Below are 57,671 nucleotides of genomic sequence, written 5' to 3'. Positions count from 1 at the left end.
CGGCCCGAACAGCACCACCGGCTTGCCGTCGAGCTTGCGCGCATCCAGGTGCGGCACCGACATCGGCGGCGCGCCGACCTCGGCCATGCCGTAGGCCTTGACGTCGTGGCGGTCGGCGATGGCCGGCGACTCGAACGCCAGGAACTGGCCGCCGACCGGGAAGCCTGCGTAGTTCTTCGATTCCGGGATGCCGGACAGCTGCAGGATCTTCAGTGCGGCGCCGCCGGCGCCGATGAAAACGAACCTGGACTTGACGGTGCGTTCCTTGCCGCTGTTCAGGTCCTTGACGGTGACGTTCCAGGTCTTGTCGCCGTTCTGGCGCAGCGCGGTGACCTCGTGCTGCAGCTGCAGGTGGAAGTTGGGATTGCGCTGCAGGCCCTTGGTCAGCTCGTTGGTGATCACGCCGAAGTTGACGTCGGTGCCCAGCGGCATGTAGGTCGCGGCGACCTTCTGGGCGGGATCGCGGCCTTCCATCAGCAGCGGAGCCCACTGGCGGATCTGCGCCGGGTCGGTGGAGAACTGCATGCCGTAGAACAGCGGGTTCTGGACCAGCGCGTCGTGGCGCTTGCGCAGGTACTCGATGCGGTCATCGCCCCACACGAAGCTCATGTGCGGGGTGGGGTTGATGAAGGCCGACGGCGTGGGCAGGCGGCCTTCCTTCACCTGGTGCGCCCAGAACTGGCGCGAGACCTCGAACTGCTCGGCGATGCCGACCGCGCGCTTGGTCTCGATCGAGCCGTCCGGCAGTTCCGGGGTGTAGTTCAACTCGGCGAAGGCCGAATGCCCGGTGCCGGCGTTGTTCCAGCCATTGGAGCTTTCCAGGGCCACGCCATCGAGGCGTTCGAACAGTTCCACCCGCCAGTCCGGCTGCAGTTCCTGCAGGTAGGTGGCGAGCGTGACGCTCATGATGCCGCCGCCGACGAGCACGGCGTCCACCGGCGTGTCGTTCTCGGCGGCGGGGACCGAACGCTCGTGGAGCGGCCAGTAGAGGAACAGGGCCAGTGCGACAATCAGCAGCACGGCAAGGCCGGCCACGGCCTTGAGGAGTTTCTTCATGACGATTCCAGATCGGGGTGGGGGCGTATGCGGGCGTACGGACGCCTCGTCTGGCTACGTACACGGACTTCGCTTGGCATACGCGACGCATTCTAACCGAGGCCGGTCCGCTGCGCGGCCGCAGCGCCGCGGCGTTCCCCGGGGCCTGTCGATGGTTCCGATTGAAGGCATCAATCGGGCACGGATGCGCGGCGGTGCCGTGGCGAGGATCCGGCCGCGGGAGCGACCCTGCATGGAGCAGTCGCCTGTTCCCCCCGGCTACGGGAGGGCATGAGCAGGGGCTCAGGCCTCTTCCAGCGCCTGCAGGTAGCTGCGCCGCCAGTAGGAGATGTCGTAGCGGCGCAGTTGTTCCATCATCACCCGCCAGCGCTCGATGCGCTTGGGCAGGGACATGGTGGCGGCGGTGGCGATGGCGTCGGCCACGCCGTCCAGGTCGTACGGGTTGACCAGCAGCGCGCCGTGCAACTCGTCGGCGGCGCCGGCGAACAGCGACAGCACCAGCACGCCGGGGTTCTCCGGGTCCTGCGAGGCCACGTATTCCTTGGCCACCAGGTTCATGCCGTCGCGCAGCGGCGTGACCAGCCCGACCGAGGCGCTGCGGTAGAAGCCGGTGAGGGTGGAATGGGCGAAGTTCTGGTTGACGTAGCGCAGCGGCGTCCAGTCCGGTTCGGCATGGCCGCCGTTGATGTGGCCGGCGATCTGTTCGAGCTGGTTGCGCAGGTGGCGGTACTCGTTGACGTCGCCGCGCGAGACCGGCGCGATCTGCAGGTAGGTCAGGCTGCCGCGCTGGTCGGGATGGCGCTCGAGGTAGCGCTCGAAGCCGAGGAAGCGCTCGGGCAGTCCCTTGGAGTAGTCCAGGCGGTCCACGCCGATGGCGAGCTGGCGCCCGCGCAGGCTCTGCCGCAGGTCGCGCACCGCAATCTTGGAGGAGGACTGGCGCGACTGCCGCTCGATCAGCTCGGTGTCGATGCCGATCGGGAACGCGGCGGTGCGCACGCGCGGGCCGCCTGGCACTTCCACCGTGTTCGGGTCGACGATCCGGCCGCCGCCGAACAGGCGCACGTAGGCCTGGAAGCGGTCCACGTCGCGCTGGGTCTGGAAGCCGACCAGGTCGTAGGCGTACATGCTGGAGAACAGCCGCACATGGTCCGGCAGCGCCTGCATCAGGTCGGCCGAGGGCATCGGCACGTGCAGGAAGAAGCCGATCTTGCCGCCGAAGCCGCGTTCGCGCAGCAGCGAGCCGAGCGGGATCAGGTGGTAGTCGTGGATCCAGACGGTGTCGTTCTCGCGCAGCATCGGCGCCAGCTTCTCGGCGAACAACGCGTTGACCCGGCGGTAGCCCTCGCGGGTGGCGCGGTCGTAGTCCACCAGGTCCAGGCGGAAGTGCAGCAGCGGCCACAGCGTGCGGTTGGAGAAGCCGTTGTAGTAGCCGTCCAGGTCGTGCTTGGTCAGGTCCATGGTGACGAAGCGGATGTCGCCGTCCACCTGTTCGTGCAGGCGTCCGCTGTCCTCGCCGCGCGCGGTCTTGCCGCTCCAGCCGAACCACAGCCCGCCGCGCTCCTTGAGCGCGGCCAGCAGTCCCACCGCCAGGCCACCGGCACGGCTTTCGCCGGGCAGCGCGACGCGGTTGGATACCACCACCAGCCGGCTCATGAGGCCTCCTTCCAACTACGCGACAGCCGCATCGCAGCGATGATAAGCCCCACGTGTGAATACGTCTGCGGGAAGTTGCCCCAGGGCTCGCCGCCCTCGCCGAAGGCCATGTCCTCCGACAGCAGGCCCAGGTGGTTGCGGCGGGCGAGGATGCGCTCGAACAGCTCGCGCGCCTCGTCCATGCGCCCGATCGCGGCCAGCGCGTCGATGTACCAGAACGTGCAGATGGTGAAGCTGGTCTCCGGCGTGCCGAAGTCGTCCGGGGCGATGTAGCGGTACAGCGCATCGCCGTGCTTGAGCACCTTGCCGATGGCCTCGACGGTGCCGATGAAGCGCGGGTCTTCCGGCGCCACGAAGCCCAGGTCCGCCAGCAGCAGCAGCGAAGCATCCAGGCGCTTGCCGCCGAAGGTATCGGTGAAGTGGCCCAGTTCCTCGCTCCAGGCCGCGTCGATGATGCGCTGGTGGATGCTGTCGGCGCGCTCGCGCCAGTAGCCGGTGCGCTCGTGCAGGCCGAGCCTGTCGGCGATCTTGGACAGGCGGTCGCAGGCGGCCCAGCACATCACTGCGGTGTAGGTGTGCACCTCGGCGCGGCCGCGGAACTCCCACAGCCCGGCGTCGGGCACGTCGAACAGCGCGTAGGCGCGCTCGCCCGACGGTTCCAGCCGGCGGAAGGTGGCGGCATCGCCCTGGTCCTTCAAACGCTGGTCGAAGAACAGCTGGGTGGAGGCCAGCACCACGCTGCCGTAGACGTCGTGCTGCTTCTGGATCCAGGCCAGGTTGCCGCGCCGCACCGGGCCCATGCCGCGGTAGCCGGCCAGGGACTCGACCTCGTCCTCGTGCAGCTGTTCCTCGAAGTTGATGCCGTACAGCGGCTGCAGGGTGCCGTCGCTGGTGGCGATGTTGAAGATGTAGCCGATGAACTGCTCCATCGTGCGGGTGGCGCCGAGGCGGTTGAGCGCGCGCACCACGAAGGCGGCGTCGCGCAGCCAGCAGTAGCGGTAGTCCCAGTTGCGCGGGGTGTCCGGCGCCTCGGGGATGGAGGTGGTCATCGCCGCGATGATCGCGCCGCTGTCCTCGTACTGGCACAGCTTCAGGGTGATGGCGCTGCGGATCACCGCGTCCTGCCAGTCCAGGCGGATGGACAGGTAGCGCACCCACTCGCGCCAGTAGTCCTCGGTGCGGTCCTGCGCGTAGTGCACGTATTCGGAGATGATGCGCTGCAGCGATTCGTCCACGCCCAGCACCAGGTGCACCGGGTGGCCGAGCACGAACGCGGTGCCCTCGCGCACGAACCGCACCGGAACGTCGGTGGTCAGGCGCAGGGTGAAGTCCGGCAGCATCCAGCGGATGTGGTTGCTGCCCCAGGTGGACTCGGGCACGTTGGCGCCCCAGTCGCTCAGCGGCCGCGCACGCACGCGGATGCGCGGGCTGCCGGCCAGCGGGGTGACCTTGCGGATGATGCTGACCGGCCGGTAGAAGCGCCCGTTCTCGCGCCAGCGCGGGGCGAAGTCGATCACCTCGATCGCGCCGCCGTGGGCGTCGCGCAGCACCGTGCGCAGGATCGCGGTGTTGGTGACGTAGTGCTGCTCGCTGGCGGCGAAGTCCTCCAGCTCGATGCCGAAGTCGCCGCCCTCGTGCTCGCGCGGGGACAGCAGCGCGCAGAACGCCGGATCGCCGTCGAAGGCCGGCATGCAGCTCCAGACCACGCGGGCCTGCCTGTCCACCAGCGCGCCGAAGCTGCCGTTGCCGATGACGCCGAGTTCGAGGTTGGCTTCGCTCATTGGGGGTGAGGTTCCTTGTGTGGAAAGCATGTCGTCGCCGCCGGGAAACGCGGCGTGAAAGCAACCCGGCCTGCTGGGGGAAGGGGACGTGCGCGCGTCATCGTCAGCCTGGGATGCCGGCGTTTTGGCGCAGCCAGGCATGGGCAGCGGCGATGTCCGGCAATGCATAGCGCGCCGCGGTCGGGCGGCGGGTGCCGACCAGCACGCTCCAGCCGCCCAGCCGGTTGGCGGCGGCGAAGCCGAACTCGTCGGTGAGGTCGTCGCCGACGAACACCGGCACGCGGCCGTGGAACGCGGGCTCGCCCATCAGCAGTTCCAGCGCCACGCCCTTGTCGCGGCCCAGTTGCACGAATTCCACCACGTGGTCGCCGGGCTGCAGCCGGTAGCCCGGCAGCTCCGCCAGCTGCGCTTCGGCGAATGCCAGCACCTGCTGCGCCGCCTGCGGTGCGTTGCGCCAGTGCAGGGCCAGGCCGATGCCCTCCTTGTCCTCCACCAGCACGCCGGGCAGCGTGGCGGCCAGATGCTTGGCCGCTTGGTGCAGGCGATGCAGGGAAGCGGAGGCGTCGGCCGGGGCCTGTCCGGTACCGGCGGTGCCGCGCAGCTGGTGGCCGTGCAGGCCGGCGGCGGGTAGCCGCAGCGGTGCGAACAGCGCGTCGAGCTGCGCCAGCGGACGGCCGCTGACCAGGGCCAGCGCGCCGTGCAGGCGCTCGCTGAGGTGGGAGACCGAATCGCGCACCTGCGGCAGCAGGTGCACCCGCTCGGGGCGGTCGGCGAAGTCGATCAGGGTGCCGTCCACATCCAGGAACAGGGCGTTGCCCGGTTCCAGCGACGGCGGCGATGTCGGGGGTGGGGAAGCTTCTGCCATTGCCCCGATTGTGCCCCAAACCGGCGTGAGGTACAGGTCATGGAATGGGTGAAGCGGACCTGTCCCCGGATCAGTTCGGGCGGAGGAGGGGCTTCTCGTTCCCATGCAGGCGCACTGTTGTCCGCGGAATGTTGTCCTGCCCTGTCAGCGGGGGCTTGCGGAAACGCCGTTGCAACATACCTGGCGACGACGAGACCTGGATCGTAGCGCCGGTATCCGCGCACTTGACGTCCCCGCGGCCGTCTCTTGCTCACAAGATCAGGAACAGGCAGTTCCCTTCTCCCGTTTGCGGGGGAAGGTGGCGCGCAGCGCCGGATGGGGGGAGCTTTTGCTTTCCCATGCTCCAAACAGCCCCCATCCGCCCTTCGGGCACCTTCCCCCGCAAGCGGGAGAAGGAGGGATCCTGGAATCTTGAGATGTGGTGAAGAGACAGGTCCGCGCGAGGACGACGGCTTCGGTTTTCCCCGAGTATGCGGTGCGGCGGGCCGAGGTCCTGCCTCACCTGTCGTTCAGAACGTGTAGCGCACCCGGCCGTACCAGTAGGCGCCGTTGCTGCCGATCGGCGAGAGCACGTCGTAGGGCAGGTTGCCGTAGTAGTAGATGTCCTCGTTGGACTTGTCCGGGTAGTTGTCGGTGACGTTCTGCCCGCCGATCGCCACGCTCCACTGCGCAGTCAGGCGGTACTCCGCTTCCAGGTCCAGCTGCCATTCGGCGCCATAGGTCTGGCGCGGGACGTAGCCGTCGCCGAAGTCGAACACGCGGGTGGCGCTGCCGTAGCGGCTCAGCCGCGAGGACAGCGTCCAGCGCTCGTCGTTCCAGGTGGCGGCCAGGCCGGCACGGGTGCGCGGGGTGGCGTCGGTGAGGGTGTTGCTCTCCTCCACGCCGAACAGCACGTAGTCCGGATCCAGCGCCAGCAGTGCCGACGGCGTGGCCACCACATTCTTCAGCTCGGTCTTGGCGTAGGCCCAGGTGCCGGTGACCAGGATGTCGCCGCCGGCCACCCAGCCGCGCCAGTTGGCGACCAGTTCGGCGCCGCGGGTGCGGGTGTCGGCGGCGTTGACGAAGAAGCTGGCGCTCTGCACCCCGGCCACGCCGAAGCTGTCCTGCACGAAGCCGGTCAGGGCGTCGCCGGTGATGTCCTCGGACAGTGCGATGCGGTCGTCGATGTCGATCTGGAACAGGTCCAGCGACAGGTCGAAGTGGTCGCCGATGCGGCTGGTGAAGCCCAGGCTGTAGTTGAGCGACTTCTCCGGCTTGAGATCGGTGGCGCCGAGCGCGCGCGCGATCGGGTTGTTGACCGACAGCAGCCGTCCCTGCACCAGCTGGCCGGAGGCGTCGTAGCCGGTGGAGGTGGCCTCGTAGCCGATCTGGCTCAGCGACGGGGCGTGGAAGTTGTTGGATACCGCGCCGCGCAGCGCGAACGCCGGGGAGAACTGGTAGCGCGCGGCGAGCTTGCCGGTCCACTGGCTGCCGAAGTCCTGGTAGTGCTCGTAGCGCGCGGCGATGTCGGTGGAGAACTTTTCGCCGAACTGGCTGGCCACGCTGGCATAGGCGCTGGCGACGTTGCGCGACAGGTCGGCCTCGTCCTGCGGGGTCAGCCCGCCGCCGGCCTGCGAGCCGGTGGGACGGTCGGTGTAGGGGCCTGCGGCGTAGCTGGCCGGGTCGCCGGCGTGGGTGCGGTACTGCTCGCGGCGGAACTCCGCGCCGGTGCCCAGGGTGTGGCTGGCGCCGGCGGCCTCGAACACCCGGCTCAGGTCCAGGTTGGCCACGCCCTGGTCGAAGGCGTAGTCGCCGGTCTTGAAGCGGGTGGGGCTGGACGGGCCGAGCGAGGCGTTGAGCGAATCCTTCAGCCGGTAGGTGAAGTCGTTGCGGCCGTAGTCCAGGCTGGCGTCGTAGGCCCACTGCCCCCATTGCCCGCGCGCGCCCGCCACCGCCTGCACGTCGCGGTTCTCGCCCAGCGACACCGGGCGGTAGCCGTCCGGGTAGACCTCGGGCCAGTTGGCCTCGCCGTCGGGATAGCGGAAGTAGTTGGCGCCCTCGGTATCGCGCTGGTTGTAGGTGCCGAAGAAGTAGAACTCGCTGGTGGCGCCGAACGGCAGCTTGCCGTTGATCCAGGCGTTGAGGTCCTTGGACGCGCCGTCGCCGAGCGCGTAGTTGCGCCGGCCCTGCAGCGCCAGGTTGGCCGGCGTCTGCTCCCATGACGGGATCTGGTCGTAGCCGGCGCGGTTGGTGGCCTCGCGGTTCTTCAGCTCGAAGCCGACGCGCAGGAAGCCGCCCTCGTCGCCGAGCGCGGTGCCGACCTTGCCGGACAGGTAGCTGGTCTGGCCGTCGGTGAGTTCGCGGTGGATCGGCTCCAGGTCGGTGTGGTGGGCGCCGAAGCTGGCTTCCCAGGCGCCGCCCTCCGGCGCGTCGTCGAGGATCACGTTGATCACCCCGGCCACCGCGTCCGAGCCGTACTGCGCGCCGGCGCCGTCGCGCAGCACCTCGATGCGCTTGATCGCGCTGACCGGGATGGCGTTGAAGTCCACCGGCGTGGTGCCCTTGCCGATCTTGCTGTCGGTGTTGACCAGGGCCGAGGTGTGGCGGCGCTTGCCGTTGACCAGCACCAGCACCTGGTCCGGCGACAGCCCGCGCAGCTGCGCGGCGCGCACGTGGTCGGCGCCGCCGGAATTGGACTGGCGCGGGAAGTTGAACGAGGGCAGCAGCGCCTGCAGCGCGCCGCCCAGCTCGCCGTTGACCACGCCGGCCTTGCGGATGTCGTCGGCGGTGAGCACGTCCACCGGCGAGGTCGACTCGAGCACGGTGCGGTCGCTGGCGCGGGTGCCGGTGACGATCACCGTGTCCAGCGTGGCGGTGTCGGCAGCGGCCGTGGCCTGCTGGGCGAAGGCCGGGGCCGCCAGCGCCAGGGCGACGGCGCTGGCAAGGGCGGCGGGAAGCGGATGGTGCATCGGATTCTCTCCTGCGGTGACGGCGGCCCGGCGGCGGCATGCGTCCGTGCGTGGCGGGCCAAGGGGTTCGGATGAAATCGGCTATATTCATCCGGATAGAGCGATATATTATCCGGCCGTTAAGCCGAGGGCGAGCCGAAAGTCGAATGCGGCCGCCATGACTCCATCACCGACGCTCATGTGGCCGCACCTGGGCAGACCCGAGGAAACCTATCGATGACGATGATCCGCACCGCGTTGCTGGCCGCGAGCCTGGCGCTGGCCTCCTGTGCCAGCGTGGCGCCCCCTGCCGCCTCCGGCGCCCCCACGGCTGCGCTGCAGGGCGATGCCGCGCGTCCGGCGCAGGCCGGCGGCTGGGTGCGCAGCGAGCTGTACTTCGGCGTGGGCGAGGAAAGCGGCCCGGCCGCCCGCCCGCAGACCGAGAGGATCGGCGAGGCGCAATGGCGCGCGTTCCTCGACAAGGAGGTCACGCCGCGCTTTCCCGATGGCCTGACCGTGTTGGACGCCTACGGCCAGTGGCTGTTCCGCGGTGCCGCCGAGCCCAACCGGCTGGCGACCAAGGTGCTGGTGATCCTGCACGAGGACACGCCGCAGCGGCGCAACGACATCGAGGCGATCCGGCTGGCGTGGAAGCAGGCCACCGGCCACCAATCGGTGTTGTGGTCGCGGCAGCCGGTCGAGGTGTCGTTCTGAGGCGATGGACTCGACCCGCATGTGGCGAGAATCTTTTGCCCTCCCTGCCATGGAGTTCCCCGAGTGAACACGTCCGTCGCCGCACCGACCTTCGACATCCGCGAGGACGACCTGTCCGGCGCGCCGACACGCGAACTGCTGGCCTACCACCTGCAGCAGATGCATGCCAATTCGCCGGCGGGCAGCGTGTACGCGCTGGACCTGTCGGGACTGCGGCAGCCGGGCGTGACGGTGTGGACGGCCTGGCGCGACGGGGAGCCGGTCGCGGTCGGCGCGCTGAAGATGCTCGGCGGCCACGACGCCGAGCTCAAGTCCATGCGCACCCATCCGCGCCATCTGCGCCAGGGGGCCGCGGCGGCGATGCTGGAGCACATCATCGCGGCGGCACGGAGCCGCGGGGTGAGGCGGCTCAGCCTGGAAACCGGCAGCGGGCCGTCGTTCGAGCCGGCGCTGGCGCTGTATCGCCGCCGCGGCTTCCGCAACGGACCGGCGTTCTCGGATTACACGGCCAGCGAATTCAACCAGTTCCTGCACCTGGCGCTCGACTGAGCGGCCGCACGGTGCCGTGCGGGATGCCCTGCGTGTCGTAGGCATCGACCCGCAGCAGGCCGTAGCCGGCCTGATGTCCACGACGGATTGTTCGCGTGGCAACCCTGCATGGCCGGCCTGCGGCAGACTTCCGGAACCCTGGGCAATCGACGTTGTCCCAATAGGCTGACGACATCGAAAGACAGGAGTGGCGAATGACGCAGCGGCAGACGCTCTGGCCGTGGATCCTCGGCATCGTGCTGGTGGCCGGATTGGGATGGTGGCTGTTCTGGCCCCGGCAGCAGGCCGGGCAGGTAGCCGAGGAAGCACCGGCCACGGGAGCCGCACTCGCACCCGCGGCGGGTGCGCCGGCCGACCCCGCGGCGAACGGGGAGCCGGCGATCCAGCACCCGGTATCCAGCGACGACGCGGCGGCACCGGCATTGCCGGCCCTGGCCGACAGCGATGCAGCGGCGTGGGAGGCGCTTTCCGGGCTGGCCGACGGCGACGATGCGCTCGCCCTGCTGATCCGCGACCATCTCGTCCAGCGCCTGGTGGTCATGGTGGACAACCTGACCCAGCCGCGCATCGCCACGCGCGCGCTGGCGGTGACGCCGGTGCCTGGGACGCTGGGCGTGGACGCGTCCGAGGCCGGAACGACGCTGGCGGCGGCGAATGCGCAGCGCTACGCACCCTACGTGCAGGCATTCACGCGGATCGATGCCGGGCGCGCGGCGGCAACCTATGCGCACTTCTATCCGCTGTTCCAGCAGGCCTACGCCGAGCTGGGCACGCAGGGCTACTTCAACGACCGCCTGGTGCAGGTGATCGACCACTTGCTGCAGGCACCGGAGCCGGCGCAGCCGCCGGCCCTGCAGCTCAACGACAGCGGCAAGTACCGCTTCGTCGATCCGGCGCTGGAATCGCTGTCGGTGGGGCAGAAGGCGCTGGTCCGCCTGGGGCCGGAGCAGGAGGCCGCGGTGAAGGCGCAGCTGCGCCGGCTGCGCGCGGCGCTGGCGCGGACTTGAGAGCTGGTGGAGATATCCGGGTGCGAGCTGCGCCTTGAGGGAGAAATCAGCAATAGCCAGCCGTCCCTTCTCCCGCAAGCGGGAGAAGGGAACGGCGCTCGCTCATCCGGAATTGCCGCGGAGTCTCCCTTCTCCCGTTCACGGGAGAAGGTGGCGCGCAGCGCCGGATGAGGGTGCTTTTGCTGTGGCTTTCCCATGCCTGGACCAGCCCCCATCCGCCCTTCGGGCTCCTTCCCCCGCAAGCGGGAGAAGGGAACGGCGCTCGCTCATCCGGAATCGCCGCGGAGTCTCCCTTCTCCCGTTCACGGGAGAAGGTGGCGCGCAGCGCCGGATGAGGGGGCTTTTGTTGTTGCTTCCCGATGCTCCGAACAGCCCCCATCCGCCCTTCGGGCACCTTCCCCCGCAAGCGGGAGAAGGGAACGGCGCTCGCTCATCCGGAATCGCCGCGGAGTCTCCCTTCTCCCGTTCATGGGAGAAGGTGGCGCGCAGCGCCGGATGAGGGTGCTTTTGCTGTTGCTTACCGATGCTCCAAGCAGCCCCCATCCGCCCTTCGGGCTCCTTCCCCCGCAAGCGGGAGAAGGGGGAGCCCGGGCCGATTGCGGCAATGTCCAGGGGCCTCCGCTTGCCTGGAGTTCTGCCGGGCAGCAGCGCGCGTACGCGGGAATGACGTCTGGAGAAAGAGCGCGACGGCTTCCGGCGTCGTGCAAGCCTGCGTACGTACGTACGCACGTGGCCTTGCAATGCCGCCACGCCTACGGTGCGGCCGGGGCAGGGGCGCGCTGCAGCCAGCGATTGATCTCCTCGATGTCGGTCTCGGCGAGCACGCCGGCGGCCTGCCTGAGCAGCAACTGGTCCATCACGAACTGGTGGCGCAGCGATGAATACTGGCTCTGGGTGTTGGCCAGCTGGCCGATGGCCACCACCAGGTTGGTCAGGCTCTGGGTGCCGATCTCGTAGCCCATCTGCATCGCCCGCACCGAGTCGCTGGCGGCGGACATCGCCAGCCGCGCCGCCTCGACCTGCGCCACGCCCTGTTCCAAGGCCTTGTAGTAGGTGCGCACCTCGTACTCGGCCTGGCGACGGCTGCCTTCCAGCGCGCCGGCGGCCTGGTCGCGCTGCGCCAGCGCCTGGCGTACCTGCGCATGCACCCGCCCGCCGCTGTAGAGCGGGAAGCTCAGGGTCAGGCCGACCGCCGCCTCGTCGCGGCCGTAGCTGGGATCGCTGGCGGCGCGGGTGTACCACTGGCCGGTCCTGCCGTAGCTGAAACTGGCGGCCAACGTGGGCAGGTGGCCGCCGCGTGCCGCGGTCACCGCGTGCTCGGCCGCGCGCAGGGTTTGCGCGTCTGCGCCGATGGCCGGGCTGCGCTGTGCGGCCTGGGCGACCCAGGCGTCGGCGTCGGCCGGTACCGGCATCTGCATCGGGAAGTCCTCGCGCAGCACCGCCAGCGTGCCCGGCGGGCGGCCTACGATCCTTGCCAGCGCCTGGCGGCTGCTCTCCAGCGCGTTCTCCACCGCGATGCGCTGGGCCTTGATGCTGAGCCAGTAGGCCTTGGCCTGGTTCATGTCGACTTCGGCCGACAGTCCCTGCTCGTAGCGGACGCTGGTCTGCTCGTACTGGCGCCGGTAGGCGTCCTCGTAGGCGTCGTAGGTCCTGAGCTGGTCCTGCGCCACGAGCACGTCGAAGTAGGCCTGCGCCAGGCGCATGAACAGGTCCAGGCGGGCGCCGCGCAGGTCTTCCTCGCCGGCGGCGGCCTCGGCCTTGGCCTGCCTCAGCGTGGCCAGGTCGGACAGGTTGAACAGCGTCTGGGTCACGCTGCCGCCGAGCTGGCGTTCGCGCAGATGGCCCGCGTGGTCGTCCAGGGTGCCGCCGCGGGTATCGACGAGCTGCTGCTGCAGCGTGGCCTGCGGCAGCAGCGCGGAGCGTCCGATCGGCACGTTCTGGTCGGTGGCGCGCTTGCCGGCGTCGGCCTGGGCCAGGGTCGGGTCCTCGGCGACGGCCAGCCGCAGCAGGTCCATCAGGTCTTCGGCGCGTGCCGGAGCCGCATACAGGGCGCAGGCGAGCGCGAGGTGGGCAAGCAGCAGGGAGGTCTTCATGGCGTCCTGTACGGCGGAGGATGCGCTGCAGGACGCAGGTACCGTGCCAGCGGCCGGCAGGCGACGTCCCGCTTGCGTGCGGGACGGCCGCGGCCGCATGCCGGTCGGCCCTGTAGCCCCGGGGAGATCGCCTTGGAGCAGGCGGGCGAGGATGCGTTGAAGGGGGCGTGGGCCAGGCACCACGGGGCTTTGCGCGACATTGGGGGCTGCATCCTGCTGCCGGTGGAAGGGCGGCGTCGATCGCCGTCATCCGGCACCGGCCGGGCCCTGGCACAAGGAAACCGGCCGAACCGAGTCGCGATTCCCGTCCGTTTCCGGATGTCCGATGTCCGCAAGCGGACGTCCATCCGGCCGGACACGGACAGTGCGTGGCGCGAAACCCAGCAATGGCGGGCGTCGGCATCGCGTCGGACAACTGGCACGCTCCGTGCTCAAACCCCGGCATGGATATCGCCAAGCCCTCCGCCGTCCCCTTCTGGAAGCGCCGCCGCGTGCGCTGGGCCATCGCCGCCGCATCGCTGGCCGTGCTGGCCGCGATAGCCGCGTTCGGCCTGGGCAGGGCCGCGCCAAGCGTGGCCCGCAACGAACTGTGGATCGAGCGCGTGCAGCGCGGCGACATGAAGCGCGAGATCCGCGCCAGCGGCACGCTGGTGCCCAGCGACATCCGCTGGATCGTCGCCGGCGCCACCGCCAGCGTGCAGCGCGTGGCGGCGCAGGCGGGCGAGCAGGTGCAGGCCGATACCCTGGTCCTGGAGCTGGTCAACCCGGAACTGCAGGCCAACCTGCAGAAGGCGCAGGCCAGCCTGGCCGGCGCCGAGGCGGACATGGCCGCGACGCGCACCTCGCTGGCCTCGCAGCTGCTGGACCAGCAGGCGCTGCGGGCGCAGGCGCAAAGCGAGCTGGAACTGGCCAGGATCAAGGCCCAGGCCTACCAGCGCGCGCACGATGGCGGCGCGATCTCCGGCATCGACCTGCGGCAGAGCCAGATCGCCGAGCGGCAGAACGGCGAGCGCGCCCGCATCGAGGGCGAGCGGGTGGCGGCGTTCGGACAGAACATGGCCGCGCAACTGCGCGCCGCCGGCGCCCGCCGCGACGAGGCCGCCAGCGCGCTCGACATCGCCCGTCGCCAGGTGGCCGCGCTGCAGGTGCGTGCCGGCATCGACGGCATCCTGCAGCAGGTGGACGTGGAGCCGGGGCAGCAGGTCGAGGCCGGCGCCAAGCTGGCACGGGTGGCGCGTCCGGATGCGCTGATCGCACGCCTGCAGGTGCCCGAGGTGCTGGCCAAGGACCTGGCGCTGCAGCTGCCGGTCAGCGTGGACACCCGCAACGGGGTCGTGCCGGGGCACCTGGTGCGGGTCGATCCGGCGGTGCGCGACGGCAGCGTGGTGGTCGATGTCGCCTTCGACGCGGCGCTGCCGGCCGGCGCGCGCCCGGACCTCAGCGTCGACGGACGCATCCTGCTGGGCACGTTGAAGGACGTGGTCAGCATCGGCCGCCCGTCCCTGGCCGCGCCGGACGGCAGCGGGACGCTGTTCGTGCTGCGTTCCGGCGAAGCCACCGCGCGCCGCGTGCAGGTGCGCTATGGCGGCGCTTCCAGCGACCGCATCGAAGTGCGCGCCGGGCTGGCGCCGGGCGATGAGGTCGTGCTTTCCGACACCAACCGCTGGAACGGCTACGACCGCCTGCGGCTACGCTGACATTTGACCATGGAGACTTCACCGATGCAGGACACCGAGGCTTCCCCGCTGATCCGGCTGGACGGACTGGGCAAGATCTTCCACACCGACGAGGTGGAGACCCACGCGCTGTCGGACATCGCGCTGGACATCGCGCGCGGCGACTTCGTCGCCATCACCGGGCCGTCCGGCTGCGGCAAGTCCACGCTGCTGTCGATCCTGGGCCTGCTCGACGCGCCCAGCGGCGGCAGCTACCGGCTCGACGGGCGCAACGTCGCCGAACTCGACGCGCGCGCCCGCGCCCGGGTGCGCAACGGCGAGATCGGCTTCATCTTCCAGGCCTTCAACCTGATCGCCGACCTCACCGTGGAGGAGAACGTGGCGCTGCCGCTGACCTACCGCGACGACTACGACCGCGGCGTCGCGCGCCAGCGCGTGCGCGAGGTGCTGGAACTGGTCGGCATGAACCACCGCGCCCGCCACTACCCCGGCCAGCTCTCCGGCGGCCAGCAGCAGCGCGTGGCGGTGGCGCGCGCGCTGGCCGGCGACCCGGCGATCCTGCTCGCCGACGAGCCCACCGGCAACCTCGACAGCCACAACGGCGAGGCGGTGATGCAACTGCTCGAACAGCTGCACGCCGGCGGCGCCACGCTGTGCATGGTCACCCACGACACCGCCTTCGCCCGCCGCGCCGCGCGCATCGTGCACATGCTCGACGGCCGCATCGTCGACGAGGACAGCTTCGAGCGGCTGCGGCACGAGCGCGACATGCCGCTGCCGGTGCTGCCGGCATGAGCCGGGCGCGGATATGGATCGACGAGGCCGGCCAGGCCTGGCGCGGACTGCTGCGGAGGCCGGGCTACCTGCTGCTGGCGGCGCTGACCCTGGCGCTGGGCGTGGCGACCTCGACCACGGTGTTCGCGCTGATCGACCAGGCGCTGCTCAAGCCGCTGCCGTTCCCGCAGGCCGAGCGGCTGGTGACGCTGGGGATGCAGATGGACGACGTGGAGGGGCTGGCGGGGCGGAATGCCGGTGCTCCGGGCTACTACCCACCCACCAAGCGCATGCGCAGCCTGGCCGCGTCGGGCATGTCGCTGGGCTTCACCCGCAACAGCAACATCGCCCGCGGCGACGTCGCCGAGGTGGTCCCAAGCCTGTCCGCCGACCGCGGCTTCCTGCAGACGCTGGGCGTGCAGCCGCTGCTGGGACGCAACTTCAGCGAGGAGGAGGATCGGCCCGACGGGCCGCAGGCGGCGATCCTGGGTTACGAGCTGTGGCGGCAGCGCCTCGGCGGCGATCCGGAGATCGTCGGCAAGACCCTGCTGGTCGAAGGCAGGACGGTGCCGATCGTCGGCGTGCTGCCGAGCACCTTCGTCTGGCCGGACCGCTTCGACCTGATGCTGCCCTTGCAGCCCGATCCGGGCAGCACGTCCACCGCGACCAACCAGCACATCGTCGGCCGTCTCGCAGCGGATGCCTCGTTGGCGGGGGCGACGGCCGAGGCCGATGCGGCGATGCGGCGGGTGGCCGCGGGCCAGATGACCACCGATCGCGAGCGCGGTTTCCTGCAACGGATGCGCTTCACCGCGCTGCCGCTGCACGACAGCATCTTCGCCAGCCGCTCCGGCAGGGCGCTGTGGATGTTCCTGGCGGCGGCCTTGTGCGTGCTGGCGATCGCGGCATTCAACCTCGGCAATCTGATGCTGTTGCGCGCGCTGACGCGCGACCATGACACCGCGGTGCGCGCGGCTATGGGAGCGCCGGCCGCGCGGCTGGCGCTGCCGGCGTTCGCCGAGGCCCTGTTGGTGGGCGTCCTCGGTGCGCTGGGGGGCGTCGTGCTGAGCTGGATCGGCCTGCGCCTGCTGGGCAGTTGGGTGCCGCTCGAATGGCTGCGTGGACAGCCGCCGGCGCTGAGTGCGTCGGCAATCGGGTTCGCAAGCATGGCCGGCGTGGCGGTGGCGCTGACGGGGGCGATGCTCGGCGCATGGCGCGGGCGCCGCCGTGCGGCGCTGGCAGATATCGGCCGGGAGGGACAGAGCGGGTTGGGGCGCGGCGGTGGACAATTGGCGCGCGGCCTGATCGTGGTGCAGGTCGCGGCGGCAGCGATGCTGCTGCTGTGCGCATCGCTGTTCGCGCACAGCCTGCACAGGCTCTCGCAGGTGCCGATGGGGTTCGAGAGCCGGTCCATCGTCACCTTCACCCTTTCGCCGGTACGCGGCGCGGTGGGCGACATCGCCGAGGTGAGCCGGCAGGCGCGCGGCGTGCTCCAGGCGCTGGAGCGCGAGTCCGGCGCGGCACTGGCCGGGGCGTCCACCAACCTGCCCACCGCCTCGCAGTTCAACAACTACATGGAGTTTCCCGACGGCCGCGGCAGCGGCGTCCAGTACCGGCCGGTGAGTGCAGGCTTCCTTGACGTGTTCGGCATTCCCCTGCTGGCCGGACGTGGCTTCGACGCGACGCTGGATCGTGTCGGCAGCGAGTCGGTCGGCGTGGTCAGCCAGGCTTTCGCCCGCGAGTACCTTGGCGGCGATGCGCTCGGCAAGATCGTGCGCGTGGCCGAGGGCGAGAACGCCTTCGTGCCGGTGCGGGTGGTCGGCGTGGTCGGCGACGTGCGCCAGTACGGCCCGGCAGAACCCGCGCCGCCGGTGCTCTATGTCGCGCTTGGGCAGCTTAGTCCGCAGTTGTGGGGCATGCTGCGCGAATACATGCCATTGCAGTATGCGGTGCAGGTCCGTCCCGGCATGGAAACCGCACTGATGCGGCGTCTGCCCGAGCTGGTCCGCCAGGTTTCGCCCGGCCAGCCGATCACCGACGTCCAGACCATGCAGGCCGTGGTCGCCTCCACCACCCGCGACCAGAAGCTCAACCTGCTGCTGGTGGGCGTGTTCTCGGCGCTGGCGCTGCTGCTGGCGGCGGTCGGGCTGTACGCGGTGATGGCGGTATCGGTGGCGGCGCGGCGGCACGAGTTCGGCGTGCGCGCGGCGCTGGGCGCGCCGCCGGCGCGGCTGCTGCGGCAGGTGCTGGGCGAGAGCGCGCGGCAGCTGGCGCTGGGGCTGGCGATCGGCCTGGCGGTGGCGCTGGCATCGGCGCGGCTGCTGCAGCGCTTCCTGTTCGGCGTGGATGCCGCCGATCCGCTGGCGATCGCGGTGGTGGTGGCGGTGCTGGCCGCCTCCGGCCTGCTGGCCACGCTGGTACCGGCGCTGCGCGCCGCGCGGGTACATCCGATGCAGGCGCTGCGGATGGAATGAGCGCATCGATGCCGACATGGCCTGCACGTGTCCGTCCGGTAGATGTTTGCGCCATCCTCGAAGAAATCGAACGTGCACTATCAGTGCCGGGTAGGTGAGCCGATGTCGATCGATGAAGTCAACGAATTGCGCAGGCACAATCGCCTGCTCAAAGCAGGGCTGGCCATAGCCTGTCTCGTGGCGGTCGTGGTCCTGCTGTCAGGGGCGAAGGTGCCGAAGGGCCGGGCGGTTTTCTTGGAGATCGACGTCGGGCGGATCAACGTCGTCGCCGATGACGGCTCCAGGTCCATGGTGCTGGCCGCGCGCGGCCGCACAGCCGATGCCATCGTCAATGGCAATTCGCTTCCCGGCGAGCAGCCGAGAATGCCGGGCATCGTTTTCTACAACGGCGTTGGCGACGAAGTGGGTGGGCTGATCTACGACGGCAAGCTCGACGCCAGTGGCAAGCCTGGCGGCGGCGTGCATTTCTCGATGGAGCGGTTCGGCGGCGACCCGCAACTGGCCGTGCACCATTACCAGGACAACGGTTTCATGGAGACCGGCCTGTCGGTCTACGACCGTGGGTTCTTTCGTGACTATGACGATCGGTACCGGCAGTATCAGCACGCGCCGGAAGGCCCGCAGAAGGCCGTGCTGCCACAGCGCTGGAAGGACGCCGGCGGCCGCCAGACCCAGTGGCTGTTCGTGGGCCGCACCCGTGGCGATGCTTCGGCGCTGGTCCTGGCGGATGCGGGCGGCAAGCCGCGCATCATGATGACGGTGACGCGCGAGGGAGTTCCAGCGCTGCAGTTCCTGGACAACCAGGACAACGTCATGCAGAGCCTGCCCGAAGGCGGAGCAAGCCTGGTAGATGCATCATGAAGCCCGGGTCGGCCGGGCTGGCAGACCGTTAGACTCGCGGGCATGAAAACGTCCGTGCAGACCGTTTTGCGCATCCTCGTCGTCGACGACCAGGCCGACGTGCGCGAGGCGCTGCGCCTGCTGCTCAAGAGTGCCGGTTACGGCATGGTCGGCGCGGAGTCGCCGGAGGTGGCGCTCGGCTGCCTGCGCGGGGATACCTTCGCCGCGGTCATCGTCGACATGAACTACCGCGCCGACACCACCTCCGGCGGCGAGGGGCTGGCGTTGATCGAGGCGATCGCCGCGCAGTGGCCGGGGTTGCCGGTGGTCGCGATGACCGCTTGGGCCAGCGTCGGCCTGGCGGTGGAGGCGATGCGCCGCGGCGCGGCCGACTTCATCGAGAAGCCCTGGCAGAACGAGCGCGTGCTTGCCGTGTTGCAGGCGCGCATCGAGCTGGACCGCCGCGGCCGCGACCTGGCGCACCTGGCGGCGGCGCAGGCGCTGGCGCTGGAGCAGGGCGAGGGCGGCTTCATCGCCGTCTCCGCGCCAATGCGCGCGCTGGTGGAGGACCTGGCGCGCATCGCCGACAGCGATGCCGGGCTCCTGCTGCTCGGCGAGAACGGCACCGGCAAGAGCCTGATCGCCCGGCATGTGCACCGCTGGTCGGCGCGGCGCGACAAGCCGTTCGTCAAGGTCGATGTCGGCGGGCTGCCGCCGAGCCTGTTCGAGGCCGAGCTGTTCGGCCACGTGCGCGGCGCCTTCACCGATGCGCGCCAGGACCGCGCCGGGCGTTTCGAGGTGGCCGACGGCGGCACCCTGTTCCTGGACGAGATCGGCAACCTGCCGCTGGAGCAGCAGCCCAAGCTGCTGCGCACGCTGGAAAGCGGCGAGTTCGAGCGGGTCGGTGCCTCGCGTACCCAGCGCGTGGACGTGCGCGTGGTCGCCGCGACCAATGCCGACCTGGCGGCCGAGGTCGCCGCCGGCCGCTTCCGCCAGGACCTGCTGTACCGCCTCAACACCTTCGTCGCGCGGGTGCCGCCGCTGCGCGAGCGCGACGAGGACATCCTGCCGCTGGCGCACCACTACCTGGCCCAGGCCGGCCAGCGCTACCGGCGCCCGGCGCTCACGCTGGCCGCCGATGCCGAGGCGGCGCTGCGCGCCTATGCCTGGCCCGGCAACGTGCGCGAGCTGGCGCACGTGATGGAGCGCGCCGCGCTGCTGACGCGCGCCGAGCGGGTCGGTGCCGGGGACCTGCGCCTGCACGATGGCATGCCGCGCCCGGCCCCGGCATTCGACCGGCTCACCCTGGACGAGGCCGAGGCACTGCTGCTGCGGCAGGCCCTGGCCCGCAATCGCGGCCACCTGCAGCGCACCGCCGACCAACTCGGCCTCACCCGCCAGAGCCTGTACCGGCGCCTGGAAAAACACGGCATCCGCAGCGATGAATCCGCGCACGTGGATGTGCGGCCGATCGCCAGGGACTCGCAGCGATGAGCCAGTGGGGCGGGGGCCTGCCACTGCGCCAGGCGCTGCCGCTGCTGCCGGCGTTGGTCGCGCTGGCACTGGTGCTGCTCGCCGGCACGCCGCGGCCGGCGGCGGCCGGCGTCCTGTTCGTGCTGGTGCTCGGGCTGACCGCGGTGGCGTTGCGCCATGCGCGGCGCCACGACCGCGGCCACCTGCATACCCTGGGCAACCTGCTCGATGCCCTGCGCGAAGGCGATCTCGCCGTGCGCAGCGCGGTGCGCGACGATGCCATGGCGCCGTTGGCGGCGCGCTTCAACGCGCTGGCCTCGCACCTGCAGGACGAGCAGCGCGCCCAGCAGGAAAGCCTGCAGTTGCTCGGCAAGACCCTGGCCGCACTGGACGGGGCGGTGTTCGCCTTCGAGCAGGACGGGCGCCTGCGCCTGGTCAATCCGGCCGGCGAGCGCCTGCTGGCGCGGCCGGCGACGCAACTGCTGGGGCGCAGCGCCGGCGAGCTGGGGCTTGCGTCGTTGTTCGAGCTGCCCGACGGCAGCATCCAGGCGCATGCGTTCGCCGGCCGCCACGGGCGCTGGCAGGTCGGCCATGCCGCGCTGCGCAGCCGCAGCCAGGCCGGCCGGCTGCTGGTGCTTCAGCCGATGGAACGGGCCCTGCGCGAGGAGGAGGCCCAGGCCTTCCGGCGCCTGCTGAGGGTACTCGGCCACGAGATCAACAACTCGCTGGCGCCGATCGCCTCGATGGCCGACACCCTGGGCCGGCTGCTGCCGGCGGCGGGCACGGCCGTCGACGACGAGCGGCTGCAGGACCTGGGCGACGGCCTGCGCCTGATCGAGCAGCGCAGCGCGGCGCTGCAGCGTTTCATCGGCGGCTACGCGCGGCTGGCGCGGTTGCCGGCGCCGCAGCCGCGGCCGGTCGCGCTGGCGCCGCTGTGCCGCGATGCGGTGCGGCTGTTCGAGCCGGCGCGGGTACAGGTCACCACCGCCGTGGACGTCGAGGTCCGCGCCGATGCGGACCAACTCGGGCAGGTGCTCATCAACCTGCTGCGCAACGGACTGGAGGCCGGCGGCGACGCGCCGGTGGAGCTGGGCTGGAGCGAGCGCGATGGTCGGGTGACGATCGAGATCGGCGACCGCGGCCCGGGCCTGCCGGACAGCGGCAACCTGTTCGTGCCGTTCTTCACCACCAAGCCGGGAGGCGCAGGCATCGGCCTGGTGCTGTCGCGGCAGATCGTGGAGGCGCAGGGCGGCAGTCTCGAACTGCTGGCGCGCGAGGACGGACCGGGCGTGCGGGCGCGGATCGTGCTGCCGGCGGCGTGAGCCGGCGGAGCGGGCCATAGTGGCCTGTCCGCCAAGATCTGGTCGTCCCCGCGAAGGCGCACTACCGTCCAGAGAAAACTCGGGATCGGACGGCTGCCAGCTGAAACCGAGTGACTCACGTTCGAAGAGTTGGACTCGTCGTCCCCGCGAAAGCGGGGACCCAGCGACTCCCGCGATGAAATCAATCAGCTACGGAATCTCCCGTTAGCTCCACCTTGGGTCCCCTCCTGACAGCCATGCGGCTGTGGAAAGCCGCGGGGAAGACGAGTGCCCGGATGCCGTCGCTACGATCCAGGCTCCGTCTTCGCCAAGCGGCGTCGCATCAGCGTTGCCGCAAGCCGTCGCCGACGAAGCGGGAAGACTTCTCCGGACGCTAGTGCGCCTTCGCGGGGACGACGAACATCAAGCCACTGCGGGAGGTGTGAACACGCGCCTCACCTGGCCTGGACACGCTGCTTACCCGCCGGCGCCTAGCCTGCGGTGCATTGCACAACGGGAATCCACCATGGCCAAGCGCGTTGCCGAGATCGTCGTCGAAACCCTGCAGGCCGCGGGCGTCAAGCACTGCTACGGCATCGTCGGCGATACCCTGAACCACGTCACCGACGCCATCCACAAGAGCGAGATCGAGTGGGTCCACGTGCGCCACGAGGAGGTGGCCGCCTTCGCCGCCGGCGCCGATTCGCTGATCGGCGGCAACCTCACCGCCTGCGCCGGGTCCTGCGGGCCGGGCGGGCTGCACTTCATCAACGGCGTATTCGAGAGCAACCGCAACCGCGCGCCGATGGTGCTGATCGCCAGCCAGGTGGTGACGCCGGAGCTGGGCATGGAGTTCCCGCAGGAGGTGGACTTCAAGGCGGTGTACTCCAGCTGCAGCGTGTTCTGCGAGCAGGTGTACAGCCCCGAGCAGGCGCGTCGCGTGGTGGCGCTGGCCTGCCAGGCGGCCATCAGCCGCCGCGGCGTGGCGGTGGTGATCCTGCCGGCGGACATCAGCCGCGCCGAGGTCAAGCACGACGTGCCGTTCTCGGTGCACTACGCGCAGCCGGTGCTGCGTCCGTCCGATGCCGAACTGCAGCGCATCGCCGAGCTGCTGGGCAAGGCCGGCAAGATCGGCATCTACGCCGGCGCCGGTTGCGAGCACGCGCACGACCTGCTGGTGCAACTGGCGGCCAGGCTCAAGGCGCCGGTGGCGCACACCTCGCGCGCCAAGGATTTCGTCGAGCACGACAACCCGTACAACATGGGCATGACCGGGATCTTCGGCATCGAGTCCGGCTTCCACACGCTGATGGCCTGCGACACGCTGCTGCTGCTCGGCGCGGACTTCGCCTGGGGCCAGTACTACCCGGACAAGGCGACGATCATCCAGGTCGATCGCGACGGCAGCCATCTGGGCCGCCGCCATCCGGTCGAGCTGGGCGTGGTCGGCGACATCGTGCCGACGCTGCAGGCGCTGCTGCCGCTGCTGGCCGGGCGCGAGGACACCACGTTCCTCGACGAATGCATCAAGCACCGCGACAAGGCGATGGAAAAGCGCGCCAAGGAGGAACAGCCCGGCGAGGGCGAGCTGATCCACCCGCAGCACCTGACCGCGCTGCTCGACCGCCACGCCGCCGACGATGCGCTGTTCACCGCCGACGGCGGTTCGCCGATGGTGTGGGTGCTGCGCCACATCCATAGCAACGGCCGCCGCCGCACCCTCACCAGCCTGCTGCACGGCACGATGGCCAACGCGATGCCGCAGGCGCTGGGATTGCAGAAGGCGTTCCCCGGCCGGCAGGTGATCTCGCTGTCCGGCGACGGCGGCCTGGCGATGCTGCTGGGCGACCTGCTGACCGCGGTGCAGGAGAAGCTGCCGATCAAGGTGGTGGTGTTCAACAACAGCTCGCTGAATTTCGTCGAGCTGGAGCAGAAGGTCGAGGGCCTGCTGGACAACTACACCGACCTGCTCAACCCGGACTTCGGCCGCCTGGCCGAGGTGATCGGCTTCCACGGCCGCACGGTCACCCGCTCGGAGGAGCTGGAGGCGGCGGTGCGTGACTTCCTGGCCCAGCCGGGCCCGGCGCTGCTCGACGTGCACACCAGCCCGACCGAACTGGTGATGCCGCCGGAGGTGGAGTTCTCGCAGGTGGCCGGCACCGCGCTGTACGCGGCCAAGGCACTGCTCGGCGGCCGCGCCGGCGACGTCAAGGACCTGCTGGTGGACAACTTCCTGAAGAAGTGATCCTGGCGGGTGCGGGAATGCATGGAAGCGAGCTGCAGGAGCTACTGTAGGAGCGACTTCAGTCGCGATGACGCTTCACCGGGAAGTCCCCATCGCGCCTGAAGTCGCTCCTGCGGTTACAGGCGCCGCAGTTGCAGGTGCCATTGCGCTGCCGTGATCGATTCGATCTCGGGCGCCTGCACACGCGGGCATGCGGCGCCGGGGCAGGGATGGATAGGCAGCGGCATCTGGCCGGCCTAACATCGGCCTCTCCCCCGCTCACTCCTCGCGCATGCCTATCCCGTCCGCTGCCCCGTCACGCCCGCGCTGGTTCGTCGCCGGCGATCTCAACGGCTTCTTCGGCCTGGTCGTCGACAACCTGTCGATCCTCGGCTTCATCGCCATGGCGCTGGTGGGGATGTTCCAGTTCCCCGCCGATGTCGTGTTCGGGCGCATGTTCCCCGGCACCGCGCTGGGCGTGCTGGTCGGCAACCTGCTGTACACCCTGATGGCGCGGCGGCTGGCCGCGCGCACGGGGCGCGAGGACGTCACCGCGATGCCGCTGGGGCTGGACGCGCCCACCAGCATCGGCATGGCGCTGCTGGTGCTGGGCCCGGCGTTCCTCGCGTTCAAGGCACAGGGGCTGGAGCCGCACGCGGCGGCGCTGGCGACCTGGAAGCTGGGCATGGCCTCGCTGGTGGTGATGGGCGTGCTCAAGCTGGTGCTGTCGTTCTTCGGCGAGGCGGTGACGCGGGCGCTGCCGCGCGCCGCGCTGCTGGGCTCGATCGCCGGCATCGCGCTGGTGCTGATGGGTTTCCTGCCGCTGGTGGAGGCGCTGCGCTCGCCGGTCGTCGGCCTGGTCACGCTGGGCCTGCTGCTGTACGTGCTGATCGCCAAGGGCCGGCTGCCGGTGAAGCTGCCGGCGGTGCTGGTGGTGTTCGTGGTCGGCACCGCGCTGTACTACGGCCTGGGCCTGCTGGGCCTGGGCGCGCCGGGCTTCGCGCTGCCGGCGTGGACGCCGCCGCAGGTGGTGGTGCCGTGGCCGAGCCTGGGCTTCGTCGAAGGGCTGCCGGCCACCGTGCCGTACCTGCCGCTGCTGCTGCCGTTCGGGCTGCTGATGGTGGTCGGCGGCATCAACGTCAGCGAAAGCGCGCGCGCGGCCGGCGACGACTACCGCACCCGCGACATCCTGCTGGTGGAGGCCTTCGCCACGCTGGTGGCCGGCGTCTGCGGCGGCGTCGCCCAGACCACGCCGTACATCGGCCAGCCCGCCTACAAGCACATGGGTGCGCGCAGCGGCTACACGCTGCTGACCGGGCTGTTCGTCGGCATCGGCGGCATGCTCGGGGTGATCTCCGGGCTGGTGCAGTGGCTGCCGCTGGCGGTGCTGGCGCCGATCATCGTCTACGTCGCCATCGACATCACCACCCAGGCGTTCCAGGCCACGCCCAGGCAGCATGCCGGAGCGATGGTGCTGGGGTTCCTGCCATCGGTGGCCTACCTGCTGGCGATCAAGGCGCCGGGCTGGATCGCGCCGGACAGGCTGGCGCAGATGACCACCGCGCTCGACGGCCATGGCCTGCCGGAGCTGGCGGTGATCTTCGCCCTGGGCAACGGCTTCATCATCACCGCGATGCTGTGGATTGCCGCGGTGGCGGCGATGATCGACGGCCGCCTGCGGCGCGCCGCGGGGTTCCTGCTGGTGGCTGCCGGGCTGACCCTGTTCGGCCTGGTCCACTCGGTCGATCCGCGCGGCGGCATCTATCTGCCCTGGCAGCTCGAGGGCCTGCCGCGGATCATCAGCTGGCAGTTCGCCGGCGGCTACCTGGCGCTGGCGGCGTTGATGGGGCTGCTGTCGCTGCAACGCACGCCGGCATCTGGCGACGTTCCCTCGACGGGAGAGCGGACATGACGCATGACGGCATCGGGATGGCGCCGCGCCGTCTGCACATGCTGTGGGTGTTAGCGCTGTGGCTGCTGGCCGGCGGAATCGCGCAGGCCGCCTCGCCGGTGCGCGCGCCGTGGTGGACGGACCTGCCGCAGATGCAGACCACGCAGGTGTACGGGCAGACCATCCGCTATTACGACGTCGGCGAGGGGCCGACGCTGGTGCTGCTGCACGGGCTGGGCAGCAGCGCCGGGTTCGACTGGGGCACGGTGATCCCGGAACTGGCCAGGCACTACCGGGTGCTGGCGCCGGACCAGCTCGGCTTCGGCGCGTCGGCCAAGCCGCTGATCAACTACGGCCCGGCTACCTGGGTGGACATGCTCGGCGCGTTCCTGCGCGAGCGCGGCGTGACCCGCTTCGACCTGGCCGGCGAGTCGCTGGGCGGCTGGATCGCCGGGCTGTACGCGGTGCGTGCGGGGCAGGCGGGATACCCGCTGCCGCAGCGGCTGGTGCTGGTCGATGCCGCCGGCCATCCGTCGATGAAGCCGGTGACGGGCCAGGCCGGCCGCGACGCGGTGCTGCCGGTGCTGTCGCGCGATTCGGTGCGCGAAGGGCTGTCGCGGTTCGTCTTCCACGATCCGGGCATCGTCACCGCCGAGGTGGCCGAGCAGGCCTTCCGCGCACGCCTGGCCGAGGGCGCGCAGTGCACCCAGGACAGCTTCTGGAAGAACCTGGGCGGGGACGATACGGTGTTCCTCGACCGCCCGGCGCTGGCCGGGCTGGAGCTGCCGGTGCTGGTCTTTTGGGGCGCGCAGGACCGGCTGGTGCCGCTGGCCAACGGCCGCGATTTCGCCGAATGGATCCCCGGGGCACGGCTGGCGCTGGTCGACGATGCCGGCCATGCGCCGGCCATCGAGCAGCCGCAGGCGTTCCTGCAGGTGTTGCTGCCGTTCCTGCAGGCAGACCCGTCGGCTGGCGATGCCGTGCGGTGACCTGATCGGCGGCAACTGTCAGCCCTGCCGCACTCCTACCCGTCGTCCCCGCGAAGGCGGGGGCCCAGTGCCTTACCGCGGCACCGGCTCAAGTCGCCGGGTCCCCGCCTTCGCGGGGACGACGGAGAACTGACGGTTATCGCTGATCAGGTGCGGTGATGGCGCCGTCACGCCGCCTGCGCCGGTCCCCGGCTAGGCTGGGCGGCGTTGGAAGGGCTGTCTTGGCCTGTTTCCTCGTCTCAGTTGGCCTTGAAACAAGCCGGGGCGCGCCCATCTGAAAGGCAGACCCGCCGGCCGTCGCCGGACTTTGATTCGAGGATTCAACCCATGCGGATGGACAAGCTCACCTCGCGTTTCCAGCAGGCGCTGGCCGACGCGCAGTCGCTGGCCGTGGGCCGCGACAACAACATCATCGAGCCGGTGCACGTGTTCTCGGCGCTGATCGACCAGTCCGGCGGCAGCACCAAGCCGCTGCTGACGCAGGCCGGCATCAACGTTCCCGTCCTGCGCGACCGCCTCAACGAGGCCCTGGACGCGCTGCCCAAGGTGTCCGGCCAGGACGGCAACCTGTCCATCGGCAACGACCTCAACCGCCTGCTCAACCTCACCGACAAGCTCGCCCAGCAGCATGGCGATGCCTTCATCGCCAGCGAGTGGTTCGTGCTGGCCGCGGTCGACGATGGCGGCCCGCTCGGCCTGGCGCTGCGCGCCGCCGGCGCCAACAAGCAGAAACTGGAAGCGGCCATCGAGAAGGTACGGGGAGGCGAGAGCGTGCAGTCGGAGAATGCGGAAGACCAGCGCCAGGCGCTGGAGAAGTTCACCATCGACCTCACCGCGCGCGCCGAGAGCGGCAAGCTCGACCCGGTGATCGGCCGCGACGAGGAGATCCGCCGCACCGTGCAGGTGCTGCAGCGCCGGACCAAGAACAACCCGGTGCTGATCGGCGAGCCCGGCGTGGGCAAGACCGCGATCGTCGAGGGCCTGGCCCAGCGCATCGTCAAGGGCGAGGTGCCGGAAGGGCTGCGCGGCAAGCGCGTGCTGGCGCTGGACATGGGCGCGCTGATCGCCGGCGCCAAGTTCCGCGGCGAGTTCGAGGAGCGGCTTAAGGGCGTGCTCAACGACCTGGCCAAGAACGAGGGCCAGATCATCCTGTTCATCGACGAGCTGCACACCATGGTCGGCGCAGGCAAGGCCGACGGCGCGATGGACGCCGGCAACATGCTCAAGCCGGCGCTGGCGCGCGGCGAGCTGCACTGCATCGGCGCCACCACCCTGGACGAGTACCGCAAGTACATCGAGAAGGACGCCGCGCTGGAGCGCCGCTTCCAGAAGGTGTTCGTCGGCGAGCCGACGGTGGAGGACACCATCGCCATCCTGCGCGGGCTGAAGGAGCGCTACGCGGTGCACCACGGCGTGGAGATCACCGACCCGGCGATCGTCGCCGCGGCCACGCTGTCCAACCGCTACATCGCCGACCGCCAGCTGCCGGACAAGGCCATCGACCTGATGGACGAAGCCGCCAGCCGCATCCGCATGGAGATCGACTCCAAGCCGGAGGAGCTGGACCGCCTGGAGCGCAGGCTGATCCAGCTCAAGATCCAGCGCGAGATGCTCAAGAAGGAGAAGGACGAGGCCTCCAGGCAGCGGCTTGCGGACCTGGAGAGCGACATCGACAAGCTCGAGCGCGAGTTTTCCGATCTCGACGAGGTGTGGAAGTCGGAGAAGGCCGCGCTGCAGGGCACCACCAAGATCAAGGAGCAGATCGAGCAGGCCCGGGTCGAGCTGGAGGCGGCGCAGCGCCGCCAGGACTTCGCCAAGATGAGCGAGATCCAGTACGGCGTGCTGCCGACGCTGGAGAAGCAGCTGGCCGCCGCCAACGAGGTCGAGCACAAGGAGTTCAAGCTGGTGCAGGACCGCGTCACCGCCGAGGAGATCGCCGAGGTGGTCTCGCGCTGGACCGGCATCCCGGTCAACCGCATGCTCGAGGGCGAGCGCGACAAGCTGCTGCGCATGGAGGACGTGCTGCACGAGCGCGTGGTCGGCCAGGAAGAGGCGATCCGCGTGGTCTCCGACGCGGTGCGGCGCTCGCGCGCCGGCCTGTCCGATCCCAACCGCCCGAGCGGCTCGTTCCTGTTCCTCGGCCCGACCGGCGTGGGCAAGACCGAACTGTGCAAGGCGCTGGCCGAGTTCCTGTTCGACAGCTCCGACGCGATGATCCGCATCGACATGAGCGAGTTCATGGAGAAGCACTCGGTGGCCCGGCTGATCGGTGCGCCTCCGGGCTACGTCGGCTACGAGGAGGGCGGCTACATCACCGAGGCGGTGCGCCGCCGGCCGTACTCGCTGATCCTGCTCGACGAGGTCGAGAAGGCGCATCCGGACGTGTTCAACATCCTGCTGCAGGTGCTCGACGACGGCCGCCTGACCGACGGCCAGGGGCGCACGGTGGACTTCCGCAACACCGTCATCGTGATGACCTCCAACCTCGGCTCGCACCAGATCCAGGAGATGGGGGGAGATGACTCTCCAGAGGCCTACACCCAGATGAAGGCCGCGGTGATGGGCGTGGTGCAGGCGCACTTCCGCCCGGAGTTCATCAACCGCCTGGACGACATCGTCGTGTTCCACCCGCTGGACAAGGTGCAGATCAAGGAGATCGCCAGGATCCAGATGCACGGGCTGGAGCAGCGCCTGGCCGAGCGCGGGCTGAAGATCGAGGTGTCCGACAAGGCGTTCGAACTGCTGGGCAACGTCGGCTTCGACCCGGTCTACGGCGCGCGCCCGCTGCGCCGCGCGATCCAGTCGCAGCTGGAGAACCCGCTGGCGCAGAAGCTGCTGGCCGGCGAGTTCCTCAGCGGCGATACCGTCAAGGTGGATGCGCAGGGCGGGCAGCTGGTGTTCGACAAGGGTTGAGCCGGCAATCCCGGTGCCGGAAACCGAAAGAGGCCCGCCATGGCGGGCCTCTTTTCTGGGCTCTTCTAGGCTCTCCCCTTCTCCCGTTCACGGGAGAAGGTGGCGCGCAGCGCCGGATGAGGGGGCTTTTGCTTTTGCTTTCCCATGCTCCAGGCAGCCCCCCATCTGCCCTTCGGGCACCTTCCCCCGCAAGCGGGAGAAGGGAACAGCGCTCGCTCACCCGGAATCGCCGCGGAGTTCCCTTCTCCCGTTCACGGGAGAAGGTGGCGCGCAGCGCCGGATGAGGGCGCTTTTGCCGTTGCTTTCCCATGCTCCAGGCAGCCCCATCCGCCCTCCGGGCACCTTCCCCCGCAAGCGGGAGAAGGGAACGGCGCTCGCTCATCCGGAATCGCCGCGGGGCTTCCCTTCTCCCGTTCACGGGAGAAGGTGGCGCGCAGCGCCGGATGAGGGGGCTTTTGCTTTTGCTTTCCCATGCTCCAGGCAGTCCCCCATCTGCCCTTCGGGCACCTTCCCCCGCAAACGGGAGAAGGGAACAGCGCTCGCTCACCCGGAATCACTGCGGGGGCTTACCTTCTCCCGTTCACGGGAGAAGGTGGCGCGCAGCGCCGGATGAGGGCGCTTTTGCTGTGTCTTCCCCATGCTCCAGGCAGCCCCCATCCGCCCTCCGGGCACCTTCCCCCGCAAGCGGGAGAAGGGAACAGCGCTCGCTCATCCGGAATCACTGCGGGGGCTTCCCTTCTCCCGTTCACGGGAGAAGGTGGCGCGCAGCGCCGGATGAGGGCGCTTTTGCTGTGTCTTCCCCATGCTCCAGGCAGCCCCCCATCCGCCCTCCGGGCACCTTCCCCCGCAAGCGGGGGAAGGGAGCTTGCCTGGCCTCCGCTCCGGCGGCTCAGGCCTCGTCCAGGCTGTGCCGGTCCTTGAGGAAGGCCTCGATCTTCTCCAGCGACTTGCCGCGCGTCTCCGGCACGCACAGCAACACGAAGGCCAGCGATACGACGTTGATGCCGGCGAGGATGAAGAAGGTGATGTAGCCCAGCTCGGTCAGCATCATCGGGAACAGGAACGAGACGATCGAGTTGAACACCCACTGGATCGACACCGCCAGGCCGGTGACCAGGCCGCGCACGTGCAGCGGGAACAGCTCGGACATCAGCAGCCAGTACACCGGTGCGATCAGCATCTGCATGAAGAACAGGAAGAACAGGATGCAGGCCAGCGCCGCATAGCTCTGCAGCGGCGAGACCGGCACGTACAGCAGCACCGCGCCCAGCGCCAGCTGCGCCACGATGACCGCGCCCAGGCCGGTCAGCAGCATCGGGCGGCGGCCATGGCGGCCGATCAGCCAGATGCCGACCAGGGTGGCGATCACCGCGACAACGCCGTTGCCGATGGTGGCGGTGATCGCGGCATTGGTGCCCAGGCCGGTGGACTGGAGGATGATCGGCGTGAAGTACATGAAGGCGTTGATGCCGGTGAACTGGATCATGAAGCCCAGCCCGATGCCGATCGCCAGCACGATCCGGATCCAGCGCTCGGCGGCGATGTCGCGCCAGCGCGCCTGGTGCGCTTCCTGCTCGCGCTCGCCGGTGATCTCGTCCAGCTCCTTCTCCACCTGCGCGTCGCTGCTGCGGATGCGCTGCAGCACCGCGCGGGCCTCGTCGATGCGGCCGCGCGCGGCCAGCCAGCGCGGCGAGCCGGGGATGAACAGCAGCCCCAGCCACAGCAGCGCCGCCGGCACCGCGGCGAGGGCGAGCATCACCCGCCACACCTCGGCCTCGTCGGACAGGTGGGCGAGCACGGCATTGGAGATGTAGGCGATGCACTGCCCGCTCACGATCATCAGCTCGCTCTGGCTGACCAGTCGCGCGCGGCGCCCGGGCGGCGCCATCTCGGCGATGAACACCGGCACGATCGCCGAAGCGCCGCCCACGGCCAGGCCGAGCACGAAGCGCATCAGCACCATGATTTCCACGTTGGGCGCCAGCGCGGTGCCGATCGCGCCGAGGAAGAAGATGATGGCCACCAGCTTCAGAGAGTCGCGGCGTCCGCGCGATTCGCTGAAGTGGCCGCTGAAGAAGGAGCCGAAGGCTGCGCCGAACACCAGCGAGGAGGCGACCAGGCCCTCGGTCAGCGGCGTGAGCGAGAGTCCACCCTGCTCCTGGGGCAAGGTCATGAAGGGCAGCGCGCCGGAGATCACGCCGGTGTCGTAGCCGAACGCCAGCGCGCCCATCGTTGCGATGACGGTGATCAGGCGGACGAACCGGCTCTCGGAAGTGGAGCCCGACTTCGTCGGCTGGGAGGGGGGGGGTGCGGGAATGGCTTGATCGGTTGTCGGCATGACTCTCGGGAGGGAAGGCGGGGGGAGGTGCCACGTTCGGGCAAACGGCGGTGGGAGTGCAGGCCGCGAGGGCCGACGCAGGCATGGAAACCACTGCCGTGGGCGGCAAGCAATGTGTGTTGAATGCCCTTGCCGGCATGCTGCGATGCAAAAATAACCCTACACGAGCTGGCCGGCCACGTCGAGGAAGCGACCGGTGGTCGCAGCTGCGCGGGCCGCTGCGGGGCAGCGGCCGAGGCCACGAACTGTTAACATCTGCGCCCCCTGAGGTGACCGCCGGCTGGCCGGCGGTTTGAACGGGAATACGGTGCGCGGGCCCGGCGCGCGGACGGCTTCTGCCGCCCACGCTGCCAGGCCGGCAATGCCGGAGCTGCCCCCGCAACGGTGGGCGAGACAACATCCCGCACGCAACGCCACTGTGCTTCGGCATGGGAAGGCGCGGGATGGGAAGGCCTGCTCAGGCCTTCGCTCGCGAGCCCGGAGACCGGCCACAGGGCCAATGACCGGCACGCGGTGGGCGTGGCAATGGCCACCTGCCGCATGTCGGCCCGGTGCCCGTCGCCTGTTCCCGCCTGCCTTCTTCCACCGCATCCGCGCGGGCAGGCGCGGTTCCAGGAGTTGCAGTCCGAATGTCCTTCCCCCATGTTCCGCTGCGCGGCGCCGTGCTGGCCGCCGCGCTGTCGCCATCGCTTGCCGCGCCGGCGCTGGCCGCCGAGGCCGTCGACCTGGACCAGGTCGTGGTCACCGCCACCCGCACCGCGCAGACCCAGGACCAGGCGCTGGCGCCGGTCACCGTGATCGACCGCGCGCAGATCGAGCGCCGCCAGGTGGCGTCGCTGCCGGACCTGCTGCGCGGCGAGGCCGGCGTGTCGCTGGCCAACAACGGTGGTCCCGGCAAGGCGACCTCGCTGTTCCTGCGCGGCACCGAGTCCGACCACGTGCTGGTGCTGGTGGACGGCGTGCGGATCGGCTCGGCCACCTCCGGCGGCGCGGCGCTGCAGGACATCCCGGTCGAGCAGATCGAGCGCATCGAGATCGTGCGCGGGCCGTTCTCCAGCCTGTACGGCTCGGAGGCGATCGGCGGCGTGATCCAGGTGTTCACCCGCCGCCCGCAGGGGCCGTTCGTGCCGACCCTGGGCATCGCCGCCGGCAACGACGGCACACGCCGCTACAGCGCCGGCGTGGCCGGCCGCAGCCCGGGAGACCTGGGCGAGCGCGGCGGCTGGTACTCGGTCAATGCCGCGCACGAGCAGACCGACGGCATCAACGCCTACCTCAACACCGCCAACAGCGCCTACGACCCGGACCGCGACGGCTACCGCAACGACTCGCTGAGCGTGCAGGGCGGCTGGCGCTTCAACCGCCAGTGGGATGCGGACGTGCAGGCGCTACGCGCGCAGAGCCGCAACGAGTACGACGGCGGCAGCAGCGGCGGCGATCTTGGCAAGGGCGTGCAGCAGGTGGCCGGCGGCCGCGTGCGCTATGCGCCGACCGACGCGCTCAAGTTCACCGCCAGCGTCGGCGCCAGTTCTGACCTGAGCGACGTCTACTACCGCGGCGCCTATCTCTCCACGTTCGATACGCGCCGCCGCCTCGGCTCGCTACAGGCCGACATCGATGCCGGCCCGGGACTGCTGAGCGTCGGCTTCGACTGGCAGCGCGACGAGATCGCCAGCAGCGAGGTCTACGATCAGGACCGCCGCATCAACCGCGGTGGCTTCGCGCAGTGGCAGCAGGCGTTCGGCGCGCACTCGCTGCAGGCCAGCGTGCGCCGCGACGACAACAGCCAGTTCGGCGGCAAGAATACCGGCAGCGTGCTGTGGGGCTGGGACTTCGCCGAGCACCTGCGCCTGACCGCCAGCTACGGCACCGCGTTCAAGGCGCCGACCTACAACGAGCTGTACTACCCGGCCTACGGCAACCCGCTGCTGGGGCCGGAGACCTCGCGCAGTGTCGAGCTGGGGCTGCGCGGCGAGTACGGCTGGGGCGACTGGTCGCTCAATGCGTTCCAGACCCGCGTCGACGACCTGATCGCCTACGATTCGTCGCTGGTGGACGCCGCGCATCCGTTCGGCCAGCCCAACAACATCGACCAGGCGCGCATCCGCGGCGTCGAGGCCGGCTACGACACCACGCTGGCCGGCTGGATGCTGCGCACCCGCCTGACCTGGCTGGATCCACGTGCCGACGGCGACAGCAACCACGGCAACTGGCTGCCGCGCCGTGCCCGCCAGAGCGGGCGCATCGATGCCGACCGCGACTTCGTCGGCTTCAGCGTCGGCGCCAGCATGTACGCAGCCGGCGCACGCTACGACAACCTGGCCAACACCGTGCGCCTGGCCGGCTATGCGCTGCTGGACCTGCGGGTGGGCTACAAGGTCGCCCGCGACTGGAGCCTCGGCCTGAGCGTGGACAACGTGTTCGACCGCGGCTACGAGACCGCGCGCTGGTACGCGCAGCCCGGCCGCGGCTACCGGCTGACGCTGCGCTACCATCCGCTTTAGTGCGAGTCCCTCGCAAGAGCCCGCACATCCGTGTGCGGGGATTCAAGCAGGCGAGTCCCTCGCAAGAGCCCGCGCATCCATGTGCGGGGGTTCAAGCAGGCGAGTCCCTCGCAAGAGCCCGCACATCCGTGTGCGGGGATTCAACAGGAGATTGCTCCGATGAAACCGCTGTCCCGCTCCGCCGAAACCGCATTGTTCGTCACCCTGATGGTGGCGATGGTGGCCACGCGCTTCCACCACGAGGGCAACCTCGTGCACCAGCACCTGCCGGATGCCTCGATGGCGGCGTTCTTCCTCGGCGGCCTGTACCTGCGCAGCCACTGGCGCTTCGCGGTGTTGCTGGCGCTGGCGGTCGCGGTGGACTGGGCGGCGATCGAACTGGCCGGCGTCAGCGATTTCTGCGTCACCGCGGCCTATGCGGCGCTGCCGCTGGCCTACGGCGTGCTGTGGTACGCCGGCCGCCTTTACGGCGGGCGGCTGAGTGCCGGCGCCGGCTCGCTGGCCGCGGCGTGGGGACTGGGCATCGCCGCCGCGGCGCTGTCGTTCCTGATCTCCAACGGCGCCTTCTACTGGCTGGGCGGACGCTATCCCGATCCGAACCTCGCCCAGTACCTGGCCCGCGCCTGGCAGTGGGGCCCGCTGTTCGTGCGCACCACCGCCTGCTACCTGGCGGCGGCGTTCGTGCTCCATTATCTGGTCGTGCGGATCGGTACCGTGCGCCGCGTCGCCGCCGGCTGACCGGCGGACAACCTCCAGGAGCAGACATGTCCGGCATCCCCGCGATATCCGACCACCACCGCCCGCTGCCGCTGCAAGGCCGCGCGCAGTGGACGGTCGCCCTGCTGCTGGCGGCGCTGATGATCTGCACGCGCGGCCAGCACTTCGCCTCGGTGGACGCGCTGCCGAGCGCGTCGTGGGCGGTGTTCTTCCTGGCCGGCGCACTGCTGCGGCCGCTGTGGGCGCTGCCGGCGTTGTTGCTGCTGTCCTCGCTGCTGGACTTCGGCAGCCTGGCCGCAGGCACCATCGGCGACTGGTGCCTGTCGCCGGCGTACTGGGCGCTGGCCTTCGCCTACACGGCGCTGTGGCTGGGCGGGCGCTTCTACGCGCGCCGGCTGCACGATGGCGGCTGGCGCAGCGTGCCGCGGCTGGCACTGGCGCTGGTGGCGGCCGCCAGCGTGGCTTACCTGCTGTCCAAGGGCGGTTTCTACTTCTTCTCCGGACGCTATCCCGATGCCGAGCTGGCCGGGTTCCTCGCCCGTGTCCCGCACTACTACCCGCGGGCCCTGGGCACGCTGGCCGGCTACGCCGGCGCCGGCCTGCTGCTGGCCGCGCTGTGGCAGCGGCTGGCCGCGCGCCAGCCGCGCAGGGCGGCGGCGTGAATCGCGCCACGGAGATGGCGGCATGAGCAGGTTCGAGCGCGACGACGCCTACTACCGCGAACGCGCGCAGCGGCAGAAGGAACTGGTTGACCGGCGCATCGCCCGCGCCACGATCGACCGCGGCGTGCTGCTGGTCAACACCGGCAACGGCAAGGGCAAGAGTTCCTCCGGCTTCGGCATGCTGGCGCGCTCGCTCGGGCACGGCCTGCGCTGCGGCGTGGTGCAGTTCATCAAGGGCAGCTACGCCACCGGAGAGGAAGCGTTCTTCCGCCGCTTTCCCGATCAGCTCGACTACCACGTGATGGGCGAGGGCTTCACCTGGGAGACCCAGGACCGCTCGCGCGACATCGCCGCGGCGATGGCGGCGTGGGAGGTGGCGCGGCGGATGCTGTCGGACCCGGACTACGATTTCGTGCTGCTGGACGAGCTCAACATCGCCCTGGTCAAGGAGTACGTCCCGCTCGCCGACGTGCTGGCCGCACTGGCCGCGCGCCCGCCGCGCCAGCACGTGGTGATCACCGGCCGCGGTGCCCCGGACGCGCTCGTCGAGGCGGCCGACACCGTCACCGACATGCGCGTGGTCAAGCACGCCTTCAAGGCCGGGATCATGGCGCAGAAGGGCATCGAGCTTTAGGACGTGAGCACCGTCGCGCACTGCCCGGCCCTGCTGGTCTCGGCACCGGCCTCGGGCCAGGGCAAGAGCAGCGTGACCGCCGCGATCGCGCGCTGGCACCGGCGCCAGGGCCGGCGCGTGCGGGTGTTCAAGACCGGGCCGGACTTCCTCGACCCCATGCTGCACGCCCGCGCCAGCGGCGCGCCGGTCTACCAGCTGGACCTGTGGATGACCGGCGAGGACGACATCCGCCGCCGCCTGCACGCGGCTGCGTGCGAGGCCGAGCTGATCCTGGTCGAAGGCGTGATGGGGCTGTTCGACGGCGCACCGTCCAGCGCCGACCTGGCGCAGCGCTTCGGCATCCCGGTGCTGGCGGTGATCGACGGCAGCGCGATGGCGCAGACCTTCGGTGCGCTGGGGGCGGGACTGGCGCGCTATCGCGACGGCCTGCCGATGTACGGCGTGGCCGCCAACCGCATCGGCGGCGCACACCATGCGCGGCTGCTGCGCGAGAGCCTGCCGCCCTGGCTGGCGTGGATGGGAGCGTTGCCGCGCGACGCTGCACTGGCGTTGCCCGAGCGCTACCTCGGGCTGGTCGCCGCCGCCGAGGTCGGCGATCTCGATGCGCGGTTGGACGCGCTGGCCGACGCCTGGGGCGAGCACGCCAGCACCGCGCTGCCGCCGCCGCTGGCCTTCGCCGCGCCCGCACCGGCGTCGCCGCCGCACGGCCTGCGGGGCACGCGCATCGCGGTCGCGCGCGATGCCGCGTTCTGCTTCCTGTATCCGGCCAATCTCGACCTGTTGCGGCAGGCCGGGGCGCGGCTGGAGTTCTTCTCGCCGCTGGCCGGCGAGCCGCTGCCGCAGTGCGATGCGGCCTGGCTGCCCGGCGGCTACCCGGAACTGCACCTGGACGCGCTGTCGCAGCGGCACGATCTGTTCGCCTCGCTGCGCACCCATTGCCAGGCCGGCAAGCCGCTGCTGGCCGAATGCGGCGGCATGCTGTTGCTGCTGGAACGGCTCACCGGCAAGGACGGCGCTTCCGCGCCGCTGGCCGGACTGCTGCCGGGCACGGCCACGCTGCAGAATCGTCCGGCGGCGCTGGGCCTGCAGGAAGTGGCGCTGCCGGAAGGCGTGCTGCGCGGCCACACCTTCCACTACGCGCGCGCGGCGCTGCAGCTGCAGCCGCTGGCGGTGGCGCGCAACCCGAACGGCGGGCCGAGCGCGGAGGCGGTGTACCGGCGGGGCAGGTCGACCGCCAGCTTCGTGCACTTCTACTTCCCGTCCAATCCGCAGGCGGCGGTGGCGCTGTTCCGGCCATGAAGCCCGACCATCCCCGTAGGAGCGACTTCAGTCGCGATGGGGCTTTCGCGGTAAAGCCCATCGCGACTGAAGTCGCTCCTACGGCAGCGTTGCAGCCATGACGACGGTGTTGCTGGTCGCCGTCGCCGCGGTGCTGCTCGACCTGCTGCTGGGCGAGCCGCGCCGCGCGCATCCGCTGGTGCTGTTCGGGCGCTGGGCGCAACGGATCGAGGCGCGGCTGTACCGCGACCGCCGCCGCGCCGGCGTGGCGGCATGGTGCGCGGCGGTGCTGCCGTGGACGCTGCTGGCGGCGCTGCTGCAGGCCGGGTTGTGGTGGCTGTCGCCTTGGCTGGCGGCCGCGTTCTCGGCGCTGGCGCTGTACCTGGCGCTGGGCCTGCGCAGCCTGGGCGAGCACGCGCTGCCGGTGGCGCTGGCGCTGGAACGCGACGACCTGCCCGCCGCCCGTGCCGCGGTGTCGCGCATCGTCAGCCGCGACACCGCGCGGCTGGATCGCACCCAGGTGGCGACGGCGGCCACCGAGTCGGTGCTGGAGAACGGCAGCGACGCGGTGTTCGCCGCACTGTTCTGGGCGGCGCTGCTGGGCGCGCCGGGCGCGGTGCTGTACCGGTTGTCGAACACGCTGGACGCGATGTGGGGCTATCGCACCCCGCGCTACCGCCATTTCGGCTGGGCGGCGGCGCGCATCGACGACGTGCTCAACTGGCTGCCGGCGCGGCTGTGTGCGCTGACCTACGCGGTGCTGGGCGATACCGCCGCCGCGCTGCGCTGCTGGCGCCTGCAGGGGCGCGGCTGGAAGAGCCCGAACGCCGGTCCGGTGATGGCCGCCGGCGCCGGCGCGCTGCGGCTGCGGCTTGGCGGCGCGGCGCCCTACCACGGGCAATGGCAGATGCGTCCGCCGCTGGGCGAGGGGGAGTTGCCTCGGGCCGGAAGCATCCGCCGCGCATTGCGGCTGGTGCGCGGCGGGGTGCTGCTGTGGCTGACGGTGGGCGCGGCGATGCTGGCGCCATTGCCGTTCTTGCCGTCCTGATTGCCCCAAGGGCGCATCCCGCGCCAGCGTCGAGCCGTGGCCGATGCGTTCCCGGCACCGATGACTAGCGCCAACTGTCGGTTCCCGTATCGAAACCGGCCGTCGTCCCCGCGAAGGCGGGACCCAGTGCCTTGCCGCGGTACAGGCTCGGGTCGCGGGGTCCCCGCCTTCGCGGCGACGACGACTGGAAGGCTGCGCAAATGCACGACGGCCGGCACTGGACACTAATCAGCTGCCGGGAACGCCCCAGCCTTGGCTCTACCCACGACACGCCGGCCGCAGCCTCAGTGGCTCTTGAGGCAGTCGCCCAGGAAACTCTTGCGCTCGTCGCCCTTCTTGCCGGCGGCCTGCGCATTGCAGTCCTTCATGCGCTGCTGCGACGCATTGGCGGAGCTCTTGCCGCCGGCGCTGCCGCCGCTCAGGCAGGATTTCTGCGCGCTCTTGTAGGCATCGCCGGTCTTGCCCTTGTTCTGCGCCGAGCACTTGCTCATCAGCTCCTGCTGCGGGGTCTTCTGCGCGGCGGCGGCGAGCAGCGGGCTGGCGGCCAGGACGGCGAGGATCGATGCAAGGGCGAAACGGTGCTGGGACATGGGGCGGCTCCTCGAGGTGGATGCGCCATGTTGCCGCCGCCGGCGCTGCGGATCATGGCGGCGATGACATGGATGACACATTCCGGCCCGCCGCCTGCCGATGGAACCGCTCCGCTCGCGCGGCGTATCCTTCCCCGCTTGGACACGGTGGATTGCGGCGGACGATGACAGGCAGGGCGCGACATGCTTGAGCACGGCGGGCGCCTGCTGCGCGCGGCGCGCCAGTACGGCATCGAGCCCGGGCGCTGGCTGGACCTGTCCACCGGCGTCAGCCCGTTCCCGTGGCCGCTGCCGGCCATCCCGCCGCAGGCCTGGCAGCGTCTGCCCGAGGACGACGATGGCCTGGTAGAGGCCGCCTGCGCCTACTACGGTGCGCCGGGACTGCTGCCGGTGGCCGGTTCGCAGGCCGCGATCCAGGCGCTGCCGCGGTTGCGCGCGCGCAGCCGGGTCGGGGTGATCGCGCCGGGCTATGCCGAGCATGCGCATGCCTGGCGCACTGCCGGGCACGAGGTCGATGTGCTGCCGTCCGTCGAACTGCTGGCGCGTGCGCAGGCATTCGACGTGCTGGTGCTGATCCATCCGAACAATCCCGGCGGCGACCGCTTCGGCAGCGACGAACTGCTGGCGCTGCATGCGCGGCTGGCCGCGCGCGGGGGCTGGCTGGTGGTCGACGAGGCCTTCATGGATGCGACGCCGCAGGCGAGCCTGTGCGCGCATGCCGACCGTGCCGGACTGGTGGTGCTGCGTTCGGTCGGCAAGTTCTTCGGCATGGCCGGCGCGCGTGCCGGCTTCGTCGCCGCGGCCGCGCCGCTGCTCGAGGCGCTGCGCGAACGCCTGGGGCCCTGGACGCTGGCCGGGCCGACGCGCTGGGCGCTGCGGCAGGCGCTGGCCGACCGCGACTGGCAGCGGCAGGCGATCCCGCGCCTGCGCACCGCCTCGGCCGCGCTCGCCGGCGTGCTGCGGCGGCACGGCATCGTGCCCAGCGCCGGCACCGACTTCTTCCAGTGGTGCCGGCGCGAGGATGCGGCCGCGCTGCACCACGCGCTGGCGCGCCGCGGCATCCTGGTGCGGCTGTTCGCCGAGCCGGCCAGCCTGCGCTTCGGCCTGCCGCCCGACGACGCGGGACTGGCGCGCCTGGACGCCGCGCTGGCCGAGCTGGGTGCGCTTGATCCGGCAGGAGCGCCCGTAGGAGCGACTGTAGGAGCGACTTCAGTCGCGATGGGGCTTTCCCGGGAAAGCTCCATCGCGACTGAAGTCGCTCCTACAGTCGCCCCTGCGAGGGCGCGCGCCGGGCACGCCGCGGTACTGATGGTCCAGGGCTGCACCTCCGATGCCGGCAAGAGCACGCTGGTCGCCGCACTGTGCCGCTGGCTGCACCGGCGCGGAGTGGCGGTGGCGCCGTTCAAGCCGCAGAACATGGCGCTGAACTCGGCCGTCACCGTGGACGGCGGCGAGATAGGCCGCGCCCAGGCGGTGCAGGCGCAGGCCTGCGGGCTGGCCCCGCACACCGATTTCAACCCGGTGCTGCTCAAGCCCAACAGCGACACCGGTGCGCAGGTGATCGTGCATGGCCGCGCCGTCGCCAATCTCGACGCGGCCGGCTACCACGACTACAAGCGCACCGCGCGCGAGGCGGTGCTGGCCTCGCACGCGCGCCTGGCCGAACGCTTCGACACGCTGCTGGTGGAAGGCGCCGGCAGCCCTGCCGAGATCAACCTGCGCGCCAACGACATCGCCAACATGGGTTACGCCGAGGCGGTGGACTGCCCGGTGATCCTGGTCGCCGACATCGACCGCGGCGGCGTGTTCGCGCACCTGGTGGGCACGCTGGCGCTGCTGTCGGAAAGCGAGCGCGCACGCGTGGCCGGCTTCGTCATCAACCGCTTCCGCGGCGACCAGGCACTGCTGCAGCCGGGCCTGGACTGGCTCGAGAAGGAGACCGGCAAGCCGGTGCTGGGGGTGCTGCCGTACCTGCACGGCCTGCAGCTGGAAGCCGAGGACGCGCTGCCGCGCATGCGCCAGGACAAGCCGCGGGCACGGCTGCAGGTGGCGGTGCCGGCGCTGCCGCGCATCAGCAACCACACCGATTTCGACGCGCTGGCCGCGCACCCGCAGGTGCAGCTGCGCTTCGTCGGCCCCGGCGAGGACATCCCGGCCTGCGACCTGGTCGTGCTGCCGGGCAGCAAGTCCACCCGCGCCGACCTGCACTGGCTGCGCGCGCAGGGCTGGGATGCGGCGATCGCCCGCCACCTGCGCTACGGCGGCAGGCTGCTCGGCATCTGTGGTGGGCTGCAGATGCTCGGCCGCGCCGTGCACGATCCCCACGGCATCGAAGGCGCGCCCGGCAGCAGCGCCGGCCTGGGCTGGCTGGAACTGGAGACCACGCTGGAGCCGCACAAGCAGCTGCGCCGCGTGCAGGGCCGGCTCGCGCTCGGCGACGCGCCTGCGCACGGCTACGAGATCCATTGCGGCGTCAGCACCGGGCCCGCGCTGCGGAGGCCGCTGCTGCAGCTGGACGACGGCCGCGGCGATGGCGCGGTCTCGGCCGACGGGCAGGTGCTGGGCACCTACCTGCACGGCGTATTCGACGCGCCGCAGGCGCTGTCGGCACTGCTGGCCTGGGCCGGGCTGGAGCAGGCCGAGCCGCTGGACCTGCACGCGCTGCGCGAGGCCACGCTGGAGCGGCTGGCCGATGCGGTGGAAGCGCACCTGGATACCGCCGCGCTGGCGCGGCTGACCGCGACCGACCCGGCCCGCCCGGAGCGCGCGGAAGGAGAGCCGGCATGCGCGAGCTGATCCTCGGCGGCGCCCGCTCCGGCAAGAGCGCGCTGGCCGAACGCATCGCCGCGGCCACTGCCGGCGAGGTGGTCTACATCGCCACCGCGCAGGCCTTCGACGGTGAGATGGCCGCACGCATCGCCCACCACCGCGCCCGGCGACCATCGCACTGGCAGTGCGTGGAGGAGCCGCTGGCGCTGGCCGCCACCCTGCGCGCGCAGGCCGGGGACGGCCGCTGCCTGCTGGTGGACTGCCTGACGCTGTGGCTGAGCAACCTGCTCGGCAGCGGCGACGAGGCGTTGCTGGCACGCGAGCGCGGGGCACTGCTGGACGTGCTGCCGCGGCTGCCCGGCCACATCGTGCTGGTGAGCAACGAGGTCGGGCAGGGCGTGGTGCCGATGGGCGAGCTGGCGCGCCGCTTCGTCGACGAGGCGGGCCGCCTGCACCAGGCGCTGGCGGCGCGCTGCGAGCGCGTGGCGTTCGTGGTCGCCGGCCTGCCGATGATTCTGAAAGGAGATCCCCTGTGAGTGTTGTGGACATCGAATGGATCCATGCCGGTTGCGCCATCGCCGATGCGGCCGCGCGCGAGGCGGCGCTGGCGCGGCAGCTGCAGCTGACCAAGCCGCCGGGTTCGCTGGGCCGGCTGGAGGCGCTGGCGGTGCAGCTGGCGGCGTGGCAGCGCAGCGAGCGCCCGCGGCTGGACACGGTATGGATCGCGGTCTACGCCGGCGACCACGGCGTCGCCGCCGAGGGCGTGTCGGCGTTCCCGCAGGCGGTCACCGGCGAGATGGTGCGCAACTTCGCCCATGGCGGCGCGGCGATCGCGGTGCTGGCGCGCGAACTCGGCGCCACGCTGGAGGTGGTCAACCTCGGCACCGTCAACGATCCGGGCGAGGTGCCCGGGGTGCGGCGCGCGCTCATCGCCGCCTCCACCGCCAACTTCTGCCAGGCCCCGGCGATGACGCCGGCGCAGCTCGCCGCCGCGCTGGCGGCCGGCGCCGACAGCATCGCGCAGGCGCGTGCGGCCGGTGCGCAGTTGTTCATCGGCGGCGAGATGGGCATCGCCAACACCACCGTTGCCGCGGCGCTGGCCTGCGCGCTGCTGCGGCGCTCGCCGCAGGAACTGGCCGGGCCCGGTACCGGGCTGGACGCGGCGGGGGTGGCGCGCAAGGCCGCGGTGGTCGCGCGCGCACTGGCGCTGCATGCCGATGCCGACGGCGCGCTGGAGCAGCTGCGGCGGCTGGGCGGGTTCGAGATCGCGGCGATGTCCGGCGCCTGCATCGCCGCCGCGCAGGCGGGCATCCCGGTGCTGGTGGACGGCTTCATCGCCACCACCGCGGCGCTGGCGGCGGTGCGCATCAATCCCGGGGTGCGCGACTGGCTGCTGTTTGCGCATCGCTCGCACGAGCGCGGCCACGCCGCGGTGCTGGAGGCGCTGCAGGCCGAGCCGCTGCTCGACCTGGGCCTGTGCCTGGGCGAGGCCAGCGGCGCGGCGGTGGCGGTGCCGCTGCTGCGCCTGGCCTGCGCGCTGCACGGCGGCATGGCCACGTTCGGCGAAGCGGGGGTGTCGCAGGGGTGAAAAGGGGGGAATCGGGATTGGGGATTGGGTGGGTCATGGCAACGGCGTTGCCGTGGAAAGGGTATCGCCGCCATCGTCCAGTTCGTCCGACCCCGCCGTTCCGATTCCCGATTCTCCATTCCCGATTCCCCGCTTCAACCGGCACGCCGCCTCCCGGCCAACCGGACGCCCTATGAGGCTTTACCGATGACAATGCCATTGCCGACCCACCCATTCCCGATTCCCGATTCCCCATTCCCGACCTCGATCGACCTGCTGCGCCACGGCGACACCGGCCAGCGCAGCTACCGCGGGCAACTGGACGACCCGCTCAGCGAGCTCGGCTGGCGCCAGCTGCGCCTGGCCACGGCGGCGGGGCATTGGGACGCGGTGGTGTCCTCCACGCTGCAGCGCTGCGCGCGCTTTTCCGCCGAGCTGGCCGCCCAGCGCGGGCTGCCGCTGCGGCTGGATGCGCGCCTGCGCGAATACCACTTCGGCGACTGGCAGGGCGTGCCGATCGAGGACATCGCCCGCGACGACGGCGATGCGCTCGGCCGCTTCTGGGCCGACCCGGAGGCCTTCCCGCCACCGGGCGCGGAGCCGTTGGCCGCATTCGGCCAGCGGCTGTGCGCGGCGCTGGACGACATCGCCGCCGAGCACGCGGACAGCGGCCGGCGCGTGCTGGTGGTGACCCATGGCGGCGCGATCCGCCTGATCCGCTGCCGCGCCGAGGCGCGTCCGTTCGCCGACATGGCCTCGATCGAGGTGGCGCACGCCTCGCTGCATCCGCTGCGCTGGCCGCCGGCCGTGGCCGGCGCATGATCGACGGCCTGCTCGCGGCGCTGGGGTTCCTGACCCGGATTCCGGTGCCCGCGCGGGTGTTCGCGCAGCCCGGGGTGCAGGCGCGCTCGCTGGCCTGGTACCCGCTGGTGGGGTTTCTGCTCGGCGTGCTGCTGTGCGCCGCGGCCTGGCTGCTGCGCGGCGCGCCGCCGCTGCTGGCGGCCGCGGTGCTGGTGGCGCTGTGGACGTGGCTGACCGGGGGCCTGCACCTGGACGGCCTGGCCGACAGTGCCGACGCCTGGGTCGGCGGCATGGGCGACCGCGCGCGCACCCTGGAGATCATGAAGGACCCGCGCAGCGGCCCGGCCGGGGTGAGCGCGCTGGTGCTGGTGCTGCTGCTGAAGTTCGCCGCGCTGGCCAGCCTGCCGGCCGCAGGCTGGCCGCTGCTGTGGCTGGCGCCGCTGCTGGCGCGGACCGCGCTCTCCGCGGCGTTCGTGTCGATGCCGTACGTGCGTGCCGGCGGCATCGGCAGCGGCCTGGCCGCGGCGGCGCGCAGGCCCTGCCTGGCGGCGATCGTGCTGGCCGTCCTGCTGGCGTCCTGCGCCGGCTGGGCCGGGATTGCGGCGCTGCTGGCCGCCGCGCTGGTGTTCGCGGCGTGGCGGCGCGCCTGCCTGCGGCGGCTGCAGGGGATGACCGGCGACACCTGCGGCGCGCTGGCCGAGCTGACCGAGGCCGCGGTGCTGGTGGCGCTGGCGCTTTCGGCGCAATCGCCGTCGTAGGAGCGACTTCAGTCGCGATGCGGCTTTACCGGTAAAGCTCCATCGCGACTGAAGTCGCTCCTACTGACGATAGCTTGGCGCTGCTGCCCTACAGCGTGGGGATCGGCTTGTCCATCGTGCGATAGGGCGGGGTGGACATCACCATCTCGGCCAGCGAGTAGGCCAGTTCGCGCTCGGCCATCACCGCGCCGTCGGCGCCGTGTTCCAGCAGGTGCCGGACCTCGGCGTCGCTGTGCGCGCGCGCCAGCAGGGTCAGCGACGGGTTCAGCGCGCGCAGCTTGGCCAGCGCCTCGCCGGCCTCCAGCGGCTGCGGGATCGCCAGCACCGCGATCTTGGCGCGCTCCGGATGGGCCTCGGCCAGCACCTTGTCGGCCGCCGCGCTGCCGCGGATGGCGGGGATGCCCAGGGCATGCGCCTTGGCCACGTGCTCGCGGTTGTCGTCGATCGCCAGCACCGGGACCCCGCGCTCGCGCAGCACCCGCGCCAGCTCCTGGCCGACGCGGCCGTAGCCGATCACGATGGCGTGGCCATGCAGGTCCAGCGAGGGGCCGGGCGGCAGCTCCGGCTCGGCCTTGGCCGGCACCAGGATCGGGTGCTTGGCCTGCCAGCGGTCCAGCCAGGAGAACAGGAACGGGTTGGCGATGATCGACATCAGCGCGCCGGCCAGCACCAGGTCGCGGCCGGTCTCGGGCAGGATCGCCAGGCTCACGCCCAGCCCGGCCAGGATGAAGGAGAACTCGCCGATCTGCGCCAGGCTGACGGAGATGGTCAGCGCGGTGGAGGTGGGATGGCCGAACGCGCGCACGATGAAGTACGCCGCCACCGACTTGCCCACGGTGATCGTCAGGAAGGTCGCCAGCACCAGCAGCGGGTGCTGCAGCAGGATGTGCGGGTCGAACAGCATGCCGACCGAGACGAAGAACAGCACCGCGAACGCGTCGCGCAGCGGCAGTGAGTCGTTGGCGGCCTTGTGGCTGAGCTCGGAGCGGTTGAGCAGCATGCCGGCGAAGAACGCGCCCAGCGCGAACGACACGCCGAACAGCAGCGCCGAGCCGAACGCCACGCCCAGCGCGATGGCCAGCACCGACAGCGTGAACAGCTCGCGCGAGCCGGTCGCGGCCACCTTCTCCAGCGTCCACGGGATGACCCGCGCGCCGACCACCAGCATCACCGCCACGAACGCGGCCACCTTCAGCAGGGTCCAGCCCAGCGCCTTGAGGATGGTCGCCGAGCCGCCGTCGGCCGCCGCCGCCGCGCCGGTGTCGCCGAGGATGTCGGCCAGTGCCGGCAGCAGCACCAGCGCCACCACCATCACCAGGTCCTCGACGATCAGCCAGCCGATGGCGATCTTGCCGCGCTTGGTCTCAAGCAGGCGGCGTTCCTCCAGCGCGCGCAGCAGCACCACCGTGCTGGCCACCGACAGCGCCAGGCCGAACACCAGCCCGTTGATCGGCGACCAGCCCATGCTCCAGGCCAGGCCCCAGCCGAGCAGGGTGGCGACCGCGATCTGGGCGATGGCGCCGGGGATCGCGATCCACTTCACTTCCATCAGGTCTTCGAGCGAGAAGTGCAGCCCGACGCCGAACATGAGCAGCATCACGCCCAGCTCCGACAGCTGGTTGGCCAGGTCCTGGTCGGCGACGAAGCCCGGGGTGAACGGACCCACGAACACGCCCGCCAGCAGGTAGCCCACCAGAGGCGAGACTTTCAGCTTGTTGGCCAGCGTACCGAGCACGAAGGCGATCGCCAGGCCGACGGCGATGATGTCGATGAGGCTGGTGTCGTGATGCATCCGGATCCCAAGCGCTGGCAAGTGCCCGAGTTTCGCCGATTGGCCGGTTTATGCGCAAACCGGCGTCGTCTTTTCGCGCTGCGGGCGGGCATCGGTGCGCTTGGCTTGCGTGTGCGGGCCGGCGCGGCGCGGCCTGTGCGCTCGCGTGCGGGCGCCGCCCGGGCCGCGATCGAAAGGCGTGTCGGACGCGGCCTGGGGCATCCCGCGCCGGGCGCGGAACGAACCCGCGGCGATCCCGGCGCAACCGGGACCGCCGCGGGCGACGCTCAGCGGCCGGTCACCACGTGTAGTTGACGCGCCCGTAGACGTAGGCGCCGTTGAAGCCGAACGGCGAGTAGTTGCTGTACGGGAACACGCCGCTGGTGGAGTTGAGGTAGATGTTCTTGTCCGGATAGGTGTCGAACACGTTGTCGGCGCCCAGCGTCAGCGTCCACTGCTCGCTCGGCTTGTAGCTGGCCGAGACGTCCACGATCCACTTGGCGTCGAAGGTCTGGTCGCGGGTGGGGTCGGTCGCGTTGCGCACCGTGAAGTCGCCGTAGCGGGTCGCGGTCAGGCCCAGGTCCCAGTGCTCGGCGGTCCACTTCCCGCCCAGCACCGCCTTGTCCTTCGGGAAGCTGTCCTCCAGCCGGCCGATCTCGTCGCGGGCCACCAGCGAGGTGGTGATGCCCAGGTCCGTGAGCGCGCTGGGCGAATCGTCCAGCTTCTGGATCTCGGTCTTGCTGTAGCCGTAGCTGGCACTGAGGTTCAGCGAGCTGGCGGCGAACGGGATGGTGTAGGTGCCGACCACGTCGACGCCGCGGGTGCGGGTGTCGGCCGCGTTGGTGAAATAGCGGAACGAGCTGACGTTGTCGATGCCCAGCGACGACAGCAGCGCATTGGCCGCCGCGTTGGTGGCCACGTTGGAGGACAGCAGGATGCGGTCGTCGATCTCGATCTGGTAGGCGTCCACCGTCAGCGAGAACTGGCTGGTGGGCTGCAGCACCAGGCCCAGGCTGTAGTTGGTGGAGGTCTCGGCCTTGAGCGGCTTGGAACCGAGCGCCTGGGCGGCGGCGCTGGAGGCCGGGAAGGTGCCGCTCTGGTAGAACACGCCGTCGCTGATGATGCTGGAGATGGCCTGGAAGCTCTGCTGGGCCAGCGAGGGGGCGCGGAAGCCGTTGGACACGGTGGCGCGCAACGCCACCGCGTCGGTGAACGCATAGCGCAGCGACAGCTTGCCGGAGGTCTTGCTGCCGAAGTCCGAGTAGTCCTCGTAGCGGCCGGTCAGGCCGGCGGAGAACTTGTCGGTCAGGTCGGCCTCCAGGCCGGCGTAGACGGCGTAGTTGTGGCGGTCGGCGTGGACGGCGTTGGCCGGGGTGAAGCCCGGGAAGCCCTGCGCGCCGCTGCCCAGGTAGGAACCTTCGGCGCCCGGCGACTGGTTCCACTTCTCCTGGCGGTATTCGGCGCCGAAGGCGAAGGTCACCGGATAGGCCAGGCCCCAGTCCAGCGGCTGGGTGAAGTCGGCGTTGAGCGCGTTCTGGGTGTACTCCAGCGCGCCGTCGTAGAAGCGGGTCGGGCTGTCGCTGCCCAGTGTGTAGTTGATCGTGTTGCGGGTGTTGTAGTCGATCTTGTTGTAGCCGTAGTTGTAGCTCACGTCCCAGGTGAAGCCGCCGTCGGTGGCCCCCTTCAGGCCCGCCAGCAGGGTGCGGTCCTTGGAGTACTGGTTGATCACCGGAACGTAGCCATCCGGGTAGAACTGCGCCAGCAGGGCCGTCTGGTTGCTGTGGTTCCTGGAGCGATAGAACGCGAACGAGTCGATGTCGCGGTTGCTGGCCAGCGCCGTGGCATAGCCGGTGACCGCGTCGGAGAACTGGAACTCGCCGTTGGCCGAGACCGATTCGGCCTGGACCCTGGGGTCGCCGATGACGAAGGCCTTCTCCCCGACCGCCGGGTAGTTGCCGGTATTGGGCGTGGTACCGGCATAGGGGCCGGAGCGGTTGGTCTCGTCCTGCTTGTCGATCTGGCCGGCCACGTGCAGCGTGCCGCGCCCGTCGCCGAAGCTCACGCCGGTGTCGCCGGAGAGCTGGTACTGCGAGCCGTCGCCGGCGGAGTACTTGCCGTAGTTCACGCCCAGGCTGCCGCCCTGGCCCGCGCCCTTGAGCACGATGTTGATCACGCCGGCGATGGCATCGGAGCCGTACTGCGCCGAGGCGCCGTCGCGCAGCACCTCCACGCGCTCGATGGCGGCGATCGGGATGGTGTTCAGGTCCACCGCCGAGGAGCCGCGGCCGATGCTGCCGTTGAGGTTGATGGCGGCCGAGGAGTGGTAGCGCTTGCCGTTGACCAGGACCAGCACCTGGTCCGGCGACAGCCCGCGCAGCTGCGCCGGGCGCACGCCGCTGGTGCCGTCCACCAGCGCCGGGCGCGGGAAGTTGAGCGAGGGAAGCACGCGCGAGAGGGCGGTGGCCAGCTCGGTGGAACCGGTGGACCGCAGCGCCTGCGGGGTGACGATGTCGATCGGCGACTGCGACTCGGCCACCGTGCGGTCGCTGACGCGGGTGCCGGTGACGATGATGGTGTCGAGCGTGCTGGGAGCCGGCGCGGCATTGGACTGCGCCAGGGCGGAGAAGGGAAGGCCGAGTGCGACGGCAACGGCGGCGGCTAGCGTGGACTTGCGATTCATCGACTTGCGACTCCGGGTATGGGCGATGCGGTGCAGCGGCGCTGCGTCCCGCGGTTCGGGGGACGGCAGGGTTGCGGGAAGCGCATCTCGAATTAACTCTTTCTTAATTGGTGTGTCAAAACAGGTTTCGCCTGAAAACGGTCGCCACGGGGCAGGCACAGATCGCTGGATGGCCGCGGGCGACTGCAGGAGCGACCCGTAGGAGCGACTTCAGTCGCGATGAGGCTTTACCGGTAGAGCCCGATCGCGACTGAAGTCGCTCCTACAGCGTTTCGCGGTGTTCCCGCAGTGTTTCGACGGGGGAGCAGACATGGGGGACGGCGGCTATGGAGTGTCAAGTATTCGTTAACGCTAGAATGGCGTCGCAGGAATGCTGCTCATCTGCTCATTCCTTTTGGTTATTTACGAGTCCTCCCCGGATGATTTCCCTGCGTAACTTCGCCCTGCGCCGCGGCGAGCGGCTGCTGCTGTCCAATGTCGACCTCACCCTGCATGCCGGCTATCGCGTCGGCGTCGTCGGGCGCAACGGCGCCGGCAAGTCCAGCCTGTTCGCCGCCGTGCGCGGCGAACTGGAGGCAGACAAGGGCGATGTCGAACTGCCGGGCCGGATCCGCATCGCCAGCGTGTCGCAGGAAACGCCGTCGCTGCCGGATCCGGCGATCGATTTCGTGCTGGGCGGCGACGAGGTGGTGGCCGCGGTGCTGCGCGAGGAGGCCGAGGCCAGCGCGCGCGAGGACTGGGAGGCGGTGGCGGCCGCGCACCAGCGGCTGGCCGAGATCGACGGCTACGACGCCGAGGCCCGCGCCGGCAAGCTGCTGCACGGGCTGGGTTTCCCGGCCGCCACGCACTCGCGCGCGGTGTCGGCGTTCTCCGGCGGGTGGCGCGTGCGCCTGAACCTGGCGCGGGCGCTGATGATGCCCTCGGACCTGCTGCTGCTCGACGAGCCGACCAACCACCTGGACATGGACGCGGTGCTGTGGCTGGAGCAATGGCTGCTCAGGTACCCGGGCACGCTGCTGCTGATCAGCCACGACCGCGAGTTCCTCGACAACGTCGCCACCCACACCCTGCACCTGCACGGCGGCACCGCCAAGCTGTACGTGGGCGGCTATACCGACTTCGAGCGCCAGCGCACCGAGCAGCTGCGCCAGCAGCAGATCGCGCACGAGAAGGAACAGGCCGAGCGCGCCCACCTGCAGAGCTTCATCGACCGCTTCAAGGCCAAGGCCAGCAAGGCCAAGCAGGCGCAGAGCCGGATGAAGCGGCTGGAGAAGCTGGCCGGTACCGAGGCGGTGCGCGCCGAGCGCGAGTTCCGCATCGAGTTCGCGCCGCCGGCGCGGCTGCCGCATTCGCTGATCCGGCTGGAGCATGTCGAGTGCGGCTATGCCGTAGAGTCGCGGGATTCGGGATTGGGGATAGGGGATTCGCAACAGCACGCGCCTCCGAATCCCGAATCTCCAATCCCGAATCCCGTCGTTGTGCTCCACGACGTGGGGTTCGGCCTGGAGGCCGGCGACCGCATCGGCCTGCTCGGCCCCAACGGCGCCGGCAAGACCACGCTGGTGAAGACCCTGGTCGGGGAGCTGGCGCCGCTGGCCGGCGAGCGCAGCGCGCATCCGGACCTGCGCATCGGCTACTTCGCCCAGCACACGGTCGAGTCCCTGCACGAGGGGCAGTCGCCGATCGACCACTTCCGCGACATCTCCCCGGATGCGTCCAACCAGTCGTTCCGCGACTTCCTCGGCAAGTGGAACTTCCCCGGCGACCGCGCCTTCGAGCCGGTGGACGGCTTCTCCGGAGGCGAGCGCGCGCGCCTGGCGCTGGCACTGATCGCCTGGCAGCAGCCCAACGTGCTGCTGCTCGACGAGCCCACCAACCACCTCGACCTGGAGATGCGCGAGGCGCTGGCCGAGGCGCTGAGCGATTTCGACGGCGCCATCGTCATGGTCAGCCACGACCGCCACCTGATCGGCCTGGTCTGCGACACCTACTGGCGCGTGGCCGATGGCGTGGTCGAGCCGTTCGACGGCGACCTGGACGAGTACGCGGCATGGCTGCGCTCGCGCCCGGCCGCGCAGGGCACCAAGCAGAAGATGGCCGAGGCCGCGCCGGTTCCGCCGCCGCCGGTCAAGCCGCTGCCCACGAAGAAGCCGCCGAATCCGCACAAGCTGGCGCAGGCCGAGCAGCGGGTGGGCGAACTGGAGTCGGCCCTGGCCGAGCTGGACCGGCAGCTGTCCGATCCGGCGCACTACGCCGATGCGGAGAAGATGGCCGCCCTCGGCCGCGCGCGCGAGTCCACCGCACAGGACCTGGAACGGGCCGAGCAGGCCTGGCTGGAACTGGCCGAAGGCGCCTGAACCGGCGCTGCCGGCGGGCGCCCGCGTCACCGGACCCGGCGCCGGCGCCGGCCGCGCTATCCTTGCGCGCAGTTTCCGTCCCCAGGAGTCGCCCAGCATGGAAGTCCGTCACCGCGCCGGCCGCATCGTCGCCGCCCTGTTGATCGCCATCGGCCTGGCCGCTGCCGGCTGGTTCGCCGCCAGCGGCATGGCGCACCTGCGCACCGCCGATCGCTACGTCACCGTCAAGGGCTCGGCCGAGCGCATCGTCGATGCCGACCTGGTGGTATGGCCGCTGTCGCAGACGGTGGGCGGCGACGACCTGGCCGCGGTGCAGGCGCAGCTCGATGCCAACAGCGCCACCGTGCGCACGTTCCTCACCGGCGCCGGCTTCGGCGAGGACGAGGTGGTGGTGTCGCCGCCGCGGCTGGAGGATCGCTGGGCCTATTCCTACGGCGACAACCGCCCGCCGGAGCGCTACCGCTATTCCAATACCGTCACCCTGCGCACCGCCAAGGTCGCCGAGGCGATGTCGGCGCTGCGCCGCAGCGGCGAGATCGTCGCCAAGGGCGTGATGCTCAACAGCAGCGACGACGGCGGCCCCACGTTCGAGTTCACCAAGCTCAACGACATCAAGCCCGAACTGATCGCCGAGGCCACCGCCAACGCGCGCAAGTCGGCCGAGCAGTTCGCCAAGGATTCCGGCGCCCGCCTGGGCGGCATCCGCAGCGCCAACCAGGGCGTGGTCTCGATCAGCGACCGCGACCGCGGCAGCCCGCAGGTCAAGACGGTGCGGGTGGTGACGACCGTGGAGTACTTCCTCAGGGACTGAGCGGACGCGGCGTCGCCCCGCGTGGCGTGATCGAAGACGGTCCGCGGGGCAACGATGGAAGCGCTGGGACGCGGAGAACGCCGCGGATGCCGTAGCCCGAAGGAAGCGGATTGGGGCGGTACCCCGACGGGATGGCCGCATTGAAATCGTGTCTACCGTCCCCACCTTGCGCTCCGTCAGTTTCCCAGCCCCTCACTCCCCATGCCCATCTACGCGTTCAAATGCACTGCCTGCGGCCACAGCTTCGACCGCCTGCAAAAGATGTCCGCCCCCGATCCCGAAGTGTGCCCGGCCTGCAGCGCCCATGCCGTGAAGCGGCAAGTCACCGCACCGGCCTTCCGTCTGGCCGGCAGCGGCTGGTACGAGACCGACTTCAAGTCGGCCGGCGAGAAGAAGCACAACCTGGCCGAGAGCGGAACTTCGGGCGAGGCGAAGCCGGCGGAGACGGCAGCACCCGCCAAGACCGACAACGCCGCGAACGCCCCCGCGGCGGAAAAGGCCGCGGGCTAGACCGCCGCCCGGCGCAGGTCGCCGCGGAGCCGGCTTGATCGTGCCATGCCGCATTGCTAGCTTGGCGGCATGAAGACATGCGCGTTCCCCCTGCTCGTCGCGGCCTTTGCCTTTCCCGTCTCTGCCGCGCGGGCCACCGCGCAGACGCAGCCGGCCGATCGCTTCATGGCTGCGATCGCCGCACATTGCGGCCAGGCCTTCGCCGGCCGCATCGTCGCCAACGAACCGGCCACCGCCGCGCCCGATCCGTTCGAGGGCAAGCCGCTGGTGATGCACGTGCGCGGCTGCGATGCGCCCGAGCGGGAGCTGCGCGTGCCCTTCCATGTGGGCGAGGACCATTCGCGGACCTGGGTGCTGACCCGTACCGGCGGCGGCCTGCGCCTCAAGCACGATCACCGGCACGCCGACGGCAGCGAGGACGTGCTGACCCGGTACGGCGGCGACAGCAGCGCAGCGGGCACCGCGCTGCGCCAGGAGTTCCCGGTCGATGCCGAATCCATCGCATTGTTCCGGCGCGAGGGCTCCAGCGCCTCGCTGAGCAATACCTGGGCGATGGAGGTCGAGCCGCGCAAGCGCTTGCTGTACGAACTGAGCCGCCCGGACGGACGCCTGTTCCAGGTGGAGTTCGACCTGTCGCGGCCGGTGCCGCTGCCGCCGGCGCCCTGGGGCGCGTCGGACTGAGGGCCGTCAGGAGGTCGATCCGCGCAGGAGCACCCGTAGGAGCGACTGTAGGAGCGACTTCAGTCGCGATCGGGCTCTACCGGTAAGGCCCCATCGCGACTGAAGTCGCTCCTACGGTCGCTCCCACAGCCGTTTCCAGCGAACCTGTCCCCCGTCAGCGCGCGCCGAACCTGGCCCGGCAGCCGTCGTTGACCCACAGGTCGGTGCCGCGGACGCCCCAGGTGCGGCCTTCCTCGCAGCGGGTCTTGGACAGTTGCTGGGCCACGTAGGGGCGCCCCTGGCGGCGGTCCCAGGCACAGGTGCGCAGGCGGTTGTTGTCGCTGGAGCAGGTCACCGAGTAGCCGCTGTTGCCGGGACGTCCGGGGCCCCAGCCATTGCCGCGGGAGCCGTTGCCGCGGGCCTCGGCGAACTCGCCGCGGCAGCCGTTGCGGACGTGGATCTCGCCCTGGCGCGAGTACCAGGTGCGGCCTTCCACGCATTGCGTGCTCGACAGCTGGCGCACCAGCCGGGCACTGCGCCAGGGGGTGGGACAACTGCGCTCGCGGCGGTCGTTGCTCTCGCAGCGGACGGTGCTGCCCGGGCCGGGGCCATCCCAGCCGCGCGCCGGCTGCGCGTGGGCCGACAGGCCCGCTGCCGCCGCGCCGAGCGCCAGCAGGACGAGGAGGGAAAGGCGGGGTCTGGCCATGGAGGGTCTTCCTGTGATCGGGGATGGCGTCATTTGGCCCGGCGGAAAATTAAGAAAGGATGAGTGGGCGCGATTTGCCCCCATCCGCCGCTCGCCGCAGAATATCCGGCTTCCCGGCGCCACCCGCGTCGGACACCCTGCGGAGCTTTACCCCATGCGTACCCACTACTGCGGCCTGGTCGACGAGACCCTGATCGGGCAAACCGTCACCCTGGCCGGCTGGACCGACGTCGCCCGCAACCTGGGAGGCGTGTGCTTCATCGACCTGCGCGACCACGAGGGCATCGTCCAGGTGACGGTGGAACCCTCCAACGCCGAGGTGTTCGCGGTGGCCGCCAGCCTGGGCTACGAGGACGTGCTGCAGGTCGAGGGCGTGGTGCGTGCGCGCGAGTCGGTCAACGACAAGCTGCGCAGCGGCAAGGTCGAGGTGATCGCCACCCGCATCAGCGTGCTCAACAAGGCCGCGCCGCTGCCGTTCCACGCCCACGAGAACCCCACCGAGGAAACCCGCCTGCGCTACCGCTACCTGGACCTGCGCCGGCCGCAGATGCAGCGCATGCAGCGCACCCGCATCAAGCTGGTGCAGGCGCTGCGCCGCTACCTGGACGAGCGTGGCTTCCAGGACATCGAGACGCCGATCCTGACCAAGGCCACGCCGGAGGGCGCGCGCGACTTCCTGGTGCCGGCGCGCATGCACGAGGGCGAGTTCTACGCGCTGCCGCAGAGCCCGCAGCTGTTCAAGCAGATCCTGATGATCGCCGGCTTCGACCGCTACTACCAGATCGCGCGCTGCTTCCGCGACGAGGCGCTGCGCGCGGACCGCCAGCTGGAGTTCACCCAGCTGGACATGGAGTTCGCCTTCGTCGAGGAGCGCGACATCCAGGATGCGGTGGAAGGGATGATCCGCCACGTGTTCAAGCAGGTGGTGGACGTCGAGCTGGACGCGCAGTTCCCGCGCATGACCTGGGCCGAGGCGATGCGCCGCTACGGTTCGGACAAGCCGGACCTGCGCATCGACCTGGAGCTGGTCGACGTCGCCGAGCAGGTGCGCGGCAGCGAGTTCAAGGTGTTCACCGACGCCGCGGCCGACCCGGAAGGGCGCGTGGCGGCGCTGCGCATCCCCGGCGGTGCCAGCCTGTCGCGCAAGCACATCGACGACTACGCCGCGCATGCGGCCAAGTTCGGCGCCAAGGGCCTGGCCTACGTCAAGCTGGGCGAGAACGGCGAGGTCAGCTCGCCGATCGCCAAGTTCTTCCACGAGGACGCCTTCGCCGCGCTGCTCGGGCAGGTCGGCGCCGGCAACGGCGACATCGTGTTCTTCGGCGCCGGCAAGTACAACACCGTGTCTGACTTCATGGGTGCGCTGCGGCTGAAGGCCGGCCGCGAGTTCGGCCGGGTCGCCGAGGGCTGGCGGCCGCTGTGGGTCACCGACTTCCCGATGTTCGAGTGGGACGAGGCCGAGCAGCGCTACGTGGCCCTGCACCATCCCTTCACCGCGCCGGCGGTGAACGACATCGCGCAGCTGCGCGAGCACGCCAGGACCGCGGTGTCGCGCGGCTACGACATGGTGCTCAACGGCAACGAGATCGGCGGCGGCTCGATCCGCATCCACCGGCCGGAGATGCAGAGCGCGGTGTTCGAGCTGCTCGGCATCGGCGCCGAGGAGGCGCGCGCCAAGTTCGGCTTCCTGCTCGACGCGCTCAACTACGGCGCCCCGCCGCACGGCGGCATCGCCTTCGGCATCGACCGCATCGCCGCGCTGATGGCCGGCACCGAGTCGATCCGCGACGTCATCCCGTTCCCCAAGACCACCGGTGCGCAGTGCCTGATGACCGGCGCGCCGTCGCCGATCCCGGACGCGCAGCTGGCCGAGGTGCACGTGCAGGTGCGCCCCAAGAAGCCGGAATGATCCCGGCCGGCCGACCTGGCGACACGTCGATGGCATCGAAGCCGGTCCCGCGCGACACGTCCGACCTTCCCCAGGTTGCGGGGGAAGGAAACGGGGCGGGGGCGGGCGGATGCCGCTGAACATCCGCCGCGCCGGTCCGGCCGACGCCGAGGCGCTCTCGGCATTGGCCGCGCAGACTTTCACCGAGACCTTCGGGCACCTGTACCCGGACCAGGACCTGCGCGACTTCCTTGCCGAGAGCTACGCGGTTGAGCGCTCGCGCATCGTGCTGGCGCATCCGGACTACGCGATCTGGCTGCTGGAGGACGACGGCGTGGCGGTCGGCCATGCCGCCGCCGGTCCCTGCGGCCTGCCGCACCCGCAGGTACGGCACGGCGACGGCGAGCTGAAGCGGCTGTACCTGCTGGGCAGCCACCAGAACGCGGGCCTGGGCAGCCGCCTGTTCGACACCGCGCTGCAGTGGCTGCTGCGCGAGGGGCCGCGCACGCTGTGGATCGGCGTGTGGTCGCAGAACTTCGGCGCCCAGCGCTTCTATGCCCGCCACGGCTTCGAGAAGGTCGGCAGCTACGAGTTCCCGGTCGGCCGCGTGCGCGACCTGGAGTTCATCCTGCGCCGCGGGCCGCAGCCGGAGCGCTGATCCGCGGGTGCCTGCAGTGCGGCGGCCGGTCGGGCGTGGCTACGCAGCCGCGGACGTGCAGCGACCCGGCAATGCCGGCGTGCAGTGACCCGCAGGAGCCATGTAGGAGCGACTTCAGTCGCGAAGGGACTCTACCGGTAAAGCCCCGTCGCGACTGAAGTCGCTCCTACATCGCTCCTACATCGCTCCTGCATTGCTCCTGCATTGCTCCTGCGGGGGCATGAGCCGCTTCCGGGACACCCTGGCCGCGACCGACGCTGACGCCGAAATTACCATCGTGTCAGTTTTGACCGGAGCGGCGTGGCGTCAGGCCAGTATTGCCGGGTGCGGGCGCGGCCGTGGTCGCGTCCGCCGGCAATCCGGCCCGGGCGGTGCTGTCGCCGCATAGCCGACCCGGCCGGCGAGCCTTCCGTCCCCCGCCGGAGCCGTTCGCATGTGGATCGTCCAGTACGCCCTGTCGCGCCGCTACACCATCGGCGTACTCGCCATCGTGATCCTGCTGTTCGGGCTGCAGTCGGCGCGGCGCATGCCCACCGACATCCTGCCCGAGGTCGGCATCCCCTCGGTCAACCTGATCTGGACCTACGCCGGCCTGCCGGCGTCGGAGATGGCGGCCAAGCTGACCTCGTTCTCCGAGACCTCGGTGCTCAACAACGTCGACGACCTCAAGGAGGTGCGCTCGGAAACCCTGAACGGCATCGGCATCGTGCGCGTGGACTTCCAGCCGGGGGTCAACCTGGAGCGCGCCCTGGCGCAGATGACCG

The 57,671-nt window shown here is 70.7% G+C and carries 41 protein-coding genes, 2 pseudogenes and 1 riboswitch (2 of these 44 cut by a window edge); of the genes and pseudogenes, 32 read left to right on the top strand and 11 right to left on the bottom strand.

Annotation, left to right across the window (positions count from 1 at the left end; all coding sequences use genetic code 11):
- The 5 genes from mqo to LRX76_RS03455 all read right to left on the bottom strand — a co-directional run.
- Positions 1-1,056 carry the 5' portion of a malate dehydrogenase (quinone) gene (mqo, locus tag LRX76_RS03475; RefSeq protein WP_231802132.1) on the bottom strand. Its footprint begins 630 nt before the window's first position, so the window shows 1,056 of its 1,686 coding nt (coding positions 1-1,056); the start codon lies at positions 1,054-1,056; its stop codon lies off the left edge, out of view.
- A gap of 282 nt (positions 1,057-1,338) precedes the next feature.
- Complete coding sequence (gene otsA, locus LRX76_RS03470) at positions 1,339-2,709, bottom strand: alpha,alpha-trehalose-phosphate synthase (UDP-forming) (protein ID WP_231802130.1); 1,371 nt, start codon at positions 2,707-2,709, stop codon at positions 1,339-1,341.
- Positions 2,706-4,490 carry a glycoside hydrolase family 15 protein gene (locus LRX76_RS03465; RefSeq protein WP_231802127.1) on the bottom strand — a complete coding sequence of 595 codons (1,785 nt, stop codon included), beginning with the start codon at positions 4,488-4,490 and terminating at the stop codon, positions 2,706-2,708. The genes otsA and LRX76_RS03465 overlap by 4 nt, the downstream gene beginning before the upstream one ends.
- 103 nt (positions 4,491-4,593) lie before the next feature.
- Positions 4,594-5,355: a trehalose-phosphatase gene (otsB, locus tag LRX76_RS03460; RefSeq protein WP_231802125.1), complete on the bottom strand. Its 762-nt coding sequence runs from the start codon at positions 5,353-5,355 to the stop codon at positions 4,594-4,596.
- Between the two features lie 509 nt (positions 5,356-5,864).
- Positions 5,865-8,303, bottom strand: a complete 2,439-nt coding sequence (locus tag LRX76_RS03455; RefSeq protein ID WP_231802123.1) for a TonB-dependent receptor — start codon at positions 8,301-8,303, stop codon at positions 5,865-5,867.
- A 216-nt stretch (positions 8,304-8,519) separates the two neighbouring features.
- Between LRX76_RS03455 and LRX76_RS03450 the strand changes: the two genes are divergently transcribed.
- From LRX76_RS03450 to LRX76_RS03440, 3 genes are all read left to right on the top strand, one after another.
- On the top strand, positions 8,520-8,996 hold the full coding sequence (locus LRX76_RS03450) for a DUF3574 domain-containing protein (protein ID WP_231802121.1): 477 nt from the start codon (positions 8,520-8,522) through the stop codon (positions 8,994-8,996).
- Positions 8,997-9,059: 63 nt separating this feature from the next.
- Entirely contained in the window at positions 9,060-9,545 is a 486-nt protein-coding gene (locus tag LRX76_RS03445; RefSeq protein ID WP_231802119.1) for a GNAT family N-acetyltransferase, read from the top strand.
- Positions 9,546-9,739: 194 nt separating this feature from the next.
- Entirely contained in the window at positions 9,740-10,552 is an 813-nt protein-coding gene (locus tag LRX76_RS03440) for a DUF3014 domain-containing protein (RefSeq protein ID WP_231802117.1), read from the top strand.
- A 752-nt stretch (positions 10,553-11,304) separates the two neighbouring features.
- Here LRX76_RS03440 and LRX76_RS03435 read toward each other — a convergent pair.
- Positions 11,305-12,645 (bottom strand): TolC family outer membrane protein, encoded by a 1,341-nt coding sequence (locus tag LRX76_RS03435; protein WP_231802115.1) that lies wholly within the window; start codon positions 12,643-12,645, stop codon positions 11,305-11,307.
- 443 nt (positions 12,646-13,088) lie between these two features.
- Between LRX76_RS03435 and LRX76_RS03430 the strand changes: the two genes are divergently transcribed.
- The 10 genes from LRX76_RS03430 to clpB all read left to right on the top strand — a co-directional run bounded on the left by LRX76_RS03430 (position 13,089) and on the right by clpB (position 29,200).
- The gene (locus tag LRX76_RS03430; RefSeq protein WP_231802113.1) at positions 13,089-14,342 is read left to right on the top strand and encodes an HlyD family efflux transporter periplasmic adaptor subunit; all 1,254 of its coding nucleotides are present in this window, start codon (positions 13,089-13,091) and stop codon (positions 14,340-14,342) included.
- Between the two features lie 9 nt (positions 14,343-14,351).
- A complete protein-coding gene (locus LRX76_RS03425; RefSeq protein WP_231802111.1) occupies positions 14,352-15,116 on the top strand; it encodes an ABC transporter ATP-binding protein in 765 nt (254 codons plus the stop codon).
- Entirely contained in the window at positions 15,113-17,569 is a 2,457-nt protein-coding gene (locus tag LRX76_RS03420; RefSeq protein WP_231802109.1) for an ABC transporter permease, read from the top strand. Before LRX76_RS03425 ends, LRX76_RS03420 begins: the two co-directional genes overlap by 4 nt.
- Positions 17,570-17,671: 102 nt before the next feature.
- Complete coding sequence (locus LRX76_RS03415; protein WP_231802107.1) at positions 17,672-18,430, top strand: hypothetical protein; 759 nt, start codon at positions 17,672-17,674, stop codon at positions 18,428-18,430.
- Between the two features lie 42 nt (positions 18,431-18,472).
- On the top strand, positions 18,473-19,903 hold the full coding sequence (locus tag LRX76_RS03410; protein WP_231802105.1) for a sigma-54 dependent transcriptional regulator: 1,431 nt from the start codon (positions 18,473-18,475) through the stop codon (positions 19,901-19,903).
- 812 nt (positions 19,904-20,715) lie between these two features.
- Positions 20,716-21,204, top strand: a complete 489-nt coding sequence (locus LRX76_RS03405) for an ATP-binding protein (protein WP_231802625.1) — start codon at positions 20,716-20,718, stop codon at positions 21,202-21,204.
- A gap of 505 nt (positions 21,205-21,709) precedes the next feature.
- Positions 21,710-23,428 (top strand): thiamine pyrophosphate-dependent enzyme, encoded by a 1,719-nt coding sequence (locus LRX76_RS03400; RefSeq protein WP_231802103.1) that lies wholly within the window; start codon positions 21,710-21,712, stop codon positions 23,426-23,428.
- Between the two features lie 271 nt (positions 23,429-23,699).
- Entirely contained in the window at positions 23,700-25,319 is a 1,620-nt protein-coding gene (locus LRX76_RS03395) for a hypothetical protein (protein WP_231802101.1), read from the top strand.
- Entirely contained in the window at positions 25,316-26,287 is a 972-nt protein-coding gene (locus LRX76_RS03390) for an alpha/beta fold hydrolase (RefSeq protein WP_231802099.1), read from the top strand. The genes LRX76_RS03395 and LRX76_RS03390 overlap by 4 nt, the downstream gene beginning before the upstream one ends.
- Positions 26,288-26,614: 327 nt before the next feature.
- The gene (clpB, locus tag LRX76_RS03385; protein ID WP_231802097.1) at positions 26,615-29,200 is read left to right on the top strand and encodes an ATP-dependent chaperone ClpB; all 2,586 of its coding nucleotides are present in this window, start codon (positions 26,615-26,617) and stop codon (positions 29,198-29,200) included.
- A gap of 889 nt (positions 29,201-30,089) precedes the next feature.
- Here the strand turns inward: clpB and LRX76_RS03380 are convergent.
- Entirely contained in the window at positions 30,090-31,538 is a 1,449-nt protein-coding gene (locus tag LRX76_RS03380; protein ID WP_269450699.1) for a sugar porter family MFS transporter, read from the bottom strand.
- 250 nt (positions 31,539-31,788) lie between these two features.
- Positions 31,789-32,046, top strand: a riboswitch (cobalamin riboswitch).
- Between the two features lie 121 nt (positions 32,047-32,167).
- On the opposite strand from LRX76_RS03380, the gene btuB reads away from it, so the two are divergent.
- The 6 genes from btuB (at position 32,168) to cbiB (ending at position 38,381) form a co-directional block, all read left to right on the top strand.
- Positions 32,168-34,042 (top strand): TonB-dependent vitamin B12 receptor, encoded by a 1,875-nt coding sequence (btuB, locus tag LRX76_RS03375; protein ID WP_231802093.1) that lies wholly within the window; start codon positions 32,168-32,170, stop codon positions 34,040-34,042.
- A gap of 159 nt (positions 34,043-34,201) precedes the next feature.
- The gene (locus tag LRX76_RS03370; protein ID WP_231802091.1) at positions 34,202-34,780 is read left to right on the top strand and encodes a hypothetical protein; all 579 of its coding nucleotides are present in this window, start codon (positions 34,202-34,204) and stop codon (positions 34,778-34,780) included.
- Between the two features lie 119 nt (positions 34,781-34,899).
- Positions 34,900-35,421, top strand: a complete 522-nt coding sequence (locus LRX76_RS03365) for a hypothetical protein (RefSeq protein ID WP_231802623.1) — start codon at positions 34,900-34,902, stop codon at positions 35,419-35,421.
- A 22-nt stretch (positions 35,422-35,443) separates the two neighbouring features.
- Positions 35,444-36,055, top strand: a complete 612-nt coding sequence (cobO, locus tag LRX76_RS03360) for a cob(I)yrinic acid a,c-diamide adenosyltransferase (RefSeq protein ID WP_231802089.1) — start codon at positions 35,444-35,446, stop codon at positions 36,053-36,055.
- A gap of 3 nt (positions 36,056-36,058) precedes the next feature.
- Positions 36,059-37,354 (top strand): cobyrinate a,c-diamide synthase, encoded by a 1,296-nt coding sequence (locus LRX76_RS03355; RefSeq protein ID WP_231802087.1) that lies wholly within the window; start codon positions 36,059-36,061, stop codon positions 37,352-37,354.
- A gap of 97 nt (positions 37,355-37,451) precedes the next feature.
- Complete coding sequence (cbiB, locus tag LRX76_RS03350) at positions 37,452-38,381, top strand: adenosylcobinamide-phosphate synthase CbiB (protein ID WP_231802085.1); 930 nt, start codon at positions 37,452-37,454, stop codon at positions 38,379-38,381.
- Between the two features lie 284 nt (positions 38,382-38,665).
- Here the strand turns inward: cbiB and LRX76_RS03345 are convergent, their stop codons facing one another.
- Positions 38,666-38,971, bottom strand: coding sequence for a PsiF family protein (locus LRX76_RS03345; RefSeq protein ID WP_231802083.1), 306 nt, complete (start codon positions 38,969-38,971; stop codon positions 38,666-38,668).
- Positions 38,972-39,154: 183 nt separating this feature from the next.
- On the opposite strand from LRX76_RS03345, the pseudogene cobD reads away from it, so the two are divergent.
- The 6 genes and pseudogenes from cobD to LRX76_RS03315 form a co-directional block, all read left to right on the top strand.
- Positions 39,155-40,135: pseudogene (cobD, locus tag LRX76_RS03340) on the top strand (threonine-phosphate decarboxylase CobD); the annotation flags it as partial.
- A 144-nt stretch (positions 40,136-40,279) separates the two neighbouring features.
- Complete coding sequence (locus LRX76_RS03335; RefSeq protein ID WP_231802621.1) at positions 40,280-41,767, top strand: cobyric acid synthase; 1,488 nt, start codon at positions 40,280-40,282, stop codon at positions 41,765-41,767.
- Positions 41,755-42,276, top strand: coding sequence for a bifunctional adenosylcobinamide kinase/adenosylcobinamide-phosphate guanylyltransferase (gene cobU, locus LRX76_RS03330; protein ID WP_231802081.1), 522 nt, complete (start codon positions 41,755-41,757; stop codon positions 42,274-42,276). Before LRX76_RS03335 ends, cobU begins: the two co-directional genes overlap by 13 nt.
- 5 nt (positions 42,277-42,281) lie before the next feature.
- On the top strand, positions 42,282-43,328 hold the full coding sequence (gene cobT / locus LRX76_RS03325) for a nicotinate-nucleotide--dimethylbenzimidazole phosphoribosyltransferase (protein WP_231802619.1): 1,047 nt from the start codon (positions 42,282-42,284) through the stop codon (positions 43,326-43,328).
- A gap of 246 nt (positions 43,329-43,574) precedes the next feature.
- Positions 43,575-44,129, top strand: coding sequence for a histidine phosphatase family protein (locus LRX76_RS03320; RefSeq protein ID WP_231802617.1), 555 nt, complete (start codon positions 43,575-43,577; stop codon positions 44,127-44,129).
- Entirely contained in the window at positions 44,126-44,866 is a 741-nt protein-coding gene (locus LRX76_RS03315; protein ID WP_231802079.1) for an adenosylcobinamide-GDP ribazoletransferase, read from the top strand. The genes LRX76_RS03320 and LRX76_RS03315 overlap by 4 nt, the downstream gene beginning before the upstream one ends.
- Positions 44,867-44,954: 88 nt before the next feature.
- Here LRX76_RS03315 and ybaL read toward each other — a convergent pair whose 3' ends face one another.
- Together ybaL and LRX76_RS03305 are read right to left on the bottom strand one after the other, a co-directional pair.
- Positions 44,955-46,658 carry a YbaL family putative K(+) efflux transporter gene (ybaL, locus tag LRX76_RS03310; RefSeq protein ID WP_231802076.1) on the bottom strand — a complete coding sequence of 568 codons (1,704 nt, stop codon included), beginning with the start codon at positions 46,656-46,658 and terminating at the stop codon, positions 44,955-44,957.
- A gap of 277 nt (positions 46,659-46,935) precedes the next feature.
- On the bottom strand, positions 46,936-49,317 hold the full coding sequence (locus LRX76_RS03305) for a TonB-dependent receptor (RefSeq protein WP_231802074.1): 2,382 nt from the start codon (positions 49,315-49,317) through the stop codon (positions 46,936-46,938).
- A gap of 419 nt (positions 49,318-49,736) precedes the next feature.
- On the opposite strand from LRX76_RS03305, the gene LRX76_RS03300 reads away from it, so the two are divergent.
- The 4 genes from LRX76_RS03300 (at position 49,737) to LRX76_RS03285 (ending at position 53,676) form a co-directional block, all read left to right on the top strand.
- On the top strand, positions 49,737-51,674 hold the full coding sequence (locus LRX76_RS03300) for an ABC-F family ATP-binding cassette domain-containing protein (protein WP_231802072.1): 1,938 nt from the start codon (positions 49,737-49,739) through the stop codon (positions 51,672-51,674).
- 97 nt (positions 51,675-51,771) lie between these two features.
- On the top strand, positions 51,772-52,485 hold the full coding sequence (locus LRX76_RS03295; RefSeq protein WP_231802070.1) for an SIMPL domain-containing protein: 714 nt from the start codon (positions 51,772-51,774) through the stop codon (positions 52,483-52,485).
- Positions 52,486-52,686: 201 nt separating this feature from the next.
- Positions 52,687-52,995, top strand: a complete 309-nt coding sequence (locus tag LRX76_RS03290; RefSeq protein ID WP_231802068.1) for a zinc ribbon domain-containing protein — start codon at positions 52,687-52,689, stop codon at positions 52,993-52,995.
- Positions 52,996-53,064: 69 nt separating this feature from the next.
- Positions 53,065-53,676, top strand: coding sequence for a hypothetical protein (locus tag LRX76_RS03285; protein WP_231802066.1), 612 nt, complete (start codon positions 53,065-53,067; stop codon positions 53,674-53,676).
- A gap of 154 nt (positions 53,677-53,830) precedes the next feature.
- On the opposite strand, the pseudogene LRX76_RS03280 reads toward LRX76_RS03285, so the two are convergent.
- A pseudogene (locus LRX76_RS03280) lies at positions 53,831-54,265 on the bottom strand (DUF3011 domain-containing protein); the annotation flags it as partial.
- A 250-nt stretch (positions 54,266-54,515) separates the two neighbouring features.
- On the opposite strand from LRX76_RS03280, the gene aspS reads away from it, so the two are divergent.
- The 3 genes from aspS to LRX76_RS03265 form a co-directional block, all read left to right on the top strand.
- Positions 54,516-56,270: an aspartate--tRNA ligase gene (gene aspS, locus LRX76_RS03275; RefSeq protein WP_231802064.1), complete on the top strand. Its 1,755-nt coding sequence runs from the start codon at positions 54,516-54,518 to the stop codon at positions 56,268-56,270.
- A gap of 109 nt (positions 56,271-56,379) precedes the next feature.
- The gene (locus tag LRX76_RS03270) at positions 56,380-56,907 is read left to right on the top strand and encodes a GNAT family N-acetyltransferase (protein ID WP_231802062.1); all 528 of its coding nucleotides are present in this window, start codon (positions 56,380-56,382) and stop codon (positions 56,905-56,907) included.
- Between the two features lie 433 nt (positions 56,908-57,340).
- Positions 57,341-57,671: the beginning of an efflux RND transporter permease subunit gene (locus LRX76_RS03265; RefSeq protein ID WP_231802060.1), read on the top strand. The gene runs 2,864 nt beyond the window's last position; the window shows 331 of its 3,195 coding nt (coding positions 1-331); its start codon is at positions 57,341-57,343; its stop codon lies off the right edge, out of view.

This window comes from Stenotrophomonas sp. MMGLT7 (genome assembly GCF_021168555.1).
In the GTDB taxonomy this organism is placed as follows: domain Bacteria; phylum Pseudomonadota; class Gammaproteobacteria; order Xanthomonadales; family Xanthomonadaceae; genus MMGLT7.
Note: the sequence above shows the minus strand (reverse complement) of the source record. Positions and strands in the feature narration are given on the sequence as shown.

What these genes read in the sequence shown, in the direction of transcription:
- otsA (WP_231802130.1), bottom strand. Translation starts at nt 2,709, where the DNA reads ATGAGCCGGCTGGTGGTGGTATCCAACCGCGTCGCGCTGCCCGGCGAA.
- LRX76_RS03465 (WP_231802127.1), bottom strand. Translation starts at nt 4,490, where the DNA reads ATGAGCGAAGCCAACCTCGAACTCGGCGTCATCGGCAACGGCAGCTTC.
- otsB (WP_231802125.1), bottom strand. Translation starts at nt 5,355, where the DNA reads ATGGCAGAAGCTTCCCCACCCCCGACATCGCCGCCGTCGCTGGAACCG.
- LRX76_RS03455 (WP_231802123.1), bottom strand. Translation starts at nt 8,303, where the DNA reads ATGCACCATCCGCTTCCCGCCGCCCTTGCCAGCGCCGTCGCCCTGGCG.
- LRX76_RS03450 (WP_231802121.1), top strand. Translation starts at nt 8,520, where the DNA reads ATGACGATGATCCGCACCGCGTTGCTGGCCGCGAGCCTGGCGCTGGCC.
- LRX76_RS03440 (WP_231802117.1), top strand. Translation starts at nt 9,740, where the DNA reads ATGACGCAGCGGCAGACGCTCTGGCCGTGGATCCTCGGCATCGTGCTG.
- LRX76_RS03435 (WP_231802115.1), bottom strand. Translation starts at nt 12,645, where the DNA reads ATGAAGACCTCCCTGCTGCTTGCCCACCTCGCGCTCGCCTGCGCCCTG.
- LRX76_RS03430 (WP_231802113.1), top strand. Translation starts at nt 13,089, where the DNA reads ATGGATATCGCCAAGCCCTCCGCCGTCCCCTTCTGGAAGCGCCGCCGC.
- LRX76_RS03425 (WP_231802111.1), top strand. Translation starts at nt 14,352, where the DNA reads ATGGAGACTTCACCGATGCAGGACACCGAGGCTTCCCCGCTGATCCGG.
- LRX76_RS03420 (WP_231802109.1), top strand. Translation starts at nt 15,113, where the DNA reads ATGAGCCGGGCGCGGATATGGATCGACGAGGCCGGCCAGGCCTGGCGC.
- LRX76_RS03415 (WP_231802107.1), top strand. Translation starts at nt 17,672, where the DNA reads ATGTCGATCGATGAAGTCAACGAATTGCGCAGGCACAATCGCCTGCTC.
- LRX76_RS03410 (WP_231802105.1), top strand. Translation starts at nt 18,473, where the DNA reads ATGAAAACGTCCGTGCAGACCGTTTTGCGCATCCTCGTCGTCGACGAC.
- LRX76_RS03400 (WP_231802103.1), top strand. Translation starts at nt 21,710, where the DNA reads ATGGCCAAGCGCGTTGCCGAGATCGTCGTCGAAACCCTGCAGGCCGCG.
- LRX76_RS03395 (WP_231802101.1), top strand. Translation starts at nt 23,700, where the DNA reads ATGCCTATCCCGTCCGCTGCCCCGTCACGCCCGCGCTGGTTCGTCGCC.
- LRX76_RS03390 (WP_231802099.1), top strand. Translation starts at nt 25,316, where the DNA reads ATGACGCATGACGGCATCGGGATGGCGCCGCGCCGTCTGCACATGCTG.
- clpB (WP_231802097.1), top strand. Translation starts at nt 26,615, where the DNA reads ATGCGGATGGACAAGCTCACCTCGCGTTTCCAGCAGGCGCTGGCCGAC.
- LRX76_RS03380 (WP_269450699.1), bottom strand. Translation starts at nt 31,538, where the DNA reads ATGCCGACAACCGATCAAGCCATTCCCGCACCCCCCCCCTCCCAGCCG.
- btuB (WP_231802093.1), top strand. Translation starts at nt 32,168, where the DNA reads ATGTCCTTCCCCCATGTTCCGCTGCGCGGCGCCGTGCTGGCCGCCGCG.
- LRX76_RS03370 (WP_231802091.1), top strand. Translation starts at nt 34,202, where the DNA reads ATGAAACCGCTGTCCCGCTCCGCCGAAACCGCATTGTTCGTCACCCTG.
- LRX76_RS03365 (WP_231802623.1), top strand. Translation starts at nt 34,900, where the DNA reads ATGATCTGCACGCGCGGCCAGCACTTCGCCTCGGTGGACGCGCTGCCG.
- cobO (WP_231802089.1), top strand. Translation starts at nt 35,444, where the DNA reads ATGAGCAGGTTCGAGCGCGACGACGCCTACTACCGCGAACGCGCGCAG.
- cbiB (WP_231802085.1), top strand. Translation starts at nt 37,452, where the DNA reads ATGACGACGGTGTTGCTGGTCGCCGTCGCCGCGGTGCTGCTCGACCTG.
- LRX76_RS03345 (WP_231802083.1), bottom strand. Translation starts at nt 38,971, where the DNA reads ATGTCCCAGCACCGTTTCGCCCTTGCATCGATCCTCGCCGTCCTGGCC.
- LRX76_RS03335 (WP_231802621.1), top strand. Translation starts at nt 40,280, where the DNA reads ATGGTCCAGGGCTGCACCTCCGATGCCGGCAAGAGCACGCTGGTCGCC.
- cobU (WP_231802081.1), top strand. Translation starts at nt 41,755, where the DNA reads ATGCGCGAGCTGATCCTCGGCGGCGCCCGCTCCGGCAAGAGCGCGCTG.
- LRX76_RS03315 (WP_231802079.1), top strand. Translation starts at nt 44,126, where the DNA reads ATGATCGACGGCCTGCTCGCGGCGCTGGGGTTCCTGACCCGGATTCCG.
- ybaL (WP_231802076.1), bottom strand. Translation starts at nt 46,658, where the DNA reads ATGCATCACGACACCAGCCTCATCGACATCATCGCCGTCGGCCTGGCG.
- LRX76_RS03305 (WP_231802074.1), bottom strand. Translation starts at nt 49,317, where the DNA reads ATGAATCGCAAGTCCACGCTAGCCGCCGCCGTTGCCGTCGCACTCGGC.
- LRX76_RS03300 (WP_231802072.1), top strand. Translation starts at nt 49,737, where the DNA reads ATGATTTCCCTGCGTAACTTCGCCCTGCGCCGCGGCGAGCGGCTGCTG.
- LRX76_RS03295 (WP_231802070.1), top strand. Translation starts at nt 51,772, where the DNA reads ATGGAAGTCCGTCACCGCGCCGGCCGCATCGTCGCCGCCCTGTTGATC.
- LRX76_RS03290 (WP_231802068.1), top strand. Translation starts at nt 52,687, where the DNA reads ATGCCCATCTACGCGTTCAAATGCACTGCCTGCGGCCACAGCTTCGAC.
- LRX76_RS03285 (WP_231802066.1), top strand. Translation starts at nt 53,065, where the DNA reads ATGAAGACATGCGCGTTCCCCCTGCTCGTCGCGGCCTTTGCCTTTCCC.
- aspS (WP_231802064.1), top strand. Translation starts at nt 54,516, where the DNA reads ATGCGTACCCACTACTGCGGCCTGGTCGACGAGACCCTGATCGGGCAA.
- LRX76_RS03270 (WP_231802062.1), top strand. Translation starts at nt 56,380, where the DNA reads ATGCCGCTGAACATCCGCCGCGCCGGTCCGGCCGACGCCGAGGCGCTC.